Annotated in this window: 54 protein-coding genes (1 of these 54 running past the window's edge); 21 read left to right on the forward strand and 33 right to left on the reverse strand. The window is 62.5% G+C overall.

The window, feature by feature from the left end; genetic code table 11:
• From HF027_RS00005 to HF027_RS00025, 5 genes are all read right to left on the reverse strand, one after another.
• Nucleotides 1–440 (reverse strand): transposase domain-containing protein (locus HF027_RS00005; protein WP_209316366.1); only part of this gene is annotated, 440 nt, incomplete at its 3' end.
• Between the two features lie 140 nt (nt 441–580).
• A complete protein-coding gene (gene glyA / locus HF027_RS00010; protein ID WP_168011752.1) occupies nt 581–1,849 on the reverse strand; it encodes a serine hydroxymethyltransferase in 1,269 nt (422 codons plus the stop codon).
• Nucleotides 1,850–2,037: 188 nt separating this feature from the next.
• Nucleotides 2,038–3,495, reverse strand: a complete 1,458-nt coding sequence (locus HF027_RS00015) for a polyphosphate:AMP phosphotransferase (RefSeq protein WP_168011754.1) — start codon at nt 3,493–3,495, stop codon at nt 2,038–2,040.
• Nucleotides 3,496–3,615: 120 nt separating this feature from the next.
• On the reverse strand, nt 3,616–6,231 hold the full coding sequence (locus HF027_RS00020; protein ID WP_245184359.1) for an ABC transporter permease: 2,616 nt from the start codon (nt 6,229–6,231) through the stop codon (nt 3,616–3,618).
• A complete protein-coding gene (locus tag HF027_RS00025; RefSeq protein WP_168011756.1) occupies nt 6,228–6,944 on the reverse strand; it encodes an ABC transporter ATP-binding protein in 717 nt (238 codons plus the stop codon). The genes HF027_RS00020 and HF027_RS00025 overlap by 4 nt, the downstream gene beginning before the upstream one ends.
• Nucleotides 6,945–7,035: 91 nt before the next feature.
• Between HF027_RS00025 and HF027_RS00030 the strand changes: the two genes are divergently transcribed.
• On the forward strand, nt 7,036–7,785 hold the full coding sequence (locus tag HF027_RS00030) for an arylesterase (RefSeq protein WP_168011758.1): 750 nt from the start codon (nt 7,036–7,038) through the stop codon (nt 7,783–7,785).
• Here the strand turns inward: HF027_RS00030 and HF027_RS00035 are convergent.
• Complete coding sequence (locus HF027_RS00035) at nt 7,776–8,666, reverse strand: DMT family transporter (protein ID WP_168011760.1); 891 nt, start codon at nt 8,664–8,666, stop codon at nt 7,776–7,778. The genes HF027_RS00030 and HF027_RS00035 overlap by 10 nt on opposite strands.
• A gap of 157 nt (nt 8,667–8,823) precedes the next feature.
• On the reverse strand, nt 8,824–9,093 hold the full coding sequence (locus tag HF027_RS00040) for an Rdx family protein (RefSeq protein WP_136253196.1): 270 nt from the start codon (nt 9,091–9,093) through the stop codon (nt 8,824–8,826).
• Nucleotides 9,094–9,179: 86 nt separating this feature from the next.
• Between HF027_RS00040 and HF027_RS00045 the strand changes: the two genes are divergently transcribed.
• From HF027_RS00045 to HF027_RS00065, 5 genes are all read left to right on the forward strand, one after another.
• A complete protein-coding gene (locus HF027_RS00045) occupies nt 9,180–10,496 on the forward strand; it encodes an MFS transporter (RefSeq protein WP_168011762.1) in 1,317 nt (438 codons plus the stop codon).
• A gap of 107 nt (nt 10,497–10,603) precedes the next feature.
• A complete protein-coding gene (locus HF027_RS00050; RefSeq protein ID WP_168011764.1) occupies nt 10,604–11,035 on the forward strand; it encodes a PAS domain S-box protein in 432 nt (143 codons plus the stop codon).
• 183 nt (nt 11,036–11,218) lie between these two features.
• Complete coding sequence (locus tag HF027_RS00055) at nt 11,219–11,386, forward strand: PA3496 family putative envelope integrity protein (RefSeq protein WP_425338650.1); 168 nt, start codon at nt 11,219–11,221, stop codon at nt 11,384–11,386.
• A gap of 196 nt (nt 11,387–11,582) precedes the next feature.
• Nucleotides 11,583–13,244, forward strand: coding sequence for an energy-dependent translational throttle protein EttA (gene ettA / locus HF027_RS00060; RefSeq protein ID WP_168011768.1), 1,662 nt, complete (start codon nt 11,583–11,585; stop codon nt 13,242–13,244).
• A 165-nt stretch (nt 13,245–13,409) separates the two neighbouring features.
• Nucleotides 13,410–14,765 carry a DUF2254 domain-containing protein gene (locus HF027_RS00065; protein ID WP_168011770.1) on the forward strand — a complete coding sequence of 452 codons (1,356 nt, stop codon included), beginning with the start codon at nt 13,410–13,412 and terminating at the stop codon, nt 14,763–14,765.
• A gap of 94 nt (nt 14,766–14,859) precedes the next feature.
• Here the strand turns inward: HF027_RS00065 and lpxL are convergent, their stop codons facing one another.
• From lpxL to gap, 14 genes are all read right to left on the reverse strand, one after another.
• Nucleotides 14,860–15,774 carry an LpxL/LpxP family Kdo(2)-lipid IV(A) lauroyl/palmitoleoyl acyltransferase gene (gene lpxL / locus HF027_RS00070; protein ID WP_168011772.1) on the reverse strand — a complete coding sequence of 305 codons (915 nt, stop codon included), beginning with the start codon at nt 15,772–15,774 and terminating at the stop codon, nt 14,860–14,862.
• A 24-nt stretch (nt 15,775–15,798) separates the two neighbouring features.
• Nucleotides 15,799–16,899: an alanine racemase gene (gene alr / locus HF027_RS00075; RefSeq protein WP_168011773.1), complete on the reverse strand. Its 1,101-nt coding sequence runs from the start codon at nt 16,897–16,899 to the stop codon at nt 15,799–15,801.
• Between the two features lie 273 nt (nt 16,900–17,172).
• Nucleotides 17,173–18,147, reverse strand: a complete 975-nt coding sequence (gene rpoS / locus HF027_RS00080; RefSeq protein WP_168011774.1) for an RNA polymerase sigma factor RpoS — start codon at nt 18,145–18,147, stop codon at nt 17,173–17,175.
• Nucleotides 18,148–18,266: 119 nt separating this feature from the next.
• Nucleotides 18,267–19,487, reverse strand: coding sequence for a peptidoglycan DD-metalloendopeptidase family protein (locus HF027_RS00085; protein WP_168011775.1), 1,221 nt, complete (start codon nt 19,485–19,487; stop codon nt 18,267–18,269).
• 17 nt (nt 19,488–19,504) lie between these two features.
• Entirely contained in the window at nt 19,505–20,437 is a 933-nt protein-coding gene (locus HF027_RS00090) for a DUF368 domain-containing protein (protein WP_245184361.1), read from the reverse strand.
• Nucleotides 20,434–21,114: a protein-L-isoaspartate(D-aspartate) O-methyltransferase gene (locus HF027_RS00095; RefSeq protein ID WP_245184363.1), complete on the reverse strand. Its 681-nt coding sequence runs from the start codon at nt 21,112–21,114 to the stop codon at nt 20,434–20,436. Before HF027_RS00095 ends, HF027_RS00090 begins: the two co-directional genes overlap by 4 nt.
• Nucleotides 21,101–21,847, reverse strand: a complete 747-nt coding sequence (surE, locus tag HF027_RS00100) for a 5'/3'-nucleotidase SurE (protein ID WP_168011776.1) — start codon at nt 21,845–21,847, stop codon at nt 21,101–21,103. Before surE ends, HF027_RS00095 begins: the two co-directional genes overlap by 14 nt.
• 83 nt (nt 21,848–21,930) lie before the next feature.
• Nucleotides 21,931–23,034, reverse strand: a complete 1,104-nt coding sequence (truD, locus tag HF027_RS00105) for a tRNA pseudouridine(13) synthase TruD (protein WP_245184365.1) — start codon at nt 23,032–23,034, stop codon at nt 21,931–21,933.
• Nucleotides 23,024–23,521 (reverse strand): 2-C-methyl-D-erythritol 2,4-cyclodiphosphate synthase, encoded by a 498-nt coding sequence (gene ispF, locus HF027_RS00110; RefSeq protein WP_168012219.1) that lies wholly within the window; start codon nt 23,519–23,521, stop codon nt 23,024–23,026. The genes truD and ispF overlap by 11 nt, the downstream gene beginning before the upstream one ends.
• 2 nt (nt 23,522–23,523) lie before the next feature.
• Entirely contained in the window at nt 23,524–24,246 is a 723-nt protein-coding gene (ispD, locus tag HF027_RS00115) for a 2-C-methyl-D-erythritol 4-phosphate cytidylyltransferase (protein WP_168011777.1), read from the reverse strand.
• Nucleotides 24,243–24,539 (reverse strand): cell division protein FtsB, encoded by a 297-nt coding sequence (gene ftsB / locus HF027_RS00120; protein ID WP_168011778.1) that lies wholly within the window; start codon nt 24,537–24,539, stop codon nt 24,243–24,245. The genes ispD and ftsB overlap by 4 nt, the downstream gene beginning before the upstream one ends.
• 123 nt (nt 24,540–24,662) lie before the next feature.
• Complete coding sequence (locus tag HF027_RS00125) at nt 24,663–25,820, reverse strand: GNAT family N-acetyltransferase (protein WP_168011779.1); 1,158 nt, start codon at nt 25,818–25,820, stop codon at nt 24,663–24,665.
• 149 nt (nt 25,821–25,969) lie between these two features.
• Nucleotides 25,970–26,344: a hypothetical protein gene (locus HF027_RS00130; RefSeq protein WP_168011780.1), complete on the reverse strand. Its 375-nt coding sequence runs from the start codon at nt 26,342–26,344 to the stop codon at nt 25,970–25,972.
• Nucleotides 26,345–26,580: 236 nt separating this feature from the next.
• Nucleotides 26,581–27,582 carry a type I glyceraldehyde-3-phosphate dehydrogenase gene (gene gap, locus HF027_RS00135; protein ID WP_168011782.1) on the reverse strand — a complete coding sequence of 334 codons (1,002 nt, stop codon included), beginning with the start codon at nt 27,580–27,582 and terminating at the stop codon, nt 26,581–26,583.
• 221 nt (nt 27,583–27,803) lie between these two features.
• Between gap and edd the strand changes: the two genes are divergently transcribed.
• From edd to HF027_RS00165, 6 genes are all read left to right on the forward strand, one after another.
• On the forward strand, nt 27,804–29,690 hold the full coding sequence (gene edd, locus HF027_RS00140) for a phosphogluconate dehydratase (RefSeq protein ID WP_168011783.1): 1,887 nt from the start codon (nt 27,804–27,806) through the stop codon (nt 29,688–29,690).
• 280 nt (nt 29,691–29,970) lie between these two features.
• Nucleotides 29,971–30,939, forward strand: a complete 969-nt coding sequence (gene glk / locus HF027_RS00145) for a glucokinase (protein WP_168011784.1) — start codon at nt 29,971–29,973, stop codon at nt 30,937–30,939.
• Nucleotides 30,936–31,925, forward strand: a complete 990-nt coding sequence (locus HF027_RS00150) for an aldose epimerase family protein (protein WP_168011785.1) — start codon at nt 30,936–30,938, stop codon at nt 31,923–31,925. The genes glk and HF027_RS00150 overlap by 4 nt, the downstream gene beginning before the upstream one ends.
• On the forward strand, nt 31,925–32,800 hold the full coding sequence (locus tag HF027_RS00155; RefSeq protein ID WP_168011786.1) for an aldo/keto reductase: 876 nt from the start codon (nt 31,925–31,927) through the stop codon (nt 32,798–32,800). The genes HF027_RS00150 and HF027_RS00155 overlap by 1 nt, the downstream gene beginning before the upstream one ends.
• Nucleotides 32,801–32,934: 134 nt before the next feature.
• A complete protein-coding gene (gene pgi, locus HF027_RS00160; RefSeq protein ID WP_168011787.1) occupies nt 32,935–34,626 on the forward strand; it encodes a glucose-6-phosphate isomerase in 1,692 nt (563 codons plus the stop codon).
• Entirely contained in the window at nt 34,623–35,603 is a 981-nt protein-coding gene (locus HF027_RS00165; RefSeq protein ID WP_168011788.1) for a carbohydrate kinase family protein, read from the forward strand. The genes pgi and HF027_RS00165 overlap by 4 nt, the downstream gene beginning before the upstream one ends.
• 329 nt (nt 35,604–35,932) lie before the next feature.
• Here the strand turns inward: HF027_RS00165 and HF027_RS00170 are convergent, their stop codons facing one another.
• From HF027_RS00170 to zwf, 3 genes are read right to left on the reverse strand one after another with little or no spacing between them, the layout of a single operon-like run.
• Nucleotides 35,933–36,595 carry a bifunctional 4-hydroxy-2-oxoglutarate aldolase/2-dehydro-3-deoxy-phosphogluconate aldolase gene (locus HF027_RS00170; RefSeq protein ID WP_168011789.1) on the reverse strand — a complete coding sequence of 221 codons (663 nt, stop codon included), beginning with the start codon at nt 36,593–36,595 and terminating at the stop codon, nt 35,933–35,935.
• Nucleotides 36,596–36,613: 18 nt separating this feature from the next.
• The gene (gene pgl / locus HF027_RS00175) at nt 36,614–37,276 is read right to left on the reverse strand and encodes a 6-phosphogluconolactonase (protein WP_168011791.1); all 663 of its coding nucleotides are present in this window, start codon (nt 37,274–37,276) and stop codon (nt 36,614–36,616) included.
• Between the two features lie 47 nt (nt 37,277–37,323).
• Nucleotides 37,324–38,817 (reverse strand): glucose-6-phosphate dehydrogenase, encoded by a 1,494-nt coding sequence (gene zwf / locus HF027_RS00180; RefSeq protein ID WP_168011793.1) that lies wholly within the window; start codon nt 38,815–38,817, stop codon nt 37,324–37,326.
• A 263-nt stretch (nt 38,818–39,080) separates the two neighbouring features.
• On the opposite strand from zwf, the gene HF027_RS00185 reads away from it, so the two are divergent.
• Together HF027_RS00185 and HF027_RS00190 are read left to right on the forward strand one after the other, a co-directional pair.
• The gene (locus tag HF027_RS00185; protein WP_168011795.1) at nt 39,081–39,947 is read left to right on the forward strand and encodes a MurR/RpiR family transcriptional regulator; all 867 of its coding nucleotides are present in this window, start codon (nt 39,081–39,083) and stop codon (nt 39,945–39,947) included.
• Between the two features lie 123 nt (nt 39,948–40,070).
• Complete coding sequence (locus HF027_RS00190; protein WP_168011797.1) at nt 40,071–40,781, forward strand: LolA family protein; 711 nt, start codon at nt 40,071–40,073, stop codon at nt 40,779–40,781.
• On the opposite strand, the gene HF027_RS00195 is transcribed toward HF027_RS00190, so the two are convergent.
• From HF027_RS00195 to HF027_RS15465, 9 genes are all read right to left on the reverse strand, one after another.
• The gene (locus HF027_RS00195; RefSeq protein ID WP_168011799.1) at nt 40,771–41,130 is read right to left on the reverse strand and encodes a RidA family protein; all 360 of its coding nucleotides are present in this window, start codon (nt 41,128–41,130) and stop codon (nt 40,771–40,773) included. The genes HF027_RS00190 and HF027_RS00195 overlap by 11 nt on opposite strands.
• Nucleotides 41,131–41,205: 75 nt before the next feature.
• Nucleotides 41,206–42,453, reverse strand: coding sequence for an MFS transporter (locus HF027_RS00200; protein WP_245184367.1), 1,248 nt, complete (start codon nt 42,451–42,453; stop codon nt 41,206–41,208).
• A 160-nt stretch (nt 42,454–42,613) separates the two neighbouring features.
• Nucleotides 42,614–43,468, reverse strand: a complete 855-nt coding sequence (locus tag HF027_RS00205; protein WP_168011801.1) for a universal stress protein — start codon at nt 43,466–43,468, stop codon at nt 42,614–42,616.
• A 90-nt stretch (nt 43,469–43,558) separates the two neighbouring features.
• A complete protein-coding gene (locus tag HF027_RS00210; RefSeq protein WP_168011803.1) occupies nt 43,559–45,049 on the reverse strand; it encodes a SulP family inorganic anion transporter in 1,491 nt (496 codons plus the stop codon).
• Nucleotides 45,050–45,565: 516 nt separating this feature from the next.
• Nucleotides 45,566–46,345, reverse strand: coding sequence for a slipin family protein (locus tag HF027_RS00215; RefSeq protein ID WP_168011805.1), 780 nt, complete (start codon nt 46,343–46,345; stop codon nt 45,566–45,568).
• A gap of 3 nt (nt 46,346–46,348) precedes the next feature.
• A complete protein-coding gene (locus HF027_RS00220) occupies nt 46,349–47,914 on the reverse strand; it encodes an NfeD family protein (protein WP_168011807.1) in 1,566 nt (521 codons plus the stop codon).
• A 191-nt stretch (nt 47,915–48,105) separates the two neighbouring features.
• Complete coding sequence (locus HF027_RS00225; protein WP_168011809.1) at nt 48,106–48,900, reverse strand: maleate cis-trans isomerase family protein; 795 nt, start codon at nt 48,898–48,900, stop codon at nt 48,106–48,108.
• A gap of 181 nt (nt 48,901–49,081) precedes the next feature.
• Entirely contained in the window at nt 49,082–49,786 is a 705-nt protein-coding gene (locus HF027_RS00230; RefSeq protein WP_168011811.1) for a DUF6969 family protein, read from the reverse strand.
• Nucleotides 49,787–49,863: 77 nt separating this feature from the next.
• Nucleotides 49,864–50,460: a c-type cytochrome gene (locus HF027_RS15465; protein WP_209316368.1), complete on the reverse strand. Its 597-nt coding sequence runs from the start codon at nt 50,458–50,460 to the stop codon at nt 49,864–49,866.
• A gap of 272 nt (nt 50,461–50,732) precedes the next feature.
• Here HF027_RS15465 and HF027_RS00240 point away from each other — a divergent pair, with 272 nt between their 5' ends.
• The 7 genes from HF027_RS00240 to HF027_RS00270 all read left to right on the forward strand — a co-directional run.
• Nucleotides 50,733–51,833: a protein kinase family protein gene (locus HF027_RS00240; RefSeq protein WP_168011813.1), complete on the forward strand. Its 1,101-nt coding sequence runs from the start codon at nt 50,733–50,735 to the stop codon at nt 51,831–51,833.
• 46 nt (nt 51,834–51,879) lie between these two features.
• Nucleotides 51,880–53,157, forward strand: coding sequence for an ABC transporter substrate-binding protein (locus tag HF027_RS00245; RefSeq protein ID WP_168011815.1), 1,278 nt, complete (start codon nt 51,880–51,882; stop codon nt 53,155–53,157).
• A gap of 4 nt (nt 53,158–53,161) precedes the next feature.
• A complete protein-coding gene (locus tag HF027_RS00250; RefSeq protein ID WP_168011817.1) occupies nt 53,162–54,859 on the forward strand; it encodes an ABC transporter permease in 1,698 nt (565 codons plus the stop codon).
• Between the two features lie 68 nt (nt 54,860–54,927).
• On the forward strand, nt 54,928–55,575 hold the full coding sequence (locus HF027_RS00255; RefSeq protein ID WP_168012221.1) for an ATP-binding cassette domain-containing protein: 648 nt from the start codon (nt 54,928–54,930) through the stop codon (nt 55,573–55,575).
• The gene (locus tag HF027_RS00260; protein ID WP_245184370.1) at nt 55,572–56,282 is read left to right on the forward strand and encodes a TIGR04283 family arsenosugar biosynthesis glycosyltransferase; all 711 of its coding nucleotides are present in this window, start codon (nt 55,572–55,574) and stop codon (nt 56,280–56,282) included. The genes HF027_RS00255 and HF027_RS00260 overlap by 4 nt, the downstream gene beginning before the upstream one ends.
• Nucleotides 56,272–56,898 (forward strand): TIGR04282 family arsenosugar biosynthesis glycosyltransferase, encoded by a 627-nt coding sequence (locus HF027_RS00265; protein ID WP_168011819.1) that lies wholly within the window; start codon nt 56,272–56,274, stop codon nt 56,896–56,898. The genes HF027_RS00260 and HF027_RS00265 overlap by 11 nt, the downstream gene beginning before the upstream one ends.
• 34 nt (nt 56,899–56,932) lie before the next feature.
• On the forward strand, nt 56,933–57,263 hold the 5' portion of the coding sequence (locus HF027_RS00270; protein ID WP_245184372.1) for a sigma-70 family RNA polymerase sigma factor. The gene runs 281 nt beyond the window's last position; the window shows 331 of its 612 coding nt (coding positions 1–331); its start codon is at nt 56,933–56,935; its stop codon lies off the right edge, out of view.

Here is a 57,263-nt window from a genome sequence, read left to right on the forward strand (position 1 = left end):
AAGGCGGCCTGATTCTCGGGAGAGTCGGGCGTGCGCCAGACCACGCCATCGACGCCCAGCAACGTCAGGCCACACCAGTGAGGGTGCGGCGTCTGCCGGTGCCACAGGGCCTGGGTCTGCTCGAAAACGCGTTTGATGGGCTCGACGCCCAACCGCTGGCGTGCCTGCACCACGGCGCTGGGGGCGACGAAGGGGCGTTTACCGGGCAGCATGATGTCGAGGTGATTGACGATCTGCCCCATGGGGATATGGCGGAACAAGGCCATCCCGACAACGGCCCACACCACCATGTCCAGTGGCAAGCGGCGCTTGCGCAGCGTGGCCACGCCGGCTTCTTCGAGGCAGGTATCGATCAGGTCGGGCGACAGCACCTCGGAGAGGCTGGAGAAATCATCGGGCACCGCCTTGGCAATGGCATCGATGGCGTTGCTGAAATGCATGGACCTTCCCGTGTCAGTGTACCTGACAGGGAAAGGTCTCATGATTAGCTTATTGAAGGTAGGCTTAACTGACTGGCATTACGGTCATCGACCGGGGCGTTTTTCATGCACCGCCCACTTAGGGGCGGTCACGCTGAGGTTTAGTCACGATAAACCGGGAAGTTCGCGCAGACCGTCTCGACCTTGGTCTTGACCTCGGCTTCGATGGCCGTGGTGTCAGCGCCCTCAGCCAGCACGTCGAGGATATCGCAGATCCAGCCCGCCAGATCGCCGCACTCGGTTTCGCCGAAGCCACGCGTGGTCACTGCCGGAGAACCGATGCGCAGACCAGAGGTCACGAACGGGCTCTGCGGATCGTTCGGCACAGCGTTCTTGTTGACGGTGATATGGGCGCGGCCCAGGGCAGCATCCGCGTCCTTGCCCGTCACGCCCTGCTTGACCAGAGACAGCAGGAAGAGGTGATCCTCGGTGCCGCCGGAAACGATATCGAAGCCACGCTCGATGAATACGCTGGCCATCGCCTTGGCGTTCTTGACCACCTGCTGCTGGTAGGCCTTGAACTCGGGCTCCATGGCTTCCTTGAAGCAGATCGCCTTGGCAGCGATGACATGCTCCAGCGGACCGCCCTGGATACCCGGGAAGACCGCGGCCTGCAGCTTCTTCTCGACCGCTTCGTCACCGGCGTTGGAGAGGATCAGGCCACCACGCGGACCGCGCAGGGTCTTGTGGGTGGTCGTGGTGACCACATGGGCGTGGGGCAGCGGGCTCGGGTAGACACCGGCGGCGACCAGACCAGCCACGTGGGCCATGTCGACCAGCAGGTAGGCACCCACTTCGTCGGCGATCTCGCGGAACTTGGCCCAGTCGATGACCTGAGAGTAAGCGGAGAAGCCGGCAATGATCATCTTCGGCTGGTGCTCACGAGCAAGCTCGGCAACCTGGTCGTAGTCAATGCGGCCGCTTTCGTCGATGCCGTACTGGACCGCATTGTAGTGCTTGCCGGAGAAGTTCGGCTTGGCACCGTGCGTCAGGTGGCCACCAGCGTCGAGGCTCATGCCCAGGACGGTGTCGCCCGGCTTGACCAGCGCCTGGAAGACCGCGCCATTGGCCTGGGAACCGGAGTGCGGCTGAACGTTGGCATAGCTCGCCCCGAATAGCTCCTTGGCGTAATCGATGGCCAGCTGCTCGACGACATCGACGTACTCGCAGCCACCGTAGTAACGCTTGCCCGGATAGCCTTCCGCGTACTTGTTGGTCAGCTGTGAGCCCTGCGCTTCCATCACACGCGGGCTGGCGTAGTTTTCAGAAGCGATCAGCTCGATATGAGCTTCCTGGCGAGCAGTTTCTTTCTGCATCGCATCGAGCAGGGCATCATCGAATCCGGCAATCTGCATGTCACGGCTGAACATCGTTGTTGATCCTCGAGCTAGGGTGAGAGTGAAACGATCTAGGCATAATAGCGCAGCCAAGGGCGGCTTTCACATGAAAGCCGGTCATCCCGGACTCGATAATTTCTCACCTTGGCTTTAGTCACACTAAAGCCAAGGCCCATTCATCGCCATGACCGGGATCGCCACGCGATTCACTGCGCCCATGATCAGGGCTCACTTTCCAGGCGATGCTCCAGCAGCGCATTGACGCGCTCGATCACCTCGAGACGGGCCTTTCGCTTGTCATCGCAGGCGATCAGCGACCAGGGCGCATGCGGCCGGTGCGTCTGGGCAAACATGTCATCGATGGCCACTTCATAATCATCCCAACGGGCACGATTACGCCAGTCCTCTTCGGTCAGCTTGTGCTGCTTGTGGGGCGTATTGGCACGCGCCTCGAACCGCTTGAGCTGTTCATCCTTGCTGATCGACAGAAAGAACTTGCCGAGCACGGCACCGTGTTCGAGCAGATGCTGCTCGAAATGGCGAATCTCGCCGTAGGCACGACGCCACTGAGCCGGCGCAGAAAGCTCTTCCACCCGCTCGACCAGCACCCTCCCGTACCAGGAACGATCGAAGATCGCAAAGCGCCCATCCATCGGCAGACGCCGCCAGAAACGCCACATCCATGGGTGGGCAAGCTCCTCATCGCTTGGCGCAGCGATGCTGTGTACCCGGTAGCGCCGCGCATCAAGCGCCGAGGTGACGCGATGTATACTGCCTCCCTTGCCGGCGGCATCATGGCCCTCGAAGACCAGCACCACCGGTATCCCCCGCCTGGCGGCCTCACGGCTGTTATGCGAAAGCCTGGCCTGTTGCTCGACCAGGCGCTGTTTGTAGTCGGCCTTGTCAGGCCTGTCGCTCGCATTTTTCTCGGGATGAGAAGCACGAACCGAGGGCGCACCCCTGGCGTCCGGCGCCAGCTGACAGCTTGCCCGGGGCGCCTCGGGGTCGACCGACGGCTGAGTCGCGGTGTCGAGTAATTGCATGGCCAGCTGATGGATCAGGTCTTGCGGATCATCTCCGGCGATGCAATGCCAGGGTGACTCGTCCGTGCCGGTTGCCTTGCGGAGCGGCTTGCCCAGCGCCGATATCAGCGGATGCTGAAGATGGCGCTGCCAGTCGCTGGGCTCAAGCTGCCAGGCGCGATTCGGGTCCTTCTGCATGGCGGCCAGGCGCTGACCTTGGGTCTTGCGGTCGATATCCAGCCAGATTTTGACCAGGGCCACGTTTTCGGCGGCGAGCTCGGCCTCGAAATCGCGAATCATCGCCAGACGATCCTCGAAGGCACCGGCACCGATTCGCCGCTCGACTCGTGCAAAGAGCGCATCGCCATACCAGCCATGGACGAAGACCCCAATGGTGCCGCGAGCCGGAATGCGCCGCCAGTAACGCCACAATAGTGGCCGCTTGGCATCCTCGCTGCTGTACTCGAGCGCATGGACCTCGGTGCGGCGATTCTCCAGCCAGTGATTGATCATATTAAGCAAGGGATGCATATAACTTGCCGTCTGACCACTGATCAGCAGCACCACCGCTCGATTCTCGCTCTTTGCCATCTCAAGCTGTGCTGCCAGTAACTGATAGCGCAGGTTCTCGCTTTTCATGGCGTTGTCTTCATCCATTTTCCCTCTTGCCGCCTGTCTGATTATCCTTTGCACGCCTTGTCCTGTTTCCCCCTTGCTGTGCTTTTGCTCCAACCTGCGATGCTGGTAGCGAAAAGAGAACCATCAAGGGGGCCTGTTTCAGGCCTCACCGAGCAGGCCAAGACTTGCCATCGGCGTCTGCCGGCGCAGGTCACGCGACAGCCCATGGCCTATCAACCCGACCAGCAAGGCGCCACCCAGCGGCAGCCCCAGCCACAACCAAGGATGAAGGCGTGGGGCGAGATCCAGCCAACCGGCATAGATACCCGCGGCGGCAAGTTCGGCAAGCAGCGCGCCCATCAGCCCGCTCGCCAATCCCAGAATGGCAAATTCGGCGCCCTGCACGCGCGAGATCAACCGATCGCCGGCGCCGAACACCCGCAACAACCCGCTCTCATGGGCGCGCAGTGGGCGACTGGCAATCAGCGCCGCATAGAGCACGCTGATGCCGGCCAACAGCACGAAGCCAAGTACCAGCTCCACCGAGCGAGTGACCTGGGTCAGAAGATCGCGCACCTGCCCAAGAATCGCCTCGACATTGAGCAGTGACACGGCCGGGAAGTTCTCGACGATCTGGCCGGGCAACGGGCTCTGGTCATCCCCCAGATGGAAGGCAGTGATGTAGGTATGGCCGAAACGCTCAAGCACCCCCGGGGGGAATATCACATAGAAGTTAGGCCGAAAGCTGTCCCAGTCCAGATCGCGCAGGCTGGTAATACGCCCTGTCACGCTAGCGGCGCCGATGGTGAAACGCATGGTGTCGCCAAGCGACAGACCGAGGCGACCGGCCAGTTCATCCTCGAGCGAGATCGGTACCGTGTCGCTTGCCGACGCGCTTTTTGATACCGACGGCTCGGCACTCGATCCACCGGCGCCCTGCTCGAACCACTCCCCCGCTACCAGACGGTTACCCTCGGGCAGGCTGTCGCGCCAGGTCAGGTTGAGCTCACGGCGCAAGGCGTTGTCGCCCCGGCCGCTCTCGGGCACGGCCTCTTGAGGCGGCTGACCATTGAGCGCGGTGATACGGCCCCTCACCATGGGATAGAGCGAGGTGCGTTCATCGACCGCGCCGGCCAGGGTCTCGACGAAGGCATCACGCTCCTGGGGCTGAATATTGATGGCGAAGTAATTGGGGGTATCTTCGGGCAACTGGTCCTGCCAGGCGGTGAGCAGATCGCCGCGTACCAGGGCGATCATCGCCATCGCCGCAAAGGTGATGGAAAACGCCAGCAGTTGTCCGAGACTCGCCTGGCGGCGACGACCCAGCTGGCGAGCCCCGAGCCGCAAAGCGCGTGTCGGCGAGGCGGAGTGCGACCCTTGAGGAAGCAGCGCGGCCAGACGCAGCACGGCACTCAGCATCACTGAACCGACGCCGCCCAGAATCACCAACATCACTAGGCCACCGCCAAGCAGCGCGGCGGACAACCCAAGATCACCCGAGTAAAGCCACATCAAGCCGCCAAACACCAGGCTTGCCATGGCCACCACCAGCCAGGCCGAAGCCGGTAGCGGGTCGAGTTCGCGTCGCAGCACCTTAAGAGCGCTGACGCGCTTGAGGCGCAATAGCGTGGGACCGGCGAAGCCGACGAGTACCGCCAGCGCCGTCAGTACCCCAAGCGCCAAGGGAAGCGGTCCCGGCGGCGGCAGCTCAAGCGGCAGAAACGCGGTGAGCAGGGCCAAGAGCCCGGCCTGACCGGCAAGCCCCAGCAGCGCCCCGCACACGGAAGCGGCCAGCGCCAGCCAGCCCAGTTGCAGGGCGAATAGCTGAGTGAGTTGTCGCTGCGAGGCGCCAAAGCAGCGCAGCAGTGCGGCGGTATCCAGGTGGCGATCCACATAACGCCGGGTCGCCATGGCCACCGCGACCCCGGCCAGCAACACGGCGGCGAGGCCGGCAAGCGCCAGGTACTTCTCGGCACGCTCGAGCGCGCTACCCAGTCCAGGCCTATCAACCCGTACATCGCGCACTTCGACCCCCTCACGCTCGAGGGACTCGAGGAGCGCATCGAGGCTCGACACCGCTTCCGGCGGACCCGCCGCAAGAATCTCGTACTCGACCCGTGAGCCCGGCTGCACCAGACCGGTGGCGGGAAGGTCATCCACGTGCATCATCAGCCGCGGGTTAAAGCTAGAGAAGCCGCCGGACTGGTCGGCCTCACGCTCGATGATACCGCTCACGGTCAGGGTGGCGCGCCCGACCTGTACCTCGTCACCCAGCTCCAGCTCAATCAGCGATTCGAGCCTGGGATCGACCCAGGCTTCACCCGGCGCAGGCCCCCGCGAAAGCGCTTCGACGCCGCTACCGACATCAACCTGCGAGGCGCCATATAGCGGGTAGGCGCTATCGACCACCTTCAGGCTGGCTGGCTGGAAACGCTCGCCACGACTGATCATCGAGACCAGATCGACCTGATCCGAGAGAGTCATCCCGGCCTCGCGCAGGGTTTGCTTCAGCTCATTGGAAAAGGGTTCGCCCTGTTCGAGCACCAGATCGCCGCCCAGCATCTGCCCGGCCTGACGCGTCAGGCCGCGTTCGAGACGATCGAGGAAGAAGCCGATCATCGTCGAGGCCGCCACCGCCAGCGCCAGCGCCACAAACAGGGCGCGCACGTCGGCGGCCCGCAGGTCACGTTTGAGACCACGGGCCGCAAGGCCCAGCCAGTGCAGGCCATTGTGCTTCTGGCGGGGTTCACGTCTCGAGTCACCGCTTGCCATCATGCGCTCACCTCCTCGTGGGCCATGTCCACCAACTGGCCGTCGGTGAGCCGCAGGCAGCGATCGCAGCGCCGCGCCACGGCATGATCGTGGGTCACCAGCATCAGGGTGGTGCCGGCCTCGCGATTGAGGGCGAACAAGCGGTCGATGATGCGCTCACCGGTGGCGGGGTCTAGATTGCCGGTCGGCTCGTCGGCGAACACCAGCTCGGCGCCGGTCACGAAGGCGCGGGCGAGCGCCACACGCTGCTGCTCGCCGCCGGACAGCTGCTTGGGCAAGTGATCGAGACGCTCACCGAGGCCGACCCGGCTCAGCCAGTCGCGGGCGCGGGCATCGTTGTCGGCAGCAGGCGCCAGCTCCAGCGGCAAGAGTACATTCTCAAGCGCAGTAAGCGTCGGCAGTAACTGGAAATTCTGGAACACAAAGCCCACCCGACCCGAGCGCAACTGGGCGCGTCCATCTTCATCGAGAGCGGCAAGCGACTCGCCGAACAGATTGAGCTCCCCGCTGCTCGGCGCATCAAGCCCGGCCAGCAAACCAAGCAGTGTCGACTTGCCGGCACCGCTCTCGCCGAGTATCGCCACCGTTTCTCCAGGGAACACCGTAAGCGCAAGATCACTCAGAATGGTCAACGACCGATCGCCACTTCTGACCTGCTTGCAAAGCCGACTTGCCTGTAGGATGGGAGGAAGATCATGATTCGAGGAGATGGACATGGTGACGGGATTCCCTGTTGGCCTGAAGATGTCGAGGTGGGTTGCCAAGCGCTCCGCCTGGCTCGACCGCTGTGACGCATGGCGCCGACGTATGTCAGTTACGCTTCTGCGACAGCCAAGGCGCGGCCTGGCCAGGCGCCTGGGTGTCGGTATTGGCCTTACAACGCTTCTCGTGACGACCGCTGCTCTGGCCGATGATACCGAACGCCTTACGCTTCTGATGATGGGCGATAGCCTGAGCGCCGCCTATGGTCTCGAGCAGCCCGAGGACGGCTGGGTCAGCCTGCTGAACAAACGGCTCGACGGCGAGGCGCGCGTGGTAAACGCAAGCATCAGCGGTGAGACCTCCGCGGGTGGCGCTACACGACTGCCTGAGCTGTTACGACAGCATTCCCCCGATATCGTGCTGTTGGAACTGGGGGCCAACGATGGCCTGCGCGGCCTGGCGCCCAGCCAGATGCGCCAGAACCTTGAATCGATGATAAAGCAAAGTCAGGCCAGCGGCGCCCGCGTGGTGATGCTGGGTATCGACATTCCGCCCAACTATGGCGACGCTTACCGGACGGCCTTCACCAACGTCTACGACAGCCTGGCTAAACGCTACGACCTGCCGCTGGTGCCCTTCCTGCTGGAGGGCGTTGCCCTCGACAAGACCCTGATGCAGGACGACGGCCTCCATCCCACGGCGAAGGCTCAGCCCATGATCCTTGACAACGTCTGGCCGACCCTTGTACCGCTGATCGAGCAGGCAACGGCCGGCTCGGGCGATAACGCTCATAAGCAAGCAAGCGATCAGGCCAAGGCGGCTCACGCTAAGCCTGCCATGGCCGATCAGGGCTGAGGCGATGGTTCGACGGTCTTCTGCCATTGCTGAAGGCCGAGCCCACCAAGGATCAATACCAGGCCAGCCAGGGTCGAGATGAGAATCGGTTCGCCGACCACCAGGTGCAGCAGCAACAGGGAAATCGGTGGCGACAGGAAAATCAGGTTGGCCACCTTGGCCGTGCGCGAGATGCCGCGCACGGCCAGCTGCCAGAGCACGAAGGCGATACCCATTTCGAAGAGCCCCACATAGACACCCGCGCCCACGCCTTTCCAGCCGTACCACTCGAAGCCTGGCCCTGCCGCGATCAGCAGGGTGAACACCGGCAGGCCAACGCTGAAGTTCTGCCATTGGGCAACGAGAGGGGCGCGCTGGTCACGGGCATTGAGCAGCCAATAGAGCGCCCAGAGCAGGGTCGAGGCCAGCGCCAGACCCACGCCCAGCGGGTCGGCAAAGGCCACATCCAGCACCGCGCCGCGGGTGGCGATGGTCCAGACCCCCGCGTAGGCAATCAGTCCGGCGAGAATATCGACGCGGGTCAATCGCTGGCCAAGTATCGGCACGGCAAGAAAGGCCATGGCCAGCGCCCAGGTATAATTCAGTGCCATCGCCTCCTGCCCCGGCAGGCGGTCATAGGCGGCGAATAACACCAGGTAATAGGCCACCGGGTTCATCAGCCCGGCCCAGAGAGCGGTCCGCCAGCCCTTGCCAAGCGCCTGACGCAACAGGCCCTCTCGCCATACCAGAATGCCCATCAGCACCCAGGAGACAAGCGCGGCAATCCACATCAGCTCCAGCGGTGACATTTCGCCGAGTGCAACCTTGAAGGCCGTGGCCACCGTGGACCATAAGCCCACCGCTCCCAGGCCGCACAGCATGGCGTGACGATCCTGTGTCATGCACTCTCCCTTGGTGTGGTGTGCCCCTTGAGGTCAGCTTGACCGTGAGACACGGTCGGCGCTGATGCAAGACGTCTCAGCTGACGCGCTGCAGTGAGCAGGCGAAACGAACCACTATGCCATGATCGCGCCGGATCGTAGTCAACACCGTGCTGCTTCAGCGATCCAGATGCCCCAGATCCCGTGTGGGATCGAGCCGGTCGCGCACCCGTTGCTTGAGTACCTTGATGTCCGGGAAGCCACCATCGCGCTTGCGCTCCCAGAGTGAATCGCCATCGAAGGTGATCTCGAAGTGTCCGCCGTGGCTGGGCGCCAAGGCAACTTCCTCAAGCTCCTCTCCGAAAGTCGAGAGCAATTCCTGCGCATACCAGCCGGCACGTAACAGCCAGTGGCACTGAGTACAGAAATGGATACGCACGTTAGCCATGAAGCCTTCTCTCATTGCGGGACATTTGCCGGCTATCATAACTGAGGCATCATGATGGCTGGAATGCGCGCACAGGGAGCCATGTCATGCCACCCAATCAGACGTCACAGACCGCCCTTTACGAGCGGCTGACCGGCGATGATGACAGCCGGATGTGTAAGGATATTCCCGACTCCGCCTGTCAGGTACAACCCATCAACTTTGTTCGCCACCTCATCGCCTCGCTTGGCAACAAGCTGGCAGACGAGTTGTCCAGTGCCCGACTGGTGCTGCCCTGGCTGATGGGCGCGATCGGTGCACCGCTGTGGATGGTGGGGCTTCTGGTCCCGATCCGTGAGGCAGGGGCCTTGCTGCCTCAGGTCTTCGTGGCAGGCTTCATTCGACAGAAGGAGCAGCGTAAATGGACCTGGGTAGCGGGCAGCGTGATTCAGTCGCTGGCCGCCCTGCTGCTGGTCATCTTGTCTCTCGTGGGTCAGGGCGGCCTGGGGGGCAGCCTGGTACTCATGGCCCTGGTGGCGCTGTCGTTGGCGCGAGGCCTGTCGTCGATCGCGACCAAGGATGTCCTGGGCAAGACCATTGCCAAACAGCAGCGCGGCACCCTGATGGGGTGGAGCGGCAGCGTCGCCGGTGGTGTCACCCTGGCCGCCGGTATCATGCTGATGCTCTTCAACGACCGGCCCAGTGATCTGGCTCTGGCGGTGTTGATGGGTATCGCCGCACTGGGCTGGGGGCTTAATGCCCTGTGCGCGGCTTTGATCGAAGAGACCCCGGGTGCGGTGGAGGGCGGCGAAAATGCCTGGGACAGTGTGCGCCAAGGGTTACACCTGCTGCGCGAAGATCCTGCCTTCATGCGCTTCAACCTGGCGCGGGCGCTTTTGCTCTCAAGTGCTCTGGCGCTTCCCTATATCGCCCTGCTGGCCCAGCAGCGCAGTGGTTCAAACCTGGGGGATCTTGGTCTGCTGATCATCGTCTCGGGGCTTGCTGGCATGTTGGCAAGCCCGGTCTGGGGGAAGCGGGCCGATGCCTCGAGCCGTCGAGTGATGCGTAATGCCGGCCTCGCCGCCGCCGTCTGCTGTGCGCTTGCCGCGCTTGCCGGTGGCCTTCCCGGTGCCTGGACGACCAGCCCCTGGCCTTATGCCCTACTCTATGGACTCCTGGTGATCGCCCATGCGGGAGTAAGGCTGGGCCGCAAAACCTACGTCGTGGATCTCGCCGATACGGATCGACGCGCCCTCTATGTGGCGCTTTCCAATACGCTAACCGGCGTTCTGATGCTGCTGGTCGGTGGTTTGGTCGGCGTTCTCGCCCAGTGGTTCGGCACCCCTGTCCTGCTTGGCTTGCTCGCCGCCTGCGCACTTGCCGCCGCGATGACCGCTCAGGGCCTGCCCGAGGTCGAGGAGTAAGCGCAACACATTGAAATATCGCAACCGCCTAGCCATGATAGAGCGATATACGCCGTGGGCAGGCAACGCCTACCCACGCCCATAGGGTCGCGACAGGAACGCAGCGCATGAAAAGACCGCCCATGATCAGCCCCGAGCTTCTGGAACGCATTATCGACGCCTCGGAGGACGGTATCGTCGTTGCCGAACGCGAGGGTGAAGAACACATCCTGATCTATGTCAATCAGGGCTTTGAGCGCCTGACCGGTTACAGCACCGACGAGATCCTCTATCGCGACTGCCGTTTCCTGCAAAACGATGATCGCGATCAGCCGGGGCTTGCCCGTATCCGCGACGCCCTGATCGAAGACCGTCCCTGTCGCGAGATCCTGCGCAACTACAAGAAGGACGGCACGCTCTTCTATAACGAATTATCGATCACACCGATGCACGACGAAGAGGAAAACATTACCTACTATCTCGGCGTTCAGAAGGACGTTACCGAACGCGTCGAGGCCATCGCAGAGCTCGAGCGCGTCAAGAGCACTCCAAAAGACTGAGTTTTTTCTCCTACGTACTTGTCCTGTCCCGCCACTGGCGTTATATAGCCAGTAACGCATTCGCGTTGCCCGATGCTCGCCAAAGGCGAGCATCCGTCGCCATTTTTACATGGGGTCATGGGAGGACATCGCATGAGCCAAAAGCACCAGATCCACGACGCATCCGATGATGCAAACGAAGAGATGGATGCGTTCATGGACGCCGTGAACGACAGCCAGTACGCACCAAGCCGCTCGTCCCGGGCCGAGACCCTGCAGGCACGACGCCGCCTCGAGACCCTGCTGGAGGAGCGTCGTCTCCAGCGCGCCATTGAGGATGACTGGAATCTCGATGACGAGGAAGATGAGTAAGCTGCCCTTCTGACATCATGACGCGGGCCAAAGCGCCCGCGCCCGAGATGCTTATGGTGACGATCAATCCCCCACCACAGCGCTTGCCCCCGCTCTAGATCGTCTCCTCGCCTTAAGCCCGATCACCGTCCAGTGCTGGCCTTTCAGGAGTGCGGCCACTATCATCGTGCCGAAACCCTCAACCCAGTGGATATCCATGGCGCAATACGTCTATACCATGAACCGGGTGGGCAAGATCGTCCCTCCCAAGCGTCAGATCCTCAAGGATATTTCGCTTTCCTTCTTTCCGGGCGCCAAGATCGGCGTGCTCGGCCTGAACGGCGCCGGCAAATCATCGCTGCTGCGCATCATGGCCGGGGTCGACACCGAATTCGAAGGCGAAGCGCGCCCCATGCCGGGCATCAATGTCGGCTACCTCCCCCAGGAGCCCGAACTCGACGACGACAAGAACGTTCGTGACACCGTCGAGGAAGCGCTGTCCGGGATCAAGGAAGCCCAGGAGCAGCTCGAGGCTGTCTATGTCGCCTATGCCGATCCGGATGCCGACTTCGACGCCCTGGCAAGTGAGCAAGCGCGGCTTGAAAATATCATCGAGGCCTCCGACGCTCATAACATCGAACGCAAGCTGGAAGTCGCTGCCGAAGCGTTGCGCCTGCCGTCCTGGGAGGCTCGCGTCGGCCACCTTTCCGGTGGTGAGCGCCGCCGCGTGGCGCTGTGTCGCCTGCTGCTGTCGAGCCCGGACATGCTGCTGCTCGACGAGCCCACCAACCACCTGGACGCCGAGTCCGTGGCCTGGCTGGAGCGCTTCCTGCACGACTACAACGGCACGGTCGTGGCGATCACCCACGATCGTTACTTCCTGGACAACGTGGCCGGCTGGATTCTCGAGCTCGACCGCGGTCAGGGCATTCCCTTCGAAGGCAACTACTCTGGCTGGCTCGAGGCCAAGGAAAAGCGTCTCGAGCAGGAGTCCAAGCAGGAGGCCTCGAAGAACAAGGCCATCAAGCAGGAACTCGAGTGGGTGCGCAGCAACGCCAAGGGCCGCCAGGCCAAGAGCAAGGCGCGCCTCAACCGCTTCGAGGAAATGCAGTCGGGCGACTTCCAGAAGCGCAACGAGACCAACGAGATCTACATTCCGCCCGGTCCGCGCCTGGGCGACAAGGTCATCGAGTTCCATAACGTGGCCAAGGCCTTCGATGGCCGCCTGCTCTATGAGGACCTGACCTTCAGCGTGCCCAAGGGCGCGATCGTCGGCATCGTCGGCGGCAACGGGGCCGGCAAGTCGACGCTGTTCAAGCTGATCACCGGCAAGGAACAACCTGACGCCGGTGAGGTAGTGCTCGGCGAGACCGTTGATATTGCCTACGTGGAACAGCTGCGTGATGCCCTCGATAACAAGCAGACGGTGTGGGAAGCGGTGTCCGATGGTCAGGACATGCTCAACATCAACGGCTACGAGGTGTCCTCGCGGGCCTATGTGGGGCGTTTCAACTTCAAGGGCAACGACCAGCAGAAGCGTCTTGCGGATCTCTCAGGTGGTGAACGCGGCCGCCTACAGCTGGCGCAGACCCTGAAGCAGGGCGCCAATGTGCTGCTGCTCGATGAGCCCTCGAACGACCTGGACATCGAAACCCTGCGTGCTCTAGAAGATGCCCTGCTGGCCTTCCCCGGCTGTGCCATGGTGATCTCTCACGACCGCTGGTTCCTCGACCGTATCGCCACACACATTCTCGCCTACGAGGGCGATTCGAATGTGGTCTTCTTCGAAGGCAACTACACCGAGTACGAGGCCGATCACAAGAAGCGGGTCGGAAACGATACGCCGCATCGCATGAAGTACAAGCGCATCGACGCCTGACGCCGATGGTGCTTGAGCGATGACCCAACGGGCGGTGGCAACACCGCCCGTTTTTCATGGCTATCCGATCACCCCACTGCTTCGCCGACTTCATCGAGCGGTCGCCCTTGCATGGCCAGGCCAGAAACGTGATAAAGCAGGCAGGATCATTGCCAGGATGTGCTCATGACCAATCCGCTGACACGGCTCTTCCATAACATACTGCACTTTCGCCAGAGCATCGGCTTCCTGCCAAGCCTGCTGGCCTTGCTCTATCTAGTGCTTGGGCTATTGGCCGTGTTGCCGCTGGGGGAGCGCCTACCACTGCCCACCTTTCTTTCGGGCATGCGCTTCACCGAAATCGAAACACCCCGCACCCTGCTGTCGACGCTGATCGCGGGGATGATCTCGCTTGCCGTCTTCAGCTTCTCGATGGTGATGTCGGTACTGACCCAGGCCGGCGGCAATTTCTCCCACAAGCTGGTCTTCGGCCTGATTACCGAACGCCATCATCAACGTGTCCTCGGTCACTACCTCGGTACCATTCTTTTCATCCTCATCCTGCTGATGGTCCCGGTGAGCGGCGAGGTCCCGAGCACCTGGCGCTCACTGAGTACCTACCTTGGCGTGGGGATGGTCATTCACTGCCTGGCGCTGTTCGTCTATTTCATTCACAACGCCTCCCAGTCGGTGCAGATCAACGCGGTGAATCGCGGACTTCATCAGGCGACCCGCAAATCGCTTGCAAAACTCGAAACACGACAGCAACGCAACGGTTGGTGCCATCAGACGACACCACCGATGGACACCCACTGGCCAAAGATCGAGGCTCGTCGCAGCGGCTACATCCAGAACGCCGACATTGAGGCGCTGGGACGACTCGCAACCAACGCTGGCGTGGTACTCCATCTGAATTTCGGCTTCGGCGACTACACGGTAGAAGGCTTTCCGCTGTTCACCATCGAGGCGGACGAGGCGCCTGGTGAGCATTTCAGTGCATCCGCACTTGACCTTCTGGTTTACGTGGAGGGAGAAGTCGCGGAGGACCTTTACGTCAATGGGATGACCCAGCTGATGGAGGTGGCCGTCAAGGCTCTGTCACCCGGCATCAATGACCCGGGGACTGCACGCCTCTGTGTGCATCAGCTGACCGAACTGCTATGCCGGCGGCTGCAATTTCATCCCTGCAACACCCTGACCGACAAGGATGGGCTTAGGCGGGTGACCTGGCATACCGAACGCTTCGACAGCCTGCTCTACCGGCTGGTCAATCCGATCCTGCACTACGGCAAGGATGACGTAAGCATTGGCCTGGCGCTGCTCAAGGCGCTGAAGACACTCTCGTTGTTTGCCGAAGAAGCCGAACTCCAAACCATCCAGCGCCATGCCGAGCGAGTGATCGACACCCTCGCACAACGCGGCACTCACAGCCTGGATCGACACTTCATCAGCGAGCGCCTCGCCAACGGGGAGCACCGCCTGACACTTCCCACCAAACTGCCGACACCGCCAGCATCGCCGGTCACGGCTTCCGACAACTAGTCAGTGACGCCTCAGAACGTCGTCATGGTCTGGCGGCACTTTCAGAGGCAGGTGGCGGCAACCAGAAAATCAACGTCTCGCGAGAAGCTGTTGCTCAGTAAAAGCCTGGCTCGCCCTTGGGGCGCGTCTTGAAACGGCGGTGCAACCACAAGTACTGCTCGGGGTGGCGACGGATCGCCGCTTCGATCACCGCGTTGACGCGAGCAGCATCGGTCGCCTCGTCGCCACTGGGGAAGTCCTCGAGTGGAGGCAGATACTCAAGGGTGTAGGTGCGATCATCCGGGTTGCGGTGAAAGATCAGCGGTATCACCGGTGCCCCGGTCATGCGCGCGATGCGCCCGGTCATGCGCACCGTGGCCGCCTCGATGCCGAAGAAAGGTGCGAAGACGCTGGCAGCGCGCCCGAAATCCTGATCCGGCGAGTACCAGACCGCATGGCCGGCCTTGATCCGACGCACCACGCCGCGCAGGTCGTGGCGGTCGAGGATCGCGTCGAAATACGGGGCCCGTGCACGCGCCATGAAGCGGTCGAAGAGCGGGTTATCGTGAGGGCGCTGCACGGCATCGGCGCGAAAATAGAGCGCATGCAGGGCGGCCCCCAGATCGAGGGTCGAGAAGTGAACCCCCAGAATCAGCGCGCCCCGGCCCTGTGCCTGTAGCCGTGTCATATGCTCCTGCCCGCGGAAGACCACCCGGTGGCGCAAGTGCTCGTGATCCCGACACCAGCCGGTAGCGGTCTCGACAAGGCCAATGCCATTGGCGATAAAGGTCTCGCGAACCAGCCGGTTCTGGGCCTTGGCATCGCGTTCGGGAAAACACAGCCGAATGTTGGTCTCGGTGATATGTCGGCGACGCTTGGCGAAACGCCAGGCCAGCAGCCCGATCAGACGGCCGATGCCAAGCTTGAGGCGCCAGGGCAGCCAAGCAACCAGATACATCAGGCCGATCGCCAACCATGTCGGCCAGTAGCGGGGATGGGCGAAGGAGGTCGAGGTGTCGTCCTTTGACATGCGGCTCTCTAGTTCAGGGGCGGGTCAGCTACCATGATACCGCCTCGGGGCCCTCGGCAGCACCCCGGTGAGCAGCGTATAACTGATGGTATCGCAATAGCGGGCCACCTCGTCTATCGATAGCACTTCCCCGCTGAAAGCCTGCCCCCACAACACTACCTCGCTGCCGATGTCGGCGTCGGGAAGATGGGTAATGTCCACGGTCAACATATCCATCGAGACCTTGCCGGCAAGACCTGCTCGCTGACCGTCCACCAGCAGTGGCGTACCATCCACCGCGTGGCGGTCATAGCCATCGCCATAGCCACAGGCCACGACCCCGATACGCGTCGGGCGCGAAGCCGTGAAACGCCCGCCGTAACCCACCGCCTCGCCAGCCGCAATCTCGCGTACGGAGATGATTGCCGAACGCAGCGTCATCACCGGCACCAATGAGCGACTGGCATCATTGGCCCCCTCAAGCGGATCACTGCCGTAGAGCATGACGCCGGGACGATTCCAGGCGCCATGCGCCTCGGGCCAGGCCAGGGTGGCTGGTGAGTTGGCAAGGCAGGTCGGCGCCCCAAGCATCGCCGACAGCTCATTGAGCAGCGCCAGCTGGCGATGAAAATAGCCAGGTTCGATGGCATCCGCCGTGGCGAAATGACTCATCAGATGCAGGTCGGTGACCCGCTCGGGCACCGCCTGAAGACGCGCCCAGACATCAGCCGCCTGAGCCGGGGAGAAGCCGAGGCGATGCATGCCGGAATCAACCTTTAGCCAGACAGGAATCGGCTGATGAGGCATGAAGGCCAGCAGCGCCTCGACCTGCCATGCGCTATGCACGGCAATCCACAGACCGAGCGCATCCACTCGTGCAAGTTCCTCTGCCTCAAAGATGCCCTCGAGCAGCACAATCGGCACTTCGATGCCGGCCATACGCAGGGTTTCTGCCTCTTCAATACATGCCACCGCAAAGGCCGGCGCCAGATCCTCGAGCGCCCGGGCGCATGCCACTGCACCGTGCCCATAGGCATCGGCCTTGAGCACAGCGACAGATCGGCTGTGCGGCGCCAGATCTCTTGCCAGGCAATAGTTGTGGCGCAGCGCATTGAGATTGATATCAGCGGTCAGGGGTCGAGCCATGGGGTCTCCGGCCAGATACGAGGAAAAGGCCTAAGATTATTTGTTATCTGACAGGTTTTTGCATGGCGTATTCATTCATTTTCCATCATTGAATCGCTAAAAATAACCAGATTTAAACCATTTGGCAGAAAATGAAATAAGTAACTAAATGCTTGCCCTACCCAGCGCCAATAGAGCCGGGAAACAGAGCGATGGCACGGCAATCGGCAACCGGTAACCGACAGACAGACACAGAAACGCCGCGATGGGAGCATCGCGGCGTCACAGGGAGGATTACTCGAAGATGGCGTCCAGCGAAAGCCCCTGTTTCTCGAGGACACGGCGCAACTTCTTTAGCGCTTCGACCTGAATCTGGCGGACCCGCTCACGGGTCAAGCCGATCTCTTCGCCAACCTCTTCGAGAGTGGCGGCTTCATGGCCGCGCAGACCAAAGCGCCTGACCACCACCTCCATCTGTTTTTCGGTAAGCTCGGCCAACCAGTCATCCACATGCTGCTTGACATCACCATCAACCAACGAAGATTCCGGGCCGTGGTCGTTATCATCAGCAAGTGTCTCGATCAGCGGCTTGTCGCTTTCCCCGCCCATCGGATAGTCCACCGACGATACCCGCTCATTGAGCCCCATCATCTTCTTGACCGTGGCCACCGGCTTGTCGAGAAAGTCGGCGATTTCCTCGGCAGTCGCTTCATGATCGAGTTTCTGGGTCAGCTCACGGGCCGCCCGCAGATAGATATTGAGTTCCTTGACCACATGAATCGGCAGACGAATGGTCCGGGTCTGGTTCATCAGTGCCCGTTCGATGGTCTGACGGATCCACCAGGTGGCGTAGGTCGAGAAACGGAACCCACGCTCCGGGTCGAACTTTTCCACGGCGCGGATGAGGCCGAGATTGCCCTCCTCGATCAGGTCGAGAAGCGACAAGCCCCGGTTCAGATAGCGCCTGGCAATCTTGACCACCAGGCGCAGATTGGACTCGATCATCCGGGAACGCCCGGCCGGGTCGCCGGCTTGAGCGAGTCGGCCGAAGTGAACCTCCTCCTCTGGACTCAGCAGAGGCGAGAAACCGATTTCGTTGAGATAGATCTGGGTGGCATCGAGGCTATGATGATAGGTGTTCTCTTCCCGGTTAAGGGCTTTCTCGAACGCCTTCTCATCCTTTTCAAGTACCTCACCGGCCTCTTCAGCGTCTGTCGCCTCGACGTCCTCTATCTCGACATCCTGGATATCCCGTTCAAGCATGCTCATGTCGCTACCCCACTCTCTGCTTAGCCATGGCCAGTTCTCACCTGCGCTTATACTGCGATAGCGAAGCGCTGGCCATTAGGCTTGTGTCGTAAGCATACGCTTGAGAAGCAAGCGGCGAGTCAACGCTTGGGAAGAAACGTCAGGGGATCCTGGGGCTGACCATCCTTGCGCACCTCAAAGTGCAGCTTAACGGCGTCGGCATCCGTGTCACCCATGGTCGCAATCACCTCACCGGCTTCAACCACATCGTTTTCCTGAACCTGCAGGCTGTCATTGTGGGCGTAGGCACTCAGGAACTGATTGTTGTGTTTAAGCAGAATCAGGTTGCCGTAACCCCGGACGCCATCTCCTGCATAAACGACCACTCCCGGGCCTGCCGCCCTGACAGACTGCCCCTTTCGGCCACCGATATCAATGCCTGCGGTGATGCTTGAGCCCTCGCCGAAACCACTGATCACATCGCCCTCGGCAGGCCACTCCCAAGGCACCTCGTCAACCGGTTGATAAGTGCGTCGCTCGCTCGTCGAATCGCCCTCTCCGGCCACTGAAGTGCCGGCATCGGCGCGCTGTGATTCGGTCTTGGACGGCTGTGATGCGGTCTTGGACTGCTCGGCGGATGACGTGGGAGTGCTGGCTGATGCAGTCTGCGTCGTGCTCTGCTGTTGCTGTTGCTGATGCTCAGCCGCCTCGGCTTTCTCTCGCGCCTCTCGCTCGGCGCGGTCGGCGGCGCTCAGCTCGCCATCAGCACCAGGGCTTTCATAGTTGTAGACTGGCCCCGGCGCTTGCTCTCCCCCCGCCACTGTCGCAGCGCCTTGAAGAGCACCTGGGTCAGGGGTCTGGTCACTGCTGGTGGCTGTCGCATTTGACGAGTCGTCCGCTTGCTCACCGGAACCGTCAGGAAGTGGCGCGGAGGTCAATCTGCGGTTGCGCTCAATAGCGGCGGTATTCGGCTCAAGCCAGCCTGGGCTCTCTCCGCCACCCGAGGCACTGCTGCGATCAGCACTCGTCTGGGATTGCCCACCCGATGCCTCGGCATTGGCGATAGCGCCCCCCTGGCGCTCACCACCCTGACCACTTGCCAGGCGCAACTGTTGCCCTGGTTGAATACGATAGGGGGGAGTAATGCCATTGAGCTGGGCCAGGTCACGAAAATCCATTTCGTAACGCCAGGCGATACCATAAAGCGTATCGCCCGGTTCGACAGTATAGCTGCCGCTAGTCGCCTCACCGCGTGCCGATGACAGATCCTGTACCTGGATACCGCTTGCCCCGCCCGGGGGCTGAGCCGCACAGGCGGCCAGAGACAACGTCACGACAGAGGCCAACATAGCCTTGCGCATCACAAACTTCCTCCTTGTCATTGGCTGCCGTTCGGCGACACATAACGTCCCACCGCCAGCACCACAATCAGTCCACCCAGCATCAGGGCCACAGCGGGCACCAAGCCCGACGGATCGCCGGTCAGCTGGGCATAATCATCAGGGAATAGATTCCGATATTCCATGGGTATCATTTGCTCATCGGGGCCCAGACGGTAGCTCACCAACTCACGCCAGGGCCATAACAGGGGCAAGGCCCCGAGAATGAAGCCGATCAACAACTGCAGGGTCGCGGTATGAAAACGCACAAGCAACCAGGACAGCAGACGCGAGAAGGCGGCCAACCCTACCAGGCAGCCCAGACCGAATTGTGCCATCAGCACCATATCGAAGGTCTTGATACCTTCCATCACACTGCCATAGAGCCCCATGGTAAGCAGCAAGAAACTGCCCGAAATGCCCGGCAGTAGCATTGCGCTGATCGCAATCGCGCCGGCAACGCCCAACATCAGACTTTCACTGCCTAGCCCACTGACCAGCGGCATCAGCGCCGGCAAACCATCGGCTAACAAGAGTCCTGCTATCAGCGGGAGTACATGCCAGAGACGCCAGTCCGTTAGCCGACGGCTGACCAACCAGGCCGAGGCCGCCACCAGGCCGAAGAAGAAGGCATCGAGAAGCAACCGATGATTCTCCAGCAGGTAGGTGACAATATGCGCGACGCTCACCAGGCTGATAACGATGCCCAGGATCAGCGGGATAACGAACGCGAGATTGAGGTGCAGCGCCAGGCCCTTGAGGCCACCACGGCGCCAGGCGCCCCAGGCGCTGGGCCCGAAGCACTTGATGGAATGGATCAACTCCTCATAGATGCCGGTGATGAAGGCGATGGTGCCACCGGAAACGCCAGGAACCGCGTCGGCGGCCCCCATGCCGGCGCCCTTGAGGAATACTGAATAGGACCGCTTCAACGTATGACTCCCTGTAAAAGCGGCACAAAGTGCACAGGCTCCAGCCGCTTGTATTCAAAATGTTGGCCCTGCCTGTGCACTCGTGTGAGCCATTGCTGACCGGTATCGTCTTCAAGCGGCGCAATCAGAACCCCACCTTCTGCCAATTGGTCAAGTAGCGCCGACGGTAGTTCACTGGCACAGGCGGTAAGCAGAATCACATCGAAGGATTCGGCATCTCGCCAGCCATGGCCGCCGTCCGCCAGGCGCAGCGTGACATTATACGCCGACAGGCGACGAAGCCGCTCGGCGGCCCGCTCCTTGAGGGCAGCAATACGCTCGAGCGAATAGACCCGCGACACCAGGCGCGAAAGGATCAGCGTCTGATAGCCGGAGCCTGTGCCAATCTCCAGCACCCGCTCCGGTGTCTCGGCCAGCACCAGCTCGGTCATGCGGGCCACCATCCATGGCTGAGACAGGGTCTGACCGTGGCCGATGGGCAGGGAACTGTCCTCGTAGGCCCGATGTGACAAGGCCTCATCCAGAAACAGATGGCGAGGTTCTCGACTCAGGGTTTCAAGCACCCGCTCATCGACGATGCCGGCCTCCTTCAGGCGGCCGACCAGGCGGTCCCGTGTGCGCTGAGACGTCATGCCCACGCCGATCAGCGCCGGGTCTTTCATCTCACGCAAAGGCATCCAGCCACCCCTGTACGTCATGCAGCGCCGCCTGGCGCGTCAGGTCAGTCTGCAACGGCGTGATCGACACGAACCCGGCTTCTATCGCCGCAAAGTCGGTGTCTGCGCCATCATCGGCATTATCACCAACAGCGGCGATCCAGTAGCGCTCGCGGCCGCGTGGGTCGAGCACTTTCATTGGCCTTGCAGCAGGGCCGCGATAGCCAAGCCGGGTGACTCTAAAGCCGCGGATGTCTTCCCAGGGCAGATCCGGCACATTGACGTTGAGCAGACTGCGGGGAGGCAGTGACAGCGACGACGCGGCGCCGATCAGCGTCGCCGCTACGCGACCCGCGGTATCAAAATGATGTGTACCCACCAGTGACATGGCGATCGCCGTCATCCCCAGATTGCGCCCTTCCATGGCGGCGGCCACGGTGCCGGAATAGAGCACGTCGTCGCCCAGGTTGGCGCCATGATTGATGCCCGAGATGACCAGGTCCGGTCGTTCTTCCCATACACCGTTAACGCCCAGATAGACACAGTCGGCCGGCGTGCCATCGACGCTGTAGAAGCCGTTTTCCAGTGCCGTCAGGGCCAGGGGGCGGCCCAGGGTCAGCGAGTTGCTGGCGCCGCTCTTGTCGCGGTCAGGTGCCACGACCCGCAGGCGGGCATGATCACACAGAGCGTCATGCAGGGCCCGAAGGCCCGGGGCATGAACACCATCATCATTGGACAGCAGTAAACGGTGCATCCGGTCTCCTTGCCTTCCATCATCTGGCCGGCGATCGCCGGCAAGCGGACAGCCACCATGCGGCTATCCCTATCCATCCCGCCCTAGAGGGTCGGGTGTGTCATCAACTCGCGCAGTACCGCGGTGGCGAAGGCGCCCCGAGGCAGCCCGAAACTTAGCCAAAGCTCATGCCCCTCGCGGGACAGGTGCGGCGCCTCGAGGCGAAAGCGCAGCGGACGCCGTGACATGCGCACATCCGCCGCCTCAAGCCCCGCGGCCAGACTGGGCTCGGTGGCGATCGTCGCCTGCTCCCGCTTAGCCGCCTGATCTTGACTCCCAAGGCGCCCGCTACCCCACAACACACCGGTGGGATGGACATCCAACCCCGCGGCACGCGCCAGAAGGGCATCATCCACTTGATCGGCCAGAAACTGGCTGGCACTCCCTTCAAGCATGACCAGCTCGCCCGGTAACGGCGTCGCCCAGCTACCATCAGCGATGCGCGCGGCCAGCAGCTGATTGAACAGGTAACTGCGCGCCGCCGACAGCAACATGCCCTGACGATCATCCCGCTTGCGCCAGCCCCGCGCCAACAGCGATCGTGCCCGTGCAAGATTGCGCCCCTCGGGGCCGAAGCGCTGAGGGCCGAAATAATTGGGTACACCGCCTTCGACCAATCGCTGCCAGCGGGCACCAAGGGCCGGATCATCGACGACATCACCACTCAGTCGCAGCTGGAAACGATTGCCGCGATGTACGCCGCGCTTGAGCTTGCGGGGATGACGGGCCTGATCGAGCAGGCGCACCACACAGGCATCATCACTGTTGAGGCGTGCGTCGAGCGCTGACTGAATGTCTTGCGGGGCCTCGCGCCCAGGCAGGTGGACAGAAAACCACTGCCGCGTCACCGCCTGGCGATCCTTCATACCGGCATAGCCGATATCGCGCTCACCTACGCCACACACCTGAGCCAGCATTCTGGCGAGCTCGTGGGTCGTCAAGGCGCGCTTCTCGACCCACAGCCATAGATGCTCGCCCTCGCCTTCCGGACTAAACCCCAGGCATTCTTCGACCACGAAATCTTCGGGGGCGGCCCGATAGTCACCAGCCGGAAGCGATTCGCCTTCTTCGGATTGTGATGCGTCACCTGGCACCCGCCCCAAGGCTCGCGGCCAGGCGGGCGGCCAAGGGGCCATGTCAGCCGTCATGCCGAACTCCCGTGGTCACCGCTTCGAGCAACACCACCGCCTCGGCGGCGATACCCTCACCGCGCCCCGTGAAACCCAGCTTTTCGGTGGTAGTGGCCTTGACGTTGACGACATCGGCCGTCACGGCGAGATCTGCAGCCAAGTGAGCAATCATGGCCGACAAATGCGGGGCCATCTTCGGCGCCTGGGCGATGAGAGTCACATCCAGGTTGCCGACCCGAAAGCCTGCGTCCTGCACCAGGCTCATGACATGGCGCAGCAGCGCACGGCTGTCAGCGCCTGCCCAGGCTGCATCGGTATCGGGGAAGTGGCGGCCAATGTCGCCAAGCGCACAGGCACCCAACAGGGCGTCGCACACGGCATGCAAAAGCACGTCACCGTCTGAATGGGCAACGAAGCCTTGCTTGAAGGGAATATGTACCCCGCCGAGCATCAGATGGTCGCCCTCGCCGAAACGATGGACATCGAAGCCGTGGCCTATTCGCAGCGTCATGTGGTGCTATTCCCGCAAACTGATGAAGACGCAGACTGAGCGGCGAGCACATGCGCCGCCAGTGCCAGGTCTTCGGGGTGAGTAATCTTGATATTATCGCGTCGCCCTGCCACCAGACGTGGCGCATGGCCCATCGCTTCGACGGCGGAGGCCTCGTCAGTAACCGTCACCCCCAGTGCGCGCGCCTTATCGAGTGCTTCGCGCAGCAGCCCAACGCGAAACCCCTGGGGCGTCTGAGCATGCCAGAGACCGCTGCGTGGCTCGGTGGCGGCGACCCGACCGGCGGCATCGGCACGCTTCATGGTATCGGCAACAGGCGTTGCCAGCAGCGCGCCTACCGGGTCTTCATTCAGGGCGGCTCGAAGCCGCACCAGATCATCGAGAGCGACACAGGGGCGCGCCACATCATGCACCAGGACCAGATCGTTATCGTCAGCCTGATCACGCAGCAGTGCCAGTGCCCGCGTCACGGTATCGGCCCGCTCCGCACCACCCGAACTGCGCCGCCAGTCGGCAAAAGGCACCCACTCAGGGTCGAACCAGCGATCATCATCGTCCAGGCACAGGCAGAGTCCGGCCTCGGGAAAAGCCTGATGCAAGCGAGCCAGGGTATGTGCCAAGACCGGGCGGCCGGCGAGCTCCAGATACTGCTTGGGACGATCGACGCCCATACGCCGTCCCTGACCGGCAGCCGGCACAATCAACCACAAACGGCTCATGGGGCTTCCTTGTCGACGTTGACATCCGGCACCCAGTAGAACTGCTCGTCACGACGTACCATGCCAATATCGCTACGCGCCCGCTCTTCAATGGCATCGAGACCATTTTTCAGGTCGACCACCTCAGCGGCGAGGCGCTCGTTACGCGCCCGCATCGGCTGGTTCTCATTTTCCATGGCATCGGCTCGGGCCCGTATCTGCGCATACTCCTGCAGACCGCCCTCGCCAAACCACAGCCGGTACTGCAGCAGTAACGTCAGAGCAACCAGTACGATGGCCAACCACTTGAGCATGAAGGGTCCTGTCAGGGAAATTCGATGGCACGCATTATGCCATCATCTTTTGACCAGCGGCGAGCAGCGCCAGCCGCCCGCCAGGTCGGTATGTAGGTATAGGTCGGTACGTAGGTAGTCGTCTCAACGCTTGAAAGGCAATAATGCCTCGGCATGCTGACAGTAGGCCTCGACCTGTACACCTTCTTCACGACAGAACCGCGCCACGGCGTCATGCAGGCGTGGGTCGGCGATATAGTGCAGCGATCGCAACAGGCGCGGCGCAAAGCCACGGGTTATCTTGTGCTCACCCTGAGTGCCGGGATCGAAATGACTTAGCCCCTTTTCCAGGCAATGCTCGATGCCTTGGTAGTAGCAGGCCTCGAAGTGCAAGCAGTCGGCCATCACCTCACTTCCCCAATAGCGACCATATAGGGTGTGACGGCCCTGCAGACACAGTGCGGCAGCCACCGGCTTGCCCTGTAAACGCGCCTGAATCAGCACCAGGGCCTCGGGCAGACTGTCTCGCAGGCGCTGGAAAAACGCGTAATTGAGATAGCCCTGGCGGCCACGTTCCATGTAGGTGACCTGATAGCAACGATAGAAGTGCTCAAGGGCCTCGTCGTCGATGGCCTCGCCTTCCAATCGGTGCAGACTGAGGCCCTGATCGGCGACGATTCGCCGCTCACGACGAATCTCCTTGCGACGACGTGAAGTCATCGCCGCCAGAAAACCATCGAAATCGCCAAAGTCTGCATCCTGCCACTGAAACTGCACGCCCTTCCGCTCGATGAGATTGGGGCGAGCCGCTCGCCAGTCATCGACTTCGGCGTCGTCGGCAAACAGCAGATGCCAGCTCAGGATATCGCGCTTCTCCCAGCTGTCGGCCAGCAGCCGCATGATGGCCTGCCGGTCCTCGCCCGGCGCCAGCGCCAGCCGCGGCCCAGGCGCCGGGGTAAAGGGAATGGCCGAGAGTGCCTTGGGATAGTAATTTCCCCCCGCGCGCTCCCAGGCATCTGCCCACCCCCAATCGAAGACATACTCGCCGCAGGAGTGATCCTTGTCGTAGCTTGGCAGCGCGCCTACCAGTGATTCGCCCCGCCAGACCGCCAGATGCCTCGGCGTCCAACCGGTACCTGGCGACACCGCGCCGCTAGCTTCCAGCGCGTCGAGAAACTCATGACGCAGGAAGGGGTGATCATCCCCTACCAGGGCATTCCAGGCCTTACGGGGTAAGGCGGCAATCGCCTCGACACAGGTAAACGAAAGACCCGTCTCGTCGGGTCGGGAAGGAGTGGTCATCGCGACCTCAGCGATCAGAAAGGGGCCAGTGAAAGGCCGGGGAAAATGACGCGTCAGCAGGGCTTGGCACGCGGCCCGGGAGAATTAACGGCCAACATGTACCCAGGGCACCATTCCCAGTACTTAAGCCCAGTGCTTAAGCCCAATGCTCAGCGCCGACCGTCGCTACCGGTTGCCCGGGGAGGGTACTCGGCTGGCTGCGAGGCGGGCGCGGAACCGCGGTCAGCGGATTTATCCTCTGAGGACTGCGGCGCAGCACCCGATGCAGAGCCAGAAGACTGCCGCGCATCGGACGCGGTCTCACGGCGAGTATTGCGTTCATGGGCAAGGCTTGCCGTCACCAAGTCAGATAGCTCGGTAACACTCAACGTTACCCGTTCGACTCCGGACTGCCCCCAATTGACCAACAGGGCCGGCGTTTCACGCGCCTGGTCGATGCCCACAATACGCCCCTGGCGACCGCTATCAGGGTCACGCAATTGAGAGCCCAAGAGGCAATGTGTGTCTGCTACCGCCTTATTCATGATGGCTGACTTCCAGAATCCGAGGAAGATGACTGACCTATATAAGCAATAAGCTTAGCAGCTAAGTCGCCGGGGTGAGACCCTATAATGTGAAGTCATAGAGAAAGGCAAGAAAAAAAGGTGCCTTTCGGCACCCTTTTGTTGCAAGTAGGACATCCCGCCAGCCTGCGAGCATGAGCGGAGCCGTGAGATCGCCGAAACTGCAGGTTAGCGCGATGTCCGTACCCTTTACCGCTTCAGGAAGCGGCGTGCATGGCAAGCGCAGTGTCCAGCATGCGATTGGAGAAGCCCCACTCATTGTCATACCAGGCCATCACCTTGACCAGGCGACCATTGACCCGCGTGTGGTTAGCATCAAAGGTGGAGGAATTGGGGTCGTGATTGAAATCGATGGACACCAATGGCTGAGCATTGACGGCCAGCACCTTGGAGCCTTCCGCCGCCTTGGCGACAACCTCGTTGATCTCTTCCTTGGTGGTGTCGCGGCTAGCCGTGAACACCAGGTCGACCAGCGACACATTGATGACCGGTATACGCACCGCCAGACCATCAAGCTTGCCATCAAGCTCGGGCAACACTAGGCCGACCGCCGCTGCGGCACCGGTCTTGGTCGGGATCATCGACTGGGTCGCGCTACGCGCCCGGTACGGATCCTTGTGGTAGACGTCGGATAGATTCTGATCGTTGGTATAGGCGTGCACAGTGGTCATCAGGCCGTTCTCGATGCCCACCGCATCATTGAGTGCCTTGGCCACCGGTGCCAGGCAGTTAGTGGTGCAAGAGGCGTTGGACACGACCTTGTGCTCGGCGGTCAGCACGTCATCGTTGACGCCGAACACGACGGTGGCATCGGCATCCGGACTCGGCGCGGAAATGAGTACGCGACCGGCACCGGCCTCGAGATGCTTACCGGCATCCGCTTTCTTGACGAAGAGCCCGGTACATTCCATGACCAGATCGATGTTCAGGGACTTCCATGGGAGCTTTGCCGGGTCACGCTGCGCGTAGATGCTGATGCGCTGACCGTCGATGCTGATGCTCTCATCATCGTGCTCGACACGATGCGGGAAATGCCCGTGCACGCTATCGTGCTTGAGGAGATGTGCGTTGAGCGAGGAGTCGCCCAGATCATTGATGGCCACGACTTCGATACGGTCGGTGTAACCGTTCTCGTGAAGAGCTCGAAGCACATTGCGCCCGATGCGACCGAATCCGTTGATGGCTACGCGTAACGTCATATTGGCATCCTCACTCTGATGTCTGCTGGCGTTTGATTGAAAAGAGGGGGATACGGGGTCATTGCCCGAAGCATGCGAAAGACGATCAAAGGCCGTCTTGCCCCTCAATGAAATAATCTTACATTTGTGCCCTAATTTGGCCCAAAGCATGACGACATTCAAGGCAATTTTTTGCTAACTTTACACACATCGCCATCCACCATCCCTTAGCGAGGCTGCCCATGGCCATTCAAGATACTCCTCTAAACGACGTCGTCCGCCAAGTCACCGAGCGCATTCGCGAGCGGTCTCAGGAACGCCGGGCGCTCTATGAGCGCCGCATGGCTGACCAGCATGGCCGCGGCGTCCATCGCGGTGAGCTATCCTGCGGCAACCTGGCTCACGGCTTTGCTGCCTGCGGCGAAACCGACAAGGGTCGGCTAAAGCTGATGAACAGTGCCAACCTGGGCATTATTTCGTCATATAACGACATGCTGTCGGCCCACCAGCCGCTGGAAACCTTTCCAGAAACCATCAAGGATGCGGCCCGTGCGATGGGGTCGACCGCCCAATTCGCCGGCGGCGTGCCGGCCATGTGCGACGGTGTCACCCAAGGACAACCGGGCATGGAGCTATCGCTCTATTCCCGTGAAGTGATTGCCATGGCCGCCGCGGTGGGGCTATCGCATAACATGTTCGACGGTGCGATCTTCCTCGGTGTATGTGACAAGATCGTGCCGGGGCTGTTCATCAGCGCCGCACGCTTCGGACACCTGCCGTCGACCTTCGTGCCGGCCGGTCCGATGACCAGCGGCCTGCCCAACAAGGAAAAGGCCCGCATTCGTCAGTTGTATGCCGAGGGCAAGGTCGGCCGCGAGGAGCTGCTGCAGGCCGAGTCCGATTCCTACCATGGCCCGGGCACCTGCACCTTCTATGGCACCGCCAACTCCAACCAGTTGATGATGGAAATCATGGGCCTGCACCTGCCCGGTGCCTCCTTCGTCAACCCGGGCACGCCGCTGCGCGAAGCGCTGACCCGCTATGCGGCGGAACAGACGATCCGCAACAGCGAGGCCGGTGGTGACTATCGCCCCTTCTACAAGCAGGTCGACGAAAAAGCGATTGTCAACGCCATGGTCGGCTTGCTGGCCTCTGGCGGCTCCACCAACCACACCCTGCACCTGGTGGCCATGGCCGCCGCCGCGGGCCTGACCATCACCTGGGACGACTTCACTGCCCTTTCCGCAGTGGTACCAAGCATGACGCGCATCTATCCCAACGGTCAGGCCGACATCAACCATTTCCAGGCCGCCGGCGGCATGAGCCTGCTGATTCGCGAACTGCTCGGCGCCGGGCTGATTCACCAGGACATCGCCACCGTCTTCGGCACCGACATGAGCGCCTACACACAGGAGCCCTTCCTCGAGGACGGCAAGCTGGTCTGGCACGAGGGCCCCACCGAGAGCCTCGACCGCGATGTGCTGCGTCCGGTGTCCGATGCCTTCGCCCCGACCGGCGGCCTGACCGTGCTCGACGGCAACCTGGGCCGCGGCGTGATCAAGATCTCTGCCGTCGAAGAACAACATCGCGTGGTGGAAGCACCGGTGCGCATCTTCGATGATCAGAACCAGCTCAAGGCCGCCTTCGAGGCAGGCGAGCTCGATCGCGATGTCGTGGTCGTCGTGCGCTTCCAGGGGCCCAAGGCCAACGGCATGCCCGAACTGCATAAACTCACACCGTTCCTCGGCGTGCTGCAGGATCGTGGCTTCAAGGTCGCCCTCGTTACCGACGGACGCATGTCTGGCGCCTCCGGCAAGGTGCCCGCGGCGATCCACATGACCCCCGAGGCCATCGACGGCGGCCCGCTGGCCAAACTCAAGGAAGGGGACGTGGTACGCCTGGATGCCAACAGCGGCGAGCTCCGCGTGCTCGTCGATGCCAGTGAGTGGGGCAAGCGCACCCTGGCCGACGCCAACCTGGACCATTACCACTCCGGCCTTGGCCGCGAACTGTTTGCTGGCTTTCGTCACCTGGCCATGGGCGCCGAAGAGGGCGCTGGCGTCTTCGGCGGCTTCGAAGCAGATGATCTGTCACGCCAGCAGCAGCAGATCCAGGAAGAGGACGCCTAGTGGCACGCCCTGCGCTGATCGGTGCCGTCGTCAAGAGCGGCGGCACCCGCCACCAAACGCCGGAGGCCGATATATGTCCCCTCTGCCCTGATCGGCGCCCTCATCAACAGCGGTTACCCGCCCTCGTGCTGCGGAGACTCGCCCATGACCCGACCCGCCCGGACCGGCGCCCTCATCGAGAGCGGTGGTACCCGCTCTCGTGCATCGGAGACTCACCCATGACCCGACCCGCCCTCATCGAGAGCGGTGGCACCCGCTCTCGTGCATCGGAGACTCGCCCATGACCCGACCCGCCCTGATCGGTGACATCGGAGGCACCAACGCGCGCTTCGCGCTGGTGACGCCGGATACCTTCGAGCCCCACGACATCCTGAGCCTGCCCTGCGCCGACTACCCGAACCTGGTGGACGCGATCGAAGATTACCTGGCGCGCGTCGGTCACGCCGGAGAGCGCGCCCCACGGGAGGCCTGCCTAGCCTTCGCCTGCCCGGTACACGACGACTGGGTGAAGATGACCAACAATGCCTGGGCCTTCTCGAAGACAGCGGTTCAGCAATCACTCAACCTTGATCTGTTCAAGATCATCAACGACTTCACTGCCCAGGCACTGGGCGTGCCCCACGTTGCCGAAAACGACCTGGTCGCGGTGGGTGGCGGCTCTGCCCAGGCACACAGTATTCGCCTGGTCATCGGACCTGGCACTGGCCTTGGCGTGGCGGGCGTATTCCCCGGCCAGCACGCCTGGATCCCCCTGCCCACCGAGGGCGGACATGTGACCTTTGCGCCCACCGACGAGCAGGAGCAGAACCTGCTTCGCCATTTCCGCTCGCGCTATGGCCGTGTCTCGGTAGAGCGCATTCTTTGTGGGCAGGGGCTACTGGACCTGTACTGCGCGCACGCCTCCCTGATGGGTGCCACACCCCGATTCCAGAGCCCCGCCGAGGTCACGGCCGGTGCCGGCGAGGGCGATGCCATCGCCGTGGATAGCGTGCAACGCTTCTTGAAGATACTCGGCGACGTGTGTGGCGATGCGGCTCTGACCATCGGTGCCCGTGGCGGGGTCTACCTGTGTGGCGGCATCCTGCCGCGCCTGCTCGACTGGCTACCTGACAGCCGCTTTCGTACCGCCTTTGCCGACAAGGGGCGCATGAGCGCTTACAATGCCGACATCCCGATCTGGGTAGTGACCGCACCCTGGACAGGACTGCTGGGCGCTGCCGAGGCATTGCATAACGAGGAGGTCGAATGATTCCAAGGTCCCTGCGCGAACTGCTGGACGCCACCGACGGACAACGCCAGGTCGAATGGCAAGGACGCACCCTGTGGCTGGCCCGCGAAGCCTGGGGAGAGCTTGTGGTATCGCTGCAAGGCGCTCAGGTGCTGCACTATTTACCTTTCGCCCCCGAAACCGGGCGAGCCGCAGGCGCTTCACCCGCGCCGCTTTCTAACGCGTCCGAAACCACGCGCAACGAAGCTGAATCCACGCCCAATGCAGATGACAGCGGCTTGGTGCCGGGTGGCTGGTTGTGGGTCACGCCGACGCCTCAGGAGCGGCCTGGTGCGATTCGTGGCGGCATCCCGCTGTGCTGGCCCTGGTTCGCCGACGAGCACACCGCCGACGAGTCGGTGGACCGCTCCGGCCCGATGCATGGCCCGGCGCGACTGGCCGACTGGCACCTGGACGGCGTCGACGAGCATGAAGAAGGCCTTGAACTGCACCTTTCCCCCACTGAGCGCCTGCATTCTCAACTGCTGGTGCGTGCCGTCATCCAGGCCAATGCGAAGCGCCTGCACGTGGAGCTTATCAGCGAGCATGTCGGCGAAACACCGCTCAAGCTGACCGCCGCTTTGCACAGTTACCTGGCCGTTGCAGACGTCCAGGGCTGCCGTCTGACCGGCCTCGCCGGCGCCCGTTACCTCGACAAGCGCGCTGACTTTGCCGAAAGTGAGCAACAGGGCGAGCTTGGCATTCGTGGCCCGCTGGATCGCATCTATCATTCCAACCGGCCGCTGGTACTGGATGACGGCGAGCGCCGGCTCACCATCGCCAAGCAAGGTAGCGACTCGACGGTGGTCTGGCATCCAGGCAATGACCTGCCTGCCGACACCTCCGTCGAGGCCGGTCGCCACTTCCTGTGCGTCGAGTCCGCGTTCACTCGCCTCGACCCGGTCTGGCTGGTCCCCGGCGCCCAGCACCTGCTGGGCACGACCCTTTCTCGTGCGGAGAGTGACTGATGAGCACCGAGCTGTTTCGTAATGCCCCTTTTCTCCTCGGCATGATGCGACTGCATGAGCATGAACCGCTACATCGTCCCGACGCCATGGCCGACTGGATCGAGGCTCGCCTGGATCAAGGCCTTTGCTGGTACGACCATGCCGACATCTATGGCGATCGCCAGGGCGAAACCTTGTTCGGGCAGGCATTGCGCGCTCGTCCAGCGCTCGCGAAACGGGTCAAGGTCGTCACCAAGGCCAGCATTGTCACCCCAAATCGCGACCTCTCGCCGATGGGCGTGAAGCATTACAACAGCTCACCTGACTACATCACACAAGCCATCGACGACGCCCTGCGCCGGCTCGGCGTCGAGCAACTCGAGCACTTCCTGCTCCACCGCCCCGACCCGCTAATGAATGCCGAGGCCACCGCCCGCGCGCTGGACGCGGCCATCGACAACGGCAAGATTGGTGCGGTCGGGGTTTCAAATTTTCTACCCGAACAATGGCGTCGCCTGCAGCAAGCCATGCAGCACAAGCTGATGGGCCATCAGCTAAAGTTGTCGCTGGCCTACCCCGACCCACTGTTCGACGGCCGCTATGACGCCCTGGTCGCCGACGACCTTCACCCAATGGCCTGGTCACCCCTGGGCGGCGGCATCGTCTTCGAAGACGTGCTGGGCGAATCACTATCGACGATCGCCGAGGAACTCGAGACCAGCTCCGCAGGCCTTGCCCTCGCCTGGCTCAGGGCCCTGCCCCAGCGGCCCGTTCCGGTTATCGGCACCCTAAGGCCCGAGCGCATCAATGAGCTACTGACTGGCGCCAACCTGAACCTGGAACGCCCCACCTGGTTTGCCCTGCTAGAGGAGGCCCGCAGCCATCGTGTCGCCTGAGCGATCTGGCGACTGACAGACTATTCTCACTCGTGAGATGACTCGATTCATCTATTCGGCGACCATGACAACAGGCAAGCCTTTCGAAACCGATCATCACAACAATCACGCCACCCATCACCCCGGAGGACGGCATGTTCCAACTGACCCGCAGCGTCACCTGGCAGACCCTTGAACGTCTGCACCAGAAGACCGCCAACGACCGCATCAGCGACTATTTCACGGCCGACCCCCAACGCTTCGAGAAGATGAGCCTGCGGGTCGGGGGACTCTTCCTCGACTACTCCAAGCACCAGGTCTCCGACGAGGTGCTCAAGACCCTGCTCGAGCTGGCCGATCATTCCGCCCTGGTGCAGCGGCGCGCCCAGATGTTTTCCGGCGACATCATCAATGTCACCGAGGACCGCCCGGTGCTGCATACGGCCCTGCGCAACCTCGGCGACGAGCCGGTCTACGTCGACGGCAAGGACGTGATGCCGGAGATCCACCAGACTCGCGAGCAGATCAAGCGCTTCTCGGAGGAGGTGCGCAGCGGCGAGTGGAAGGGCTATAGCGGTGAGTGCATCAAGGATGTGGTCAACATCGGCATCGGCGGCTCGGATCTTGGCCCCAACATGGCCTGCCGCGCCCTGCTCAAGCATCGCCACTCGGAGCTCAACTTCCACTTCGTCTCCAACGTCGATGGTACCCATATCCAGAAGGTGCTGAAGCGCCTCGACCCGGCGACCACCCTGTTCATCGTCTCGACCAAGACCTTCTCGACTCAGGAGACACTGCTCAACGCCAAGACCGCGCGACGCTGGTTCCTGGACAGTGCCGGCGAGGACGCCGACGTGGGCGCTCACTTCATCGCCGCCTCGACCAACCGCAAGGCCGCCATGGAGTTTGGCATCCGCGAGGAAAACGTCTTCGAATTCTGGGCCTGGGTCGGCGGGCGCTACTCGATGTGGTCGTCGATCGGCCTGCCAATCGCGCTATCGATCGGCTTCGAGGGTTTCATCGAGTTGCTCGAGGGCGCTCAGGAGATGGACCATCACTTCATCTCGGCGCCTTTCGCCGAGAACATGCCCGTGCTGATGGCACTGATCGGCATCTGGTACATCAACTTCCACGGCGCCGAAACCCAGGCCATCGTGCCCTACGATCAGGCCCTGCATCAGTTGCCGGCGTTCCTGCAGCAGCTCGACATGGAGTCCAACGGCAAGTCAGTGGACATTTTCGGCCAACCGGTCAACTACAAGACCGGGCCGATCGTCTGGGGCGAGACCGGCTCCAACGGCCAGCATGCCTTCTTCCAGCTGCTGCACCAGGGCACGCGCTTCGTGCCGATCGACTTCATCGCCTCACTAAAACCGGAGTCAGGCTTCGAGGATCACCACTTCGCGCTGTTGACCAACATGCTCGCCCAGGCCAATGCCTTCATGGAAGGTAGCCAGGACGACAGCCAGCTCGACCCCTACAGCTGCCCGGGCAACCGACCCTCAAGTACCCTGCTGCTTGATGAACTGACGCCCAAGAACCTGGGGGCACTGATTGCACTCTACGAACACAAGGTCTTCGTGCAGGGTGTGATCTGGAACATCAACTCCTTCGACCAGTGGGGCGTGCAGCTCGGCAAGCGCATCGCCGGTGAAATCAGCGAGCGTATCGACGAGAACAGCCAGGACTTCGATGCCTCGACCCAGGGGCTTCTGGCACTGGTTCGCGACCACTTCAATGACAGGCAGAATGAGCCCTCAGCGGCCAAGGCCGCTCCAACCACCAAGAAGCACACCGCCAAGGCCAAATCCACGCCGTCATCGGCCAAGCAGGACACTTCCACATGACGCCCATCATTGCCTTCGGCGAGGCCCTCGTCGACATGCTCTCCAGCCGCCTGGGCGACGACACCCAAGGCCCGGAAACCTTCACGCCCTATGCCGGCGGCGCACCAGCCAATGTCGCCGTGGCCTGCGCGCGGCTGGGCGTACCCAGCCGCTTTCTGGGTATGCTCGGCGACGATCACTTTGGTGATTTCCTGGCCACCGAACTCAAGGCTCATGGCGTGGATACCGCTGGCGTAGTGCGCACCCGAGAGGCGCGTACGGCATTGGCCTTCGTCTCCCGCGATGCGGCCGGCGAGCGCACCTTCGATTTCTACCGCCCGCCGGCGGCCGATCTGCTCTATCGCCTCGAACACCTGCCGCCAGGGGTCTTTGAATCGCCAGCGATCCTGCACCTGTGCAGTAACAGCCTTACCGAAGAGGCGATCGCCGAGACCACCCTGAGTCTCGCCGACATGGCCGCCAAGAGCGGCAGCCTGGTAAGCGTCGACGCCAACCTCCGCCATAACCTGTGGGCAAGCGGCCAGGCCGAGATCGGTCCGGTGATGCAGCTGATCGATCGCGCCAACCTGGTCAAGCTGGCACGCGATGAGCTCGACTTTCTGCGCGGCGACCACCCCGCCGAAGACTGGCTGGCGGAGCGCCTGAGCGCTGGCGTGCGCCTGATTCTGATCACCGATGGTCCCGGGTCGGTCGACGTACGTACTGTCGATAGTGCCTTTCAGGTCACCCCGCCCAGGGTGACCGCTGTCGACACCACTGCCGGCGGCGATGCCTTCATCGGCGGCCTGCTGGCGACCCTGGCCAAGCAGGATCTTTCACACCAGGGCTCGGGCAATGACTGGTGGCACGACGCGGCCATGCTCCGTCACGCCGTGGATGTGGCGTGTCGCTGTGGTGCTCATGCCGTCACCCGCCCCGGTGCCTATGAAGCCCTGCCCACCACACACGAGCTGATGGAGTTATCGACGGCAAACTAGGGGCATCGGCCGAGCACCGTGACGTACCCCCTCCCATCTCGATACGCGAGTCGCCGAGCAATGCCCGGCGATCACGCCTGCTCGTCAGCCGGCGAGCCGATGCGGCGAAAAGCAAGCCCGAGGGCCTCACCTGCCCTCCTCTTCCCCCCTGACCGGCCCGTCGCACTTCACGGCCATAACGCCAGCGGGATACCTCAGTGTCGCGCAAAAAAAGACCCGCCGGTGGCGGGTCGAACAACAGCAGGGCTGTCGAGAGAGAAGAAGCAGTCGAGACAGCGGCGTCGAAGGCCCGCCGTCCTTGCCGCCGGCAGGCAGCGGCGGCGCCTGATTCAGTGGTGGAAGCGCTCGGCGGCCTGGCGTGCCAATTCACGAATGCCGTCCCAGTCCTCGGCCTCGATGAGTGCCTTGGGCGTCAGCCAGGAGCCGCCCACACACATCACGTTCTCCAGCTTGAGATAATCGTCGGCATTGTCGACGGTGATACCGCCCGTCGGGCAGAAGCGTGCCTCGGGGATCGGTGCGCCGAAGGACTTGACGGCCTGAGCGCCACCACTGGACTCCGCCGGGAAGAACTTGAAACGGCGATAGCCATACTGCCAGCCCGCCATCAGTTCAGAGATGGTGGAGACACCGGGCAGCATCGGCACCGGGCTCTCTACGCCATAGCGATACAGCGCTTCGGTGGCACCCGGTGTCACCACGAAGTCAGCACCGACCTGCTCGGCCTGACGGTACTGGGCCGGTGTCAGCACGGTTCCGACCCCGATGCTTGCCCCGGGAAGTGCCTCACGCATGCGGCGAATGGCCTCGAGTGCGCAATCGGTGCGCAGGGTAACTTCCAGCACGGGCAGACCGCCCTCGACCAGGGCGCGAGCCAGCGGCACTGCATCTTCAATACGCTCGATGGTGATCACCGGGATCACCTCGGCCTTGAGACAGATGCTGTCGAGTTCAGTGGTACGGGTGGAAGGCAGCTGTTTGTCGATAGTCATGATGGTCTCCAAAAGGGGTCAGGGCGCCCAGTAGATCGCCAGCGGGCAGGCCAGGAAAGCGCGAACCGGCAGCTCGCGCACGTCGTCGCCGCCCAGGGCCGCGGCCAGCTTGGAACGCTTGTCCTCGCCATTGAGGTGTAACACATGGCGCTTCGCCTGATGCAGCCGGTCGGCGCTCAGGGTGATCCGTGCCTGGGGCTGACTGGGGGTGCGCACCGCCACGACCGCCTCCTCGGTGGCAAGCGCTAGCGGCAGCTCCTGGCTGTCCGGGAACAGCGAGGCCGTATGGCCATCACCGCCCATGCCGAGAATGACCATGCTGGCCGGCCAGGCGAGCGATGCCAGGCGCTCGCCGACGGCCTCTGCGCCCTGCTCCGGGGTCTCGTCATCAGTGGTCAGGGGCACGAAGGTCGCAGCGGCGGCCTCGCCGGTCAGCAAGTGCTCGCGAACCAGCCGCGCATTGCTGTCGGAGGCCGACTCGGCGACCCAGCGCTCGTCGGCGAGGGTCACATCGATACGCGCCCAGGGCAGCGACATGCTGGCCAGGGCATGGAAGAACGGTACCGGAGTGGAGCCCCCGGAGACCACCAGCAGGGCCCGTTCCTGGCTGGCCAGGTCGGCACGCAGCGCTTCGGCAACCGCCTCCGCCAACTGGTGGGCCAAATGTTCGCGGGTGTTCATCTTGCGTCCTCGTGAAGTAAACGTGGTGCCGCCATGGCGGCACCCAATCAATAGTCTTCGTACCAGCTGCGACCATCCTGGGTGATCATGGCAACCGATGCCACCGGTCCCCAGGAACCCGCCGGGTAGCGCCGCGGTGGCGTCTCACGGTCGTTCCAGGCGGCGATCAGTTGATCACACCAGCGCCAGGCATACTCGATCTCATCGCGGCGCACGAACAGGTACTGCTGCCCCTTCATCACCTCGAGCAGCAAGCGCTCATAAGCATCGGGAATCCGCGTCTTGGGGAAGGCGCTATTGAAGTCCAGGTGCAGCGGTCCGGTGCGCAGGCGCATGCCCTTGTCGAGTCCGGCGTCCTTGGTCAGCACCTGCAGGGCGATGCCTTCCTCGGGCTGCAGGCGGATGACCAGCTTGTTGGCCGCCAGGCTGCGCTGATCGGGATCGAAGATGTAGTGAGGCTGCTGACGGAAGTGGATGACGATCTGTGACAGCTTATCGGGCAAGCGCTTGCCGGTGCGTAGATAGAACGGCACGCCCGCCCAACGCCAGTTCGAGACCTCGGTCTTCATGGCCACGAAGGTCTCGGTATGGCTGTCGGTATTGGCGCCCTCTTCCTCCAGATAGCCGGGCACCGCCTTGCCTTCACTGGTACCGGCAATGTACTGGCCGCGTACCACATCCCGCTCCAGCGATTCGTGAGTGAAGGGCTTCAGGGCCTTGAGCACCTTGACCTTCTCGTCACGGATGGCATCGGCATCGAGATTCGAGGGCGGATCCATGGCCGTGAGACAGACCAGTTGCAGCAGATGATTCTGCACCATGTCACGCATCTGGCCCGCTTGATCGAAGTAGCCCCAACGCCCCTCGATGCCGACCTGTTCGGCCACGGTGATCTCCACATGGGAGATATGGTTCTGGTTCCACTGGGTACCGAACAGCGGGTTGGCGAAACGCAGTGCGATCAGGTTCTGGACGGTCTCCTTGCCCAGATAGTGATCGATGCGATAGATCCGCGACTCCGGGAACACCTCACCGATGACGTCATTGATCTCCTTGGAGGAGTCCAGGTCATAACCGATCGGCTTCTCGACCACCACCCGGGTCTCATCATCGAGACTATCGCTTGCCTGAAGGTTGCGGCAGATATCACCGTAGATACTCGCCGGCACCGACAGATAGACCACCATCGGCCGAGTAGCGCCCTCCCGCCAGGCGCGCACGGCCTGATAATCATCGGGCTTGGCGAAATCCACCTTGGCGTAGTCGATACGTTCAAGGAAGCGATCAATGCTCTCTGCGTCTTGCTCCTTTGGCTTGACCCGTTTCTTCAGGGTCGCGGCCACCTTGTCGCGGAAGTCACTGATACCCAAGTCGTGACGCGCCAAACCAAGCAGGCGGGTATCGGCAGGCATCAGCCCTTCACGGTCGAGCTGATAGAGCGCCGGAAACAGCTTGCGTAGGGCCAGGTCGCCCAAGGCGCCGAACAGGGCCAGATCGACATCCTGGCGGCTAGTGTCCTGAGAACGGGTATCGCGGGTCATGCCTCGCCCCCTGAAATATGGTTAACTTACGTATAAAATACGGTATTAATGCAGCAATAGGCAACTTTTATCAGTAACTTTACCACCTATGTAGCACGGTGATGTCGCCGATTTGGCGCGCCCCCGCTACTCACGCTAGCATATCCTGCATAATGTAGTTAAATCACCACATGACGAAAACTGCACCGTGATCACCGCGTGTCGCAATACGTGCCCACCATGGCGCCTCGTCATGTTCGTCGCCACGGAGACTCCCCCTCAGCATGGCCAGTCACGACCTGATAGCACGTATCCGCGCCCGCCTGGAAGAGCTCAACCGTTCCGAGCGCAAGGTGGCCGACGTCATCCTGCAGGACCCTGCCTCCGCCACCGGCATGAGCATCGCCACCCTGGCCCAGTCGGCCTCCGTCAGTGAGCCGACCGTCAACCGCTTTTGCCGCAACTTCGAGGCCAAGGGCTATCCGGACTTCAAGATCAAGCTGGCCCAGAGCCTCGCGGGCGGCACACCCTATGTCAGCCGCAACGTCGAACGGGGCGACGATGCGGCTCACTACGGCGACAAGATTTTCGGTGCCACCATCGCCGCTCTTGACGAGGCGCGCCGCGGGCTGGATGCCAAGCGCGTCGAGCAGGCCGTGGACTATTTGATTCAGGCCAAGCAGATCCATTTCTTCGGTCTTGGGGCCTCGGGGCCCGTGGCCCAGGATGCCCAGCACAAGTTCTTTCGCTTCAACCTGCCGGTGATGGCCTACGAAGACGTATTGATGCAGCGCATGGTCGCCGCTTCCTGCCATACCGGCGACGTGGTGGTGATCATTTCCTACACGGGTCGCACACGCGAACTGGTCGAGATCGCCCACTTGGCGCGTAGCAATGGCGCCGTGGTGCTGGGTATCACCGCACCCGACTCGCCGCTGTCCAAGCATTGCACCGAGACCCTCGAGGTCACCACGCCCGAAGACACCGATGTCTACATGCCGATGACATCGCGCATGATTCACCTGGCGCTGATCGACGTGCTGGCGACAGGCGTCACCCTGCGCCGCGGCGAGGACTTCCTCGGTCACCTGAAAAAGATCAAGGAAAGCCTGCAGCCAACCCGCTTTCCGGCAGACTCGGGCACCTCATGAGATCACACGACATGCTTGGCATCGCCAAGAGCGGATGACGGTTCGGTCCTGAGGTACACTAGGGCCCTCCCGTAGACCGATGCAAGAGACCTCAATGAGCTACACCGTGACCCGGAAGACATCATGAATATCAGAGTGCCCGCCCTACTGCCTCTGGCAATGGCATGCCTGCCGGCACAGGCCTTCGACCTCAATGACCTCGAGACACGCCTGACGGCTCCCGAATGGCTACAAGGCCACTTCCGCCAACGGCATTGGCTGGCCGACCAGGAAGTCCGCCTGCATAGTCAGGGCCGTTTCCTCTACCAGCGCGACCAGCAGCTGATTTGGCTTTTCGCATCGCCCACTCAGCAGGTGCTGAGCTTCACTAAAGGCCAGGTAGCCTATGGGCCGGATAGCGATGCAAAGGCCGATATCGACGCACTTTTGCCTAAGCGCAGCACCTTTCAGCGACACATGGTCGATGTCATGGGCGGGGACTTTTCGGCACTTGCCGATGACTACCGGCTGGAGCTGTCCGGTGATAGTGACGCCTGGCAGGTCACAATGACCCCGCGGCTTTCGGCTCTTGAGATGCCGCTGGCGACCCTGACGCTTGCGGGAAGTGAACGTCTTGAGCGCCTCAAGATGACGATTGCCAACGGCGATACTCTGAGTATCCGACTGAGTGACAGCGAAGCAATAGTCGACGAGAGCCTGCTGGCCTGGTTGCCGACCTGGACCCTGCTGGCCAACGAACCACCGGCAGCGGGGAACGAGACCATGAAACAAGAAGGCGAGACGGGGAGCGAAGCCGACGCTCCCCGGAAGGATACGCAGCCGCTTAGCTCTTGATGGCGCAGGTCACGGTAATCTCGACCTTGAGTTCATCGGCAGGCATCGGGGCGACGATGCAGGTACGCGCCGGTGCGTGACCTTCAGGCACCCAGGCATCCCACACCTCGTTCATGGCCGCCACGTCGTGGCCTTCCTTCAAATAGACCGTCGCGGACAGCAAGTGCTCGCGGTCGGAGCCCACCTCATCGAGCAATGCCTCGACCCGCGCAAGCATGCTGCGGGTCTGTTCGGCGATATCACCATGACGGGCATCGGGACCGGCGACCTGGCCACACAGATAAGCCACGCCATTGTGGATGACCGCACGGCTCATGCGTGTCTTGGTATCGTGTCGAACGATCGTCATCGCTAGACCTCCTGACAGGAAAAGAAACCCGATGATAACCCATCCTGGGTGGGTCAAGCCGATGATATGGCCCAGTTATTCGCCAAACTCAATGCGCACCAGGCGCCGCAAGGTCCCCCTCAAGCTAGCGCTTAACGCCCTGTGCTTCAGGGCTTGCCAGCACCGATTGTGCCAGCAACCAGCTGCCGACCAGTAACGCCAGCATGCCCGCAAGCACCGCCGAGAATGAGGCCCCCATATCAAGCGCCACCCCAAGAACTGCCGGTGCAACACCCGTGGAGAAGACCATGGACGCGCTGAGGGTCGCGCGGACAGATCCCAGGTACTCGGCACCCCACAGGCGCACCAGCAGGCTGGTAGCGATGGATTCCTGGGCCCCCATGGCGAGCCCTCCCCTATCATCAGGGCCATTACCGCCAGGTGCCCGCCAAGTGTGATGGCAAGCAACAGCGCCAGGGCGAAGGGCAGTAGATAGAGACGCGCCAGCCGCACAGGCCCTAACCGGTCGACCCAATGCCCTCCGAGCAGCGCGCCGGGCAGCTTGGCGAGTCCCATGCCCGTCAGCGCCAGGGAATAGATGCCAAGCGAACTCCCCATGGCCTCGGTGAGTTGCGCCTGATAGATAAAAAGTCCCGTCATGGTCACCGGCAGCAACATCAGCAACGGCAGCAATCGCCAGAAGCGCCTCTCGCGAAAGGGGCGTGGGCCATCACCGACCGCCTGCCGGTCTTGCCGCGAGCGCGGCGCTGTCGGCCAGGGTGTGCCAACCAGCATAAGCCCCCATGCCACGGCGATCACCATGCCCAGACTCCACCACAGCTCGCGCCAGCCAAGCCATACCAGAAGACCCGCGACCAGAGGGGGCAGTAATGTCTCACCCAGCATGAGCCCCATACCCACAAGCCCCAGGGCTCGCCCCCGCATGGCGGTGAACTCGCGGCCCGCCAGCGTATTGCCCAGGTGGCTCATCATGCCCTGGCCACAAAGGCGAACCAGCCCCAGTCCCAGCAACCCGAGCAGCCACCAGGGCGATAACGTCAGCAGCAAGATACCGACGAGCAACGCCACCAGAATGGTCACTGCGAAGCGACGTGGCGCCACCCAGTCTATGCTGGGGCCGAGCCGCAGCATGGCGAAGCCACTGACCAGGGTGACCAGCGCATAGGCGGTGCCGAATTCACCGGTGGACAGTCCCAATCGTTCGCTGATGGGCACCTGGAATAGCCCAATGAAGAAGCTTTGTCCGAGACTCGACGAAAACATCGCCAGAAAGGCAATGCCAAGCAGTCCCCGATGGTCCCTCAGCAGGGTACGATAGCTCATGAAGCCTCCGGTTAGCGGTTCAGAACGTCAAAGGCCCCGCCGGAGCGGGGCCTTATCCTGTCGGACCGAATCACCGGTCCTTCGCGTGCGCAAGGCTGCCTCTTGGGCCGATCTCGACGCCAGAATCCAGCTCATGGCACGGGTCTCCCTGTGCTTAAGCCTACCTTAATAGCAGTACCGGCAGGCTAGCCCGGCGCAGCATGGTCGTGGTGGTGCTACCCACCAGCAGGTGACGCACTCGTGAGTGGCCGTAGGCCCCCATCACCAGCATGTCGATGTCGTGCTCATCGGCATAGCCCCGCAGGCTTGATTCCACTTCGCCGGCGCGAATCTCGCCATGGGCTTCAAAGCCGGCATCCGTCAGCGTCTTCAAGGCCCAGTCGAGCTGCGAGCGCAGATCGGCCACTTCGGCCCCGACCATCACCACATGACAGTCGATACCCTTGAACAGCGGGCTCTGCGCGATCATCTCGACGCCCTTGCGGGTGGTCTTGCTGCCATCGAAGGCAATCATCACTCGCTTGGGGGCACGAAACTCATCGGGCACCATCAGAATCGGGCGATGCAGGCTGCGCACTACCCGCTCGAGGTTGGACCCCAGGTGCTCGGGCGCCTGATGGGCAGCTTCGCCCCGCTTACCGATCACCAGCAGGCGGATGTCGTTTTCGAGCTCGGTCAGGGTCTCGACCAGTTCGCCATTGCGCTGGCGAGACGCGGGCGCTTCCACACCGTCTTCGACGGCGCGGGCCTTGGCGGCATCGAGTGTCACACGGCCGTGTTCCTGGGCCAGCCGCGCGCGCTGCTCATCCAGGCTCGTCAGTTCCTCGAGCAAATGCTCCCGAGAGCCGAGACCGATGTTGCCGGTCAGGTTGGCTTCGGCCACCTGTGGGTGATTGTCGACCACATGCAGGAAGGTCAGTGGCGCCGCCATTGCCTGGCTCGCCCAAGCGGCGTAATCACATACGCCGGTAGAGAAGTGAGAGCCGTCGATGGCTGCCATCACTTGATCGGTCATGGTGCTGGTCCTTGGCAGGTGAGTAGCATCTCTATCTTGCCTTTCTACCGTAATGCGCCGGCGCTGAACAGCACCGGCGCAATAGGGAACTCAGTGGCCGCCCATCAATTTATCCACGGCGTCGGGCTTATCATGGACAGCAAAGCGGTCGACGATGGTCGCGCTGGCTTCATTGAGGCCGATCACCTCGACCTCGGTACCTTCACGACGGAACTTGAGCACCGCCTTGTCCAGCGCCTCGACGGCCGTGATATCCCAGAAGTGCGCCCGGGATAGATCGATGACGACCCGCTCGACGCTTTCCTTGAAGTCGAAGGCGGCCATGAAGCGCTCGCCGGAGGCGAAGAACACCTGACCCACGACCTCATAGCGACGACCGCGGCCGTCTTCGGTGGCCTCAGAACCAATGTAGAGAATATTGCCGACCTTGTTGGCGAAGAACAGGGCCGCCAGCAGCACGCCAACGAAGACGCCGATGGCCAGGTTGTGCGTACTCACCGTCACCGCCACCGTCGTCAGCATGACGATATTGGTACTCAATGGATGCTTCTTCAAATCACGGATCGAGCTCCAGCTGAAGGTACCGATAGAGACCATGATCATCACCGCCACCAGCGCGGCCATGGGAATCTGCGAGACCCAGTCGGCGAGGAAGACCACCATCATCAGCAGCACCACGCCCGCCACGAGCGTCGACAGGCGCCCACGTCCACCGGATTTGATGTTGATCACCGACTGACCGATCATCGCGCAGCCCGCCATGCCACCGAGCAGGCCCGAACCGATGTTGGCGATGCCCTGCCCCTTGCACTCGCGATTCTTGTTCGAGGGTGTATCGGTCAGATCATCGACGATAGTGGCGGTCATCATCGACTCGAGCAGACCCACCACGGTCAGCATCACCGCATAGGGCAGGATGATCCACAGCGTCTCGAGGTTGAGCGGCACTTCCGGCCACAGGAAGACCGGCAGGGTATCCGGCAGCTCGCCCATATCACCGACACTGCGAATGTCCATGCCCGAAATGATATACACCGCGGTCAGTACCAGAATGCACACCAGCGGCGACGGCAGCGTCTTGCCGATCATGGGCAGATAGGGGAAGCCGTAGATGATCACCAGACCCGCCGCCGTCATGGCATACACATGCCAGGTCACATCGGTGAGCTCAGGAAGCTGCGCCATGAAGATCAGGATCGCCAAGGCGTTGACGAAGCCGGTAACCACCGAGCGCGACACGAAGCGCATCAGGTCGGCGAGCCGCAAGTAGCCAGCCACGATCTGCAATACCCCGGTCAAAAGGGTCGCCGCCAGCAGGTATTCGAGCCCATGCTCCTTGACCAGCGTCACCATCAGCAGCGCCATGGCGCCGGTTGCCGCCGAGATCATGCCCGGCCGCCCGCCGGTAAAGGCGATGATCACGGCAATACAGAAAGAAGCGTATAGGCCGACCTTGGGATCGACGCCGGCGATAATGGAAAAGGCGATAGCTTCCGGAATCAGTGCCAGCGCCACCACGATCCCCGATAGCGAATCGCCCTTGATGTTGGAAAACCAGTCTTGCTTGATTGATCGGATCATTCTGCGGTCCAGTCGTGGGTCATGTCATGCCCGAAGGCGCGAAGCGCGTGGCGCTAACGTCGAGATACAGGAGCCGCCTAAACGCGACGCCGGCCACGGCATCCCCGCTGAGGGGCACCAGGGGTAATAAAACGTGTCGCAACACAGCACGTTTGTCGTCAGGATGACGCCAAACGATGTCGCTGCCATGAAGACAGCGACAGGATGGGAAAGGGGACGCTAGGGCGGGGTGCTGCCAGTGGCTGGCAGGGGATGCAGAGCATCAACTGTTGTCTCTACTGTCATATCAACTTTCACGGTGGTTCATCCCGTCACTCACAGGCAGAGGCCATTGCGGCAACTCTCTACCTTAGTCGTATCAACGTCTTTTTCGACAAGCGCAGGATTCTAACAGCTGACGCTATTACCTGCACCCCTCGTGCCCTTTCAGGCAAGAAAGGCAAGGGGAGCGAAAGGAGTCGACTCGCCCCTGATTAGTGGCAGGCTCGTGTCTTTCGTCACGACGTGATGGCCTTGTTACTCAGCCTCGGGGGGCGGCGTGGCCTTGCGGTACTCGCCCATATCTCGAAACGCCTGCATGACGTCCATCGGCAGCGGGAAGAAGATGGTCGAGGCGTTCTTGTTGCTCATGTCACTCATGGTCTGCAGGTAGCGCAGCTGGAGTGCTGCCGAGTTTTCAGACATCACATTGGCGGCTTCGACCAGTTTCTTCGAGGCCTGCAATTCACCTTCAGCATGGATGACCTTGGCACGCCGCTCACGCTCTGCCTCGGCCTGGCGCGCGATGGCACGAATCATGCTCTCGTCGAGGTCGACATGCTTGATCTCGACGTTGGCCACCTTGATGCCCCAACTCTCGGCGGAACTGTCGATAATCTCCTGGATATCATCGTTGAGCTTGTCACGCTCGGAGAGCATCTCATCCAGGTCGTGCTTGCCGAGGACCGAGCGCAGCGTCGTCTGAGCCAGCTGACTGGTGGCGTTGACGAAGTGCTCTACCTGAATGATCGCCTTTTCCGGGTCGACCACCCGGAAGTAGAGCACCGCATTCACCTTGACGGTGACGTTGTCCTGAGAAATCACGTCCTGCTCTGGCACATCCATGGTGATCACTCGCAAATCGACCACCAGCATCTTCTGGATCCCGGGGATGATGATCACGAGCCCCGGCCCCATGACGCGCTGGAAGCGCCCCAGGAAGAACACCACCCCGCGCTTGTATTCCGGCAAGATGCGAATCGATGCTGCCAACAGCAAGATCAGCAATACCACCGGTACTAGATAGGAAATCCACATGGCTCACACCTCCTTGGATGAACTCGGTTCCACCGGTTCTGTGTCATCTGATGATGCGTCAATCGGCTCAACCTCGACGGTCAGCCCCTGAAGACTCACCACCTTAAGCCGTTGACCCTCATGCACCGGCACGCAGGCACGTGCTCGCCAACGCTCGTTGTGCAACCACACATGCCCCTTGCCGTCGAAACTCTCAAGGGCCCTGGCCTCTGAGCCCAGCATTTCTTCCGGCCCGGTGCGAGCAGACCGTCGGCGAAGACGGATGAAATGGATCATCACCCACATCAGCAAGCCCGCGGCGATCGCCGCCACGCCAGCAATCAGCGGCAACGAGATGCGCAGATTCTCGGCATCCATCAAGATTACCGAGCCAAACACGAAGGCCACGATGCCGCCGATACCCAGAATGCCGAAACTCGGCATCAGGGCTTCCGCGACAATCAGCCCCAACCCCACCAGGATCAGCGCCAGGCCGGCGAAGTTGACCGGCAGTGCCTGGAAGGCGAACAGCGCCAGCAAGAGCGAAATCACCCCAATGGTGCCGGGTACCAGGCTACCGGGATTGGCGAGCTCGAAGATTATCCCGTAGAAGCCGATGATCATCAGAAAGTAGGCGACATTGGGGTTGGTGATCACCGACAGGAGCTCTGTTCGCCAGTCCGGATCGAAGCGTTCAAGGGTCACATCGGCGGTGTTAAGTACCTGCTCGCCGCTCTCCATGACCACGGTACGACCGTCGATCTGCTCCAGCAGGTCCTCGAGGTTAGAGGCGCGTACGTCGATGACGCCCTGTTCCAGCGCCTCGCGGGCGATCAGGGTACGCGCCTCGCGCACGGCAAGCTCGGCCCAGTCGGCGTTACGCCCGTGGCGTTCGGCGAGGCTGCGAATATAGGCCACCGCATCCTCGAGCACCTTGCGCTCCATGGCGGTATTGCCACGCCGTTTCGGGGTATCGGCGGCTGGGTCCTCCGCCGTTTGAGGCGTGGTGGCGTCAGTTGACGGAGCCGTCTCGCCAGAAGTGCCTTCATCGCGACGCTGCTCGCCGTTCTGCGCCTTGCCGTCCGGTGACTCGCCTTGGCTTCCATCACCGTCCTCAGGACGCTCATCACCAAGACCAGGCAGGCCGCCGCCCCCCAGACTCACCGGCGTGGCAGAACCCAGATGTGTGGAGGGCGACATGGCGGCCACGTGACTGGCATACAAGAGATAGGTGCCGGCACTGGCCGCACGCGCACCATCCGGGGCGACATAGACAACGACCGGCACCGGTGACGACAACATTTCGCTGATCATGTCACGCATCGAGGCGTCGAGCCCGCCAGGCGTATCGAGGATCAGGATCGCGAGTTCCGCCTGGGCATCCTGGGCCCGCTGCAGACCACGGATAAAGTAGTCGGCGGTAGCGGGACCCACGGCACCATCAAGCGTCATCACCAGGCCCTTAGGCTCCCGGCTTTCCTGTTGGGCGAGCGTCGGCCCCATCCAGGCAAGCAATGACCCCAGCAACATGACAATGAGGCTTACCCACAGCCGCCAGCGTCGTATGCAATGGGATGTGATGGCATTCATGGCATCTACCCTGTCTCATTTAGCCAGACATCTAGGAAGCGCATTCGGGGCGACATCATCCCGCGGCCCCGGCCAAACCGCTAACAAACCTCCCCCGCCTGTCTCTCAACATAGTCAAGATCGGCATCATCCGGTCCACTATCGCTAAAGGCCGATATCTCAAGACGCGGGATACGAAAAGCCTGCCTTTTCTACACGCCGGTCAGCAAGCGTCCAAAGCCCTCCTGGCAAGTGGGCCGCCCAGCAATCCAGCGGGCATGCCAGTAAAGCGCTTGATTGCTCGAGATACAGGGTACGCCGAAGCGCTGCTCAAGCTCATCGAGCACATCCAGCGCACGCAGGTTGGTGCACGGAAGGACGACCGCATCGACCGGCCCCCCGACCTCCAGCAAGGTGGACAGGGCATCCCCCAGGCAGGCGGGATCGACCGCCGGGATATCCGGGTCATGGTCAAGGCGAAAGCCGCCAATCGCCGCCACCTCAATGCCTAACGCCGAGAAGGCAGTGAGAAACGCATCATCGACTGCCCGCACATAGGGCGTGAGTACCGCAATGCGGCGCGCCTCGAGGGCTTGAAGGGCGGCACGTATGGCGAGCCAGGGATGCGTGACGGCGACTTCCGGTCGCACCGCATGCAGGCGCTCGGCGATCGGCACGTCCCCGATCAGTAGTCCTCCCGAGGTGCAGCCGAAGACCAGCGTATGCAACGGCAATCCCGGCACCAGGGTTGCTGCGGCCGGGGTAATGCCCCCTTCCAGGGCCTTGAGTGCCTCGGGTGTCACCTCAGCGCGGGTGGGCATGCGCGTACAGAAGAGCTCCATGTCATCACCCACCAGACGATGCCAGTCTCGCTCCAGTGTGTAGTCGGTATCGAGCAGCACCAGGCCGATGCGTAAAAGCTCCGGCCGGGCGTAGCGCTTGAAGGATAGCGCTCGGTCATCGGCGGCGGCGGGAGACAGCGAGGACACGGAGGATACAGGCGACATGGCGAGGTCCAGAAATCGGGGGTGATGTCATCACCCTAGTCGCTGTAGAGAACACAGGCCTGCTTGATTGTGCTCAAGCAGCACAGGGTCCAGCACGTTTGTCACCGTCACCGCTTCCTGCACGGCTTCACATCAGTACGCCACTTCAGTGCTCTGACAGAGTCCATACCTCTGCAACGGGCTAGGCGTCACGACGCATCGAGAGCGCGCTTTCCAGCCGTGTGGCCCACGCCGGCAGATCGATAGGCAGCTCACCGATCACCTCGACCTCACGATTCTCGAATACGTCCGCACCGGCCTCTGCCAACCTCGCAATTTCACGATCACGATGCTCGAGCAGCACGCTCAGGTAGGGGTGGTAGCAAGCAAGCAGCGCAGTGATCCAGCGATTGACCGGCCAGGAAGGCCAGGCATGATCGACCGCGAACGCGTCGGCAAGGGCTAGCGTCTCCGCCGCCTCGCGCCAGTGTTCACCGGTCACCCAGCGGTTGGTGGTAAAGAGCCCGACTGGCTCGCCCCAGGGATCCATGGAGACAGCCATCAGGTGAGTGGGCGGCGTGACCGTTCCAGGTGCGTTGTCGGCAAATGGACGGTTGAAGACATGGAAGTGGCCGTGCTCCCCGCCGCGATGCGCATGATAGTAGTACTGGCCGCCGGTCTCGCGATCATAGACATCGCCGTCCGGGTAGTGATTGAACTCGACGAAGTCATCCTGACCCTTGAGTAATTCACCGACGAGATTCAGCCCGACCTTCTTCAACACTCTCTGACAATCGAGTGCTTCGCGAGCGGCCGCCAACATGGCCGCAAGGGCTTGCGTGGAGTATCCCTCGAGGGCGGGTGTCGCAATGGGTTCGGTACCCGGCAATGCAACCCGTGATGTCATTGATGACTCCTTGTGTGACGCTACCGGTAGCCCGACGCACACCGCCGCCAGGGCGGCCCGCCAGACCCCGGTCATGCTTATAAGCGGTTGGGTTCACCTGCGTAGCGTTTCTGCACCTCGACCACATAGGCCGAGAGCGCGGCGAGCTCCTCGCTATCCCAACCCAGTGTCGAGGCCGCCATGGGGTTCAGCATGCAGACCTGAACCATCTCGTCGGCATGCAGCATCGACATGCCATAGAGGTTCTCGCCCATCGCCACCTTATGCGGATAAGGTGACTCGAAGGTGGCCTGATAGCCACTGTCTTGATCGACCCCATGGCAGCTTGAGCAGGCCATGCTATTGGTGCTGAGGCTCGCGTTCTGGAAGAGCGCTTTTCCCTGGGCAATCAGCTCCTCGGGGTTGTCGCCGTCTTCCTGATACCCAGGGGTATACTTCTCTGGTCGTTTCACCGCACATGGATTCTTGGTGCTGGCGGCACAAGGGTTCTTGGCAGCGCACGGATTCGGCGCACAGCGATGCTGGGCGGCGCAGGGATTTTTGACCGCGCAGGGATTGGCACCGCACTGGGCCAGGGCACTGCCGGCAGCACCGGCAAGGCTCAGCCCCAGCAAAGAGGCGCCCAGTGAGTGAGTCATGGCACGACGATTAGGCAACAGACGGACGTTAGGCATGTTCGTTCTCCAGATTCTTGTCAGTATGCTGACCCCGGCAGGGCCCTGGATACGTGCCGCTCGATCGCGATACGTAGAACTTGGTCACTCATGCATGGCGTGGCTTACACCTGACTGGCGATTTTTTCTGCACTGAACAAAACGTCTTATCAAACATCTGCTGATACATGCCGTGGCTCTGGGGTAAGGTCCTTACACACCGTTGCTGTAAGGTTTGCAGGCGACAGACGACCAAGCCTGGATACTCATCCTTTTTCTGACCCGAGGCCACTATGCTCGAGACGGACACCGCCGCCGCGACACAGACCACCGCGGCCCTGAAGGAGCCGCTGCGAAAGGCGCTTGCAGCATCACGCCTCGACGATGATCTCCTGTCGCTGACCCCGATGGCCGACAAGGGCCTGGCCCACGCTCACCTGTGGCTTTCCCGCAGGAATGGCAAGGACTGGGTCGCACGACTGCCCAAGCAGAGCCAGATGCGCCTCGCCGCTGATGACAACCTCGCCTATCAGGCCGCCTGCTTCACACGGGCGAGTCGCGGCGGGCATACTCCGGCACTAAAGGCGGTACTGCCTGCAAGTGATGCCTTGCCAAGAGGCGGGCTGCTGGTCTCGGCGATCCACGGGCGCTCGGCGCGCCTACCCGAGGACCTGCAGGCGATTGCCGAGACCCTGGCCAGCCTGCATGCCCAACCACTGCCGCCATCCCCAGAGCGCGCGCCCTTACTGGCACCGACCAACCCCTGGTCGGCCATGCTCACGGAGCTTCACGAACAAGCGGCCTATCTCGACCAGGCACAGATTGCGCCTGACGTGCGCTGTCAACTCCTTGAGGATCTGGAATCACTGACACAATGGTGCGAGCAAGCCACTGCGCCCGACCCCGCGCTGATCAGCTTCGATGCCCATCCCGGCAACTTCCTGATACAGGACGACGGTAAAGCGATGCTCGTCGACCTGGAAAAGTGCCGCTATAGCCTACCCGGTTTCGATTTGGCCCATGCGAGCCTCTATACCTCGACCACCTGGGATACCCAGAGCCATGCCGAGCTAAGCCTTGCCGACGTACGCGCCTTTCACCGTCACTGGGCAGCCGCCATGACCGAACGCGGCGCCCATATCAACGTCGACGAGCTGCTGCAGTCTCGTCGGGCCATGTGGTTGTGGTCAGTGACATGGTGCGCCAAGTGGCAGGTCGAGCAGCAAAGGGCTCGCGACGCTAGCGCACGAGGAGAAGACTGGTCGGCAGATCTGAGCGATCCGGCGCTGATCGCCCATGTCGCCGACCGGGTCGAGCACTACCTGTCGCCGTCCACCGTTGCGCATGTCCGCCATGAATGGCAGGCGCTTGCTGACAATAGCGGCCTTGCCTGACGCCAGGCCTATTACTCTGTACGTTTAATGAAAAAGGACTCTCGCCATGAACCGTATCGCCCCCTTCTTCGCCCGCCTGCGGCCCCGAACGCGTGTATTCAGCCGCTCGCTGGCCACCATCGCCCTGGCCGTCACCGCCCTGCCGAGCCTTGCCCAGGACGCCACACCGACCATCAGCGACTCGAACCTGAAGGGCTGGGCCGCCATCGAAGAGGCCGCCAAGGGACAGACGGTCTATTGGAATGCCTGGGGAGGCGATAACCGCACCAATGAGTACCTGGCCTGGGTCGCCGACGAGCTCGAAGCACGCCACGATATCGAGCTTGTCCACGTCAAGCTCAGCGATACCAGTACCGCGGTCTCGCGGGTGATCGCCGAGAAGGCCGCCGGCAACCTCGACGCGGGTGCCATCGACCTGATCTGGATCAACGGCGAGAACTTCGCCGCCATGAAGGACAACGACCTGCTGTTCGGTCCCTTCGCCGAGGCCCTGCCCAACTACGGCCTGACGCGCCCTCAGAGTAACCCCGAGGTACGTGTCGACTTCACGGTGCCTACCGGCGGCTTCGAAGCCCCCTGGGGCAAGGCGCAGTTGACCTTCTACTACGACAGCGCCCGACTCGAGACCCCACCGGGCGACATGGCAGAACTGCTCGACTGGGCCGAGGATCATCCCGGTCGTTTCACCTATCCACTGGTGCCTGACTTCACCGGTAGCACCTTCCTCAAGCAGGCCTTGATCGAACTGACCGATGACACCACGCCGCTCTATAAGCCGGTCGAGAAGAGCGACTTCGCCGCCGTCACTGCCCCGCTGTGGGACTATCTGGATGCGCTGCATCCGCACCTGTGGCGTGACGGCCGCCATTTCCCGGCCAGCGGCCCGGAGATGAAACGCCTGATGGGCGACGGCGAGCTGAGCCTGGCCTTCACCTTCATCCCCTCCGAGCCGGCCGCGGCGGTGGCCGATTTCCAGCTGCCGCCGACCACCCGCAGCTACGTGCTCGATGGTGGAACTCTGGGCAACGTGCACTTCGTGGCCATTCCCTTCAATGCAAGCCACAAGGCAGGCGCACTCGTCACCGCCAACTTCCTGCTCTCGCCACACGCTCAGGCGCACAAGCAGGACCCCGCCGTATGGGGTGATCGCACGGTGCTCGACCTGGACGCCCTCGACGAAGAGGCACGCGCAGCCTTCATCGACGATCGTGACAATCCGGCCGCCCTGCCTGCCGAGGCCCTGTCGAAGACGCTCCCCGAGCCACACCCGAGCTGGATGGAGCGCCTCGAGGAGGCCTGGCTCGAGCGTTACGGCAGCCAGTAACCCCATGGTGTTCTTCTCACCGACCATCCGGGCCCTGCCCTGGGTCGCCATTGCCCTGCTGAGCCTGCCGGTGGCCGGCGGGCTCGCCGGGGTACTGGCCCCGGCACTGGGTTGGCTACCGGCGCTGGGCGGCCGTGAGCTGACCCTCGAGCACTGGCAGACCCTCGCCGCGACGCCTGGGCTTGCCGACATGGTGCGCCTGAGCCTGACCACCGGGCTCGCAAGCGCGCTTATCTCGCTTGCCATCGTGATGCTGTTTATCGGTGCCTTCGCCGAAACCCGCGCCCTGGCGCTGGTGCGCCGCCTGCTGTCGCCCTTGCTGGCGGTACCCCATGCCGCCGCCGCCATCGGCATCGCTTTCCTGCTGACCCCGTCAGGCCTCGCCAGCCGGCTGATCTCGCCCTGGCCCAGCGGCTTTGACACGCCGCCCGACTATCTCTTCCCCGGCGATCCCTGGGGGCTGGGCCTCATCCTTGGCCTGGTCATCAAGGAAGTGCCCTTCCTGTTGCTGATGAGCCTTGCGGCCCTGCCCCAATGCCAGGCGCAGTCACGCCTGCGGCTGGCGCGCTCACTGGGCTATGCACCGCTCACCGCCTTCGCCAAGGCGGTGCTGCCGGGGCTCTATCCGCTGATTCGCCTGCCGGTTTATGCAGTGATCGCCTTCGCTTCCGCCAATGTCGAGGTAGCGATGATCCTCGGCCCCACCACCCCTCCGCCGCTGGCGGTGGCGGTGGTGCGCTGGATCAACGACCCGGACCTGGCAATGCGCTTCGTGGCCTCGGCGGCGGCCCTTCTGCAGCTCGGCGTGACGCTTTCTGCTCTAGGGCTCTGGTGGCTTGGCGAGCGGCTGGTCGCACGACTCACCAAAGCCGCCCTGACCAACGGTCGCCGCCGAGCAGGCGACCGCCTGTGGACCTTCGCCGGCGGGCTTACCACCCTGCTTGCCGTGGCACTGCTTGGCGGCAGCCTCGTGGGCCTGGTGCTGTGGTCGCTGGCTGCCTGGTGGCCGTTCCCGGCCACACTGCCGAGCCCCTTGAGTCTGCATGCCTGGCAAGGGGCGCTGCCCGGTCTCAGGGAGCCGCTTGCCCAGACGGCAGTGATCGGCCTGGCGGCCACCGGCCTGTCGCTGGTGCTGGCGATCGGTGCCCTGGAGGCCGAGCACCTGCGCGGTCGTGGCATGGCCGCCTGGGCGGAGCTGGTACTTTACCTGCCACTCGTCGTGCCGCCCGTCGCCTTCCTGTTTGGGCTCGTTCAACTGCAGGTCCAGGCTGGCCTGGCCCCGGGGGCACTGGCGGTAATACTGGCCCATAGCCTGTTTGTGCTGCCTTATGTCTTCCTGTCGCTTGCCGAGAGCTATCGCCGGCTCGACCCACGCTGGGCGCAGGTGGCAACGAGTCTTGGCCATTCGCCGGCCAGTCTCTTCATGCGTGTACGCCTGCCGTTACTCATCGTGCCGATTTTGACCGCGGCCGCCGTCGGTTTCGCGGTGAGCGTCGGCCAGTATCTGCCGACCCTGCTGATGAGCGCCGGACGCCTGACGACCCTGACCACCGAGGCGGTAAGCCTGGCAAGCGGCGGCGACCGCCGGCTGGCTGCCGTCTATGCGCTGATGCAGCTGCTGCTGCCCGCGCTGGGCTTCGCCCTGGCCCTGGCGCTGCCCCGCCTGCTGATGCATCGCCGAAGTGGAGTGCTCAACCCGTGACCCTTCTCGATCCCTTTACCTCTGCAAGGATCACCGCGCCGAGTGCCGAGCGCTCAATCGATGCCGGCGTGGCAAGCAATGCGACGCTGATCCTGGATGATATCCGCATCGAACAAGGCGACCGCCCGCTCGTGTCCCTGGATGCGCGCATCGCCCCCGGCGAGGTGTTGACGCTGATGGGCCCATCCGGTGTCGGAAAGTCGACGCTGCTGGCCTACCTGGCCGGTTTTCTTGCGCCCGCTTTCCGGGCCCGGGGCCGGGTCCTGCTCGATGACACCGACCTCACCCGCCTGGCGCCGGAAGCCCGCCAGCTGGGACTGCTGTTCCAGGACCCCCTGCTTTTCCCCCACCTGAGTGTCGACGGCAACCTGGCCTTCGGCATGCCCCGCCAGGGAAGCCGGCGCGAGAGACGCCGCAGGATCGAAGCGGCGCTAGAGGAAATTGGCCTGGCCGGCCTCGCCAAGCGCGACCCAGAGACGCTCTCCGGCGGCCAACGTTCTCGCGTGGCCCTGATGCGGGTACTGCTCTCGCGGCCCCGTGCCATGCTGCTGGATGAGCCCTTCTCGAAGCTCGATGCCTCGCTGCGCCACGAGATGCGCTCGCTGGTCTTCGCCCGGGTCCAGCGCCTGGGCCTGCCAACGTTGATGGTGACGCATGATGCCGCCGATGCTGAGGCCGCCGGCGGCCCCGTCATCGAGCTAGGAGGCGCGTCTTGACGACAACCTTGCCCACGCACCATCGCCCACGGCTGAGCATCATCATTCCCACGCTGAACGAGGCGGACAGCATTGAGCGACAGCTGACCGCTCTGCTGGGCCTTGGGGTGTGCGGCGTCGAGATCATCGTTGTCGATGGCGGCAGCCAGGACGATACCGTGGCGCTTGCCAAGCACCACGCCAGCCGGGTGATCGCAAGCGAGCCGGGGCGGGCACGACAGATGAATCTGGGCGCCCGGGCGAGCTGTGGCGAACAGCTCCTGTTCTTGCATGCCGACACTCACCTGCCGTGCCGCGCCGACCGCAAGATTGCCCAGGCCCTCGAGGGTTCGCGGTGTTGGGGGCGTTTCGACATTCATATCTCAGGCGAGCAAAGCATGCTGGGGGTCATCGCCTTCTGCATGAACATGCGCTCGCGACTTACCGGTATCGCCACCGGCGATCAGGCGCTGTTCATGACGCGTGCCGCCTTCGAGGCCGTGAACGGCTATCCCGACCAGCCACTCATGGAGGACATCGAGATCAGCAAGCGCCTGAAGAAGCTGTCGAAACCCGCCTGCCTGCACGCGAAGGTCGTGAGCTCGGGGCGACGCTGGGAGAATGACGGCTTGTGGGCCACCATATTGCTGATGTGGCGGCTACGTTATCGCTACTGGCGCGGCGAGGATTGCCATCAATTAGCCGAGGCGTACCGTCATGCCCGCTGATCAGACCCCCGATGGCTTTCCCCTGGCCATCCTCGCCAAGGCACCTGTGCCTGGGCGCGTCAAGACGCGGCTGATACAAACCCTTGGCGCCGAGGCCGCCGCCCGATTGCACGAGCAGTTGCTTCGCCAGACCCTGTCGGTGGCTCTCGCCGCGACCCCCGCTCACCGCATCGTGCTATGGACCGCCCTTGAGCATGAGCATCCGCTGTTTCTTGAATTAGCCGACCATCACGGCATTTGTCTGTGCCCCCAGCCTGAGGGGGATCTGGGGCTGCGCATGTTCACCGCCCTCGCCGCCATGGACAAACCGGGGGTACTGGTGGGCAGCGACTGTCCGGTACTGACACCGGCCTTGCTCCGCGACTGTCAGGCGGCCCTTGGCTGCCATGACGGTGTGCTGCTGCCCGCGGAGGACGGCGGCTATGCGCTGGTGGGATTACGGACGCCGCAAAAGGCGTTCTTCGACGATATTGCCTGGGGCAGCGATCGGGTGCTTGATCAGACACTCGCCAGCGCAGATAGCTTGGGGTGGCGCATCGCGCAGCCCGCCAGGGTCTGGGACATCGACCGGCCTGAGGATCTGGTGCGGTGGCAGCACGACAACACCCTGGCGTGATCTTGCAGATCGGGGGCTCAGGCGACGAAAAGATATGACGACAGGTGACGAGATGGCGACGGCAACGACGAACGACAATCAGGCACGGATGCAGCGCCTGGCGGCAGTGAGGCCACGGCTGGTGTCTTTTGCCCGCTTGCAGCTGAGGGAACCGGCATTGGCCGAGGATGCGGTCCAGGAAGCCCTGGCCACGGCCATCGAGAAGGATGCCGAATTCGCTGGGCGTTCCGGCTACGAGACCTGGGTGTTCGGCATCCTCAAGTACAAGATACTAGACAGCCTTCGTGCCCAGAGACGCCAGGGCAGATGGCAGCCCTTCGACGACGAGAGCGATGACGATGCCATCGATCGACAGTTTCAGCAGA

This window comes from Halomonas salinarum, from assembly GCF_012062845.1.
GTDB classification, from domain to species: domain Bacteria; phylum Pseudomonadota; class Gammaproteobacteria; order Pseudomonadales; family Halomonadaceae; genus Onishia; species Onishia salinarum.

Bases quoted from the DNA above. Each gene is read 5' to 3' on its own strand.
- ettA (WP_168011768.1), top strand. From the start codon at position 11,583: ATGGCGCAATACGTCTATACCATGAACCGGGTGGGCAAGATCGTCCCT.
- surE (WP_168011776.1), bottom strand. From the start codon at position 21,847: ATGCACCGTTTACTGCTGTCCAATGATGATGGTGTTCATGCCCCGGGC.
- gap (WP_168011782.1), bottom strand. From the start codon at position 27,582: ATGACGTTACGCGTAGCCATCAACGGATTCGGTCGCATCGGGCGCAAT.
- glk (WP_168011784.1), top strand. From the start codon at position 29,971: ATGACCCGACCCGCCCTGATCGGTGACATCGGAGGCACCAACGCGCGC.
- ispD (WP_168011777.1), bottom strand. From the start codon at position 24,246: ATGAGCCGTTTGTGGTTGATTGTGCCGGCTGCCGGTCAGGGACGGCGT.
- HF027_RS00130 (WP_168011780.1), bottom strand. From the start codon at position 26,344: ATGAATAAGGCGGTAGCAGACACACATTGCCTCTTGGGCTCTCAATTG.
- HF027_RS00220 (WP_168011807.1), bottom strand. From the start codon at position 47,914: ATGAATGCCATCACATCCCATTGCATACGACGCTGGCGGCTGTGGGTA.
- rpoS (WP_168011774.1), bottom strand. From the start codon at position 18,147: ATGAGCATGCTTGAACGGGATATCCAGGATGTCGAGATAGAGGACGTC.
- HF027_RS00205 (WP_168011801.1), bottom strand. From the start codon at position 43,468: ATGACCGATCAAGTGATGGCAGCCATCGACGGCTCTCACTTCTCTACC.
- HF027_RS00050 (WP_168011764.1), top strand. From the start codon at position 10,604: ATGAAAAGACCGCCCATGATCAGCCCCGAGCTTCTGGAACGCATTATC.
- HF027_RS00195 (WP_168011799.1), bottom strand. From the start codon at position 41,130: ATGACGATCGTTCGACACGATACCAAGACACGCATGAGCCGTGCGGTC.
- HF027_RS00215 (WP_168011805.1), bottom strand. From the start codon at position 46,345: ATGTGGATTTCCTATCTAGTACCGGTGGTATTGCTGATCTTGCTGTTG.
- HF027_RS00165 (WP_168011788.1), top strand. From the start codon at position 34,623: ATGACGCCCATCATTGCCTTCGGCGAGGCCCTCGTCGACATGCTCTCC.
- HF027_RS00045 (WP_168011762.1), top strand. From the start codon at position 9,180: ATGCCACCCAATCAGACGTCACAGACCGCCCTTTACGAGCGGCTGACC.
- HF027_RS00025 (WP_168011756.1), bottom strand. From the start codon at position 6,944: ATGTCCATCTCCTCGAATCATGATCTTCCTCCCATCCTACAGGCAAGT.
- HF027_RS00200 (WP_245184367.1), bottom strand. From the start codon at position 42,453: ATGAGCTATCGTACCCTGCTGAGGGACCATCGGGGACTGCTTGGCATT.
- HF027_RS00185 (WP_168011795.1), top strand. From the start codon at position 39,081: ATGGCCAGTCACGACCTGATAGCACGTATCCGCGCCCGCCTGGAAGAG.
- pgi (WP_168011787.1), top strand. From the start codon at position 32,935: ATGTTCCAACTGACCCGCAGCGTCACCTGGCAGACCCTTGAACGTCTG.
- HF027_RS00240 (WP_168011813.1), top strand. From the start codon at position 50,733: ATGCTCGAGACGGACACCGCCGCCGCGACACAGACCACCGCGGCCCTG.
- HF027_RS00155 (WP_168011786.1), top strand. From the start codon at position 31,925: ATGAGCACCGAGCTGTTTCGTAATGCCCCTTTTCTCCTCGGCATGATG.
- pgl (WP_168011791.1), bottom strand. From the start codon at position 37,276: ATGAACACCCGCGAACATTTGGCCCACCAGTTGGCGGAGGCGGTTGCC.
- HF027_RS00250 (WP_168011817.1), top strand. From the start codon at position 53,162: ATGGTGTTCTTCTCACCGACCATCCGGGCCCTGCCCTGGGTCGCCATT.
- HF027_RS00055 (WP_425338650.1), top strand. From the start codon at position 11,219: ATGGATGCGTTCATGGACGCCGTGAACGACAGCCAGTACGCACCAAGC.
- edd (WP_168011783.1), top strand. From the start codon at position 27,804: ATGGCCATTCAAGATACTCCTCTAAACGACGTCGTCCGCCAAGTCACC.
- HF027_RS00030 (WP_168011758.1), top strand. From the start codon at position 7,036: ATGTCAGTTACGCTTCTGCGACAGCCAAGGCGCGGCCTGGCCAGGCGC.
- HF027_RS00230 (WP_168011811.1), bottom strand. From the start codon at position 49,786: ATGACATCACGGGTTGCATTGCCGGGTACCGAACCCATTGCGACACCC.
- ftsB (WP_168011778.1), bottom strand. From the start codon at position 24,539: ATGCTCAAGTGGTTGGCCATCGTACTGGTTGCTCTGACGTTACTGCTG.
- lpxL (WP_168011772.1), bottom strand. From the start codon at position 15,774: ATGTCAAAGGACGACACCTCGACCTCCTTCGCCCATCCCCGCTACTGG.
- HF027_RS00035 (WP_168011760.1), bottom strand. From the start codon at position 8,666: ATGACACAGGATCGTCACGCCATGCTGTGCGGCCTGGGAGCGGTGGGC.
- glyA (WP_168011752.1), bottom strand. From the start codon at position 1,849: ATGTTCAGCCGTGACATGCAGATTGCCGGATTCGATGATGCCCTGCTC.
- HF027_RS00150 (WP_168011785.1), top strand. From the start codon at position 30,936: ATGATTCCAAGGTCCCTGCGCGAACTGCTGGACGCCACCGACGGACAA.
- HF027_RS00015 (WP_168011754.1), bottom strand. From the start codon at position 3,495: ATGGATGAAGACAACGCCATGAAAAGCGAGAACCTGCGCTATCAGTTA.
- HF027_RS00210 (WP_168011803.1), bottom strand. From the start codon at position 45,049: ATGATCCGATCAATCAAGCAAGACTGGTTTTCCAACATCAAGGGCGAT.
- truD (WP_245184365.1), bottom strand. From the start codon at position 23,034: ATGACGGCTGACATGGCCCCTTGGCCGCCCGCCTGGCCGCGAGCCTTG.
- zwf (WP_168011793.1), bottom strand. From the start codon at position 38,817: ATGACCCGCGATACCCGTTCTCAGGACACTAGCCGCCAGGATGTCGAT.
- HF027_RS00040 (WP_136253196.1), bottom strand. From the start codon at position 9,093: ATGGCTAACGTGCGTATCCATTTCTGTACTCAGTGCCACTGGCTGTTA.
- HF027_RS00190 (WP_168011797.1), top strand. From the start codon at position 40,071: ATGAATATCAGAGTGCCCGCCCTACTGCCTCTGGCAATGGCATGCCTG.
- HF027_RS00170 (WP_168011789.1), bottom strand. From the start codon at position 36,595: ATGACTATCGACAAACAGCTGCCTTCCACCCGTACCACTGAACTCGAC.
- alr (WP_168011773.1), bottom strand. From the start codon at position 16,899: ATGGCTCGACCCCTGACCGCTGATATCAATCTCAATGCGCTGCGCCAC.
- HF027_RS00065 (WP_168011770.1), top strand. From the start codon at position 13,410: ATGACCAATCCGCTGACACGGCTCTTCCATAACATACTGCACTTTCGC.
- HF027_RS00125 (WP_168011779.1), bottom strand. From the start codon at position 25,820: ATGACCACTCCTTCCCGACCCGACGAGACGGGTCTTTCGTTTACCTGT.
- HF027_RS00225 (WP_168011809.1), bottom strand. From the start codon at position 48,900: ATGTCGCCTGTATCCTCCGTGTCCTCGCTGTCTCCCGCCGCCGCCGAT.
- HF027_RS00095 (WP_245184363.1), bottom strand. From the start codon at position 21,114: ATGCCTTTGCGTGAGATGAAAGACCCGGCGCTGATCGGCGTGGGCATG.
- HF027_RS00245 (WP_168011815.1), top strand. From the start codon at position 51,880: ATGAACCGTATCGCCCCCTTCTTCGCCCGCCTGCGGCCCCGAACGCGT.
- HF027_RS15465 (WP_209316368.1), bottom strand. From the start codon at position 50,460: ATGCCTAACGTCCGTCTGTTGCCTAATCGTCGTGCCATGACTCACTCA.
- HF027_RS00265 (WP_168011819.1), top strand. From the start codon at position 56,272: ATGCCCGCTGATCAGACCCCCGATGGCTTTCCCCTGGCCATCCTCGCC.
- HF027_RS00085 (WP_168011775.1), bottom strand. From the start codon at position 19,487: ATGCGCAAGGCTATGTTGGCCTCTGTCGTGACGTTGTCTCTGGCCGCC.
- HF027_RS00020 (WP_245184359.1), bottom strand. From the start codon at position 6,231: ATGATGGCAAGCGGTGACTCGAGACGTGAACCCCGCCAGAAGCACAAT.